At 39.2% G+C, this 45,805-nt stretch carries 48 protein-coding genes, 8 tRNA genes and 1 rRNA gene; 8 read left to right on the top strand and 49 right to left on the bottom strand.

All coding sequences use genetic code 11. From position 1 onward, the window contains the following. The 6 genes from UN64_RS18765 to UN64_RS18790 all read right to left on the bottom strand — a co-directional run. Positions 1–567: HD-GYP domain-containing protein (locus tag UN64_RS18765; protein WP_425590132.1), on the bottom strand; the 567-nt coding region annotated here is incomplete at its 3' end. Positions 568–689: 122 nt separating this feature from the next. Then, the gene (locus tag UN64_RS18770; protein WP_077365652.1) at positions 690–1,898 is read right to left on the bottom strand and encodes a D-alanyl-D-alanine carboxypeptidase family protein; all 1,209 of its coding nucleotides are present in this window, start codon (positions 1,896–1,898) and stop codon (positions 690–692) included. Between the two features lie 187 nt (positions 1,899–2,085). After that, positions 2,086–3,021 (bottom strand): magnesium transporter CorA family protein, encoded by a 936-nt coding sequence (locus UN64_RS18775; RefSeq protein ID WP_171978972.1) that lies wholly within the window; start codon positions 3,019–3,021, stop codon positions 2,086–2,088. A 23-nt stretch (positions 3,022–3,044) separates the two neighbouring features. Continuing rightward, a complete protein-coding gene (locus UN64_RS18780) occupies positions 3,045–3,347 on the bottom strand; it encodes a hypothetical protein (protein ID WP_171978973.1) in 303 nt (100 codons plus the stop codon). Between the two features lie 42 nt (positions 3,348–3,389). Then, positions 3,390–3,776: an NUDIX hydrolase gene (locus UN64_RS18785; protein ID WP_281249494.1), complete on the bottom strand. Its 387-nt coding sequence runs from the start codon at positions 3,774–3,776 to the stop codon at positions 3,390–3,392. A gap of 102 nt (positions 3,777–3,878) precedes the next feature. Then, on the bottom strand, positions 3,879–4,781 hold the full coding sequence (locus UN64_RS18790) for a hypothetical protein (protein WP_077365660.1): 903 nt from the start codon (positions 4,779–4,781) through the stop codon (positions 3,879–3,881). 224 nt (positions 4,782–5,005) lie between these two features. On the opposite strand from UN64_RS18790, the gene UN64_RS18795 reads away from it, so the two are divergent. Continuing rightward, entirely contained in the window at positions 5,006–6,262 is a 1,257-nt protein-coding gene (locus UN64_RS18795; RefSeq protein WP_077365662.1) for a tetratricopeptide repeat protein, read from the top strand. Positions 6,263–6,280: 18 nt separating this feature from the next. Continuing rightward, positions 6,281–6,604 (top strand): hypothetical protein, encoded by a 324-nt coding sequence (locus tag UN64_RS18800; RefSeq protein WP_077365664.1) that lies wholly within the window; start codon positions 6,281–6,283, stop codon positions 6,602–6,604. 36 nt (positions 6,605–6,640) lie between these two features. On the opposite strand, the gene UN64_RS18805 is transcribed toward UN64_RS18800, so the two are convergent. The 4 genes from UN64_RS18805 to UN64_RS18820 are packed head-to-tail and all read right to left on the bottom strand — an operon-like array spanning position 6,641 to position 8,556. After that, positions 6,641–6,976, bottom strand: a complete 336-nt coding sequence (locus UN64_RS18805; RefSeq protein ID WP_077365666.1) for a L,D-transpeptidase — start codon at positions 6,974–6,976, stop codon at positions 6,641–6,643. 60 nt (positions 6,977–7,036) lie between these two features. Continuing rightward, on the bottom strand, positions 7,037–7,534 hold the full coding sequence (locus tag UN64_RS18810) for a DNA-3-methyladenine glycosylase I (protein ID WP_077365668.1): 498 nt from the start codon (positions 7,532–7,534) through the stop codon (positions 7,037–7,039). A 52-nt stretch (positions 7,535–7,586) separates the two neighbouring features. Beyond that, the gene (lepB, locus tag UN64_RS18815; protein ID WP_077365670.1) at positions 7,587–8,147 is read right to left on the bottom strand and encodes a signal peptidase I; all 561 of its coding nucleotides are present in this window, start codon (positions 8,145–8,147) and stop codon (positions 7,587–7,589) included. Between the two features lie 7 nt (positions 8,148–8,154). Next, positions 8,155–8,556: a VOC family protein gene (locus UN64_RS18820; protein WP_139343207.1), complete on the bottom strand. Its 402-nt coding sequence runs from the start codon at positions 8,554–8,556 to the stop codon at positions 8,155–8,157. Between the two features lie 121 nt (positions 8,557–8,677). On the opposite strand from UN64_RS18820, the gene UN64_RS18825 reads away from it, so the two are divergent. Next, positions 8,678–10,519, top strand: coding sequence for an LTA synthase family protein (locus UN64_RS18825; RefSeq protein ID WP_077365674.1), 1,842 nt, complete (start codon positions 8,678–8,680; stop codon positions 10,517–10,519). Between the two features lie 511 nt (positions 10,520–11,030). On the opposite strand, the gene UN64_RS18830 is transcribed toward UN64_RS18825, so the two are convergent. From UN64_RS18830 to UN64_RS18890, 13 genes are all read right to left on the bottom strand, one after another. Continuing rightward, a complete protein-coding gene (locus UN64_RS18830; RefSeq protein ID WP_077365676.1) occupies positions 11,031–11,537 on the bottom strand; it encodes a DUF6886 family protein in 507 nt (168 codons plus the stop codon). 133 nt (positions 11,538–11,670) lie between these two features. Further along, a complete protein-coding gene (locus UN64_RS18835; RefSeq protein ID WP_077365678.1) occupies positions 11,671–12,018 on the bottom strand; it encodes a VOC family protein in 348 nt (115 codons plus the stop codon). 13 nt (positions 12,019–12,031) lie between these two features. After that, positions 12,032–13,057, bottom strand: coding sequence for an S-adenosylmethionine:tRNA ribosyltransferase-isomerase (locus UN64_RS18840; RefSeq protein ID WP_077365680.1), 1,026 nt, complete (start codon positions 13,055–13,057; stop codon positions 12,032–12,034). Next, positions 13,057–13,782, bottom strand: coding sequence for an SDR family NAD(P)-dependent oxidoreductase (locus tag UN64_RS18845; RefSeq protein WP_077365682.1), 726 nt, complete (start codon positions 13,780–13,782; stop codon positions 13,057–13,059). Before UN64_RS18845 ends, UN64_RS18840 begins: the two co-directional genes overlap by 1 nt. A 167-nt stretch (positions 13,783–13,949) precedes the next feature. Further along, complete coding sequence (gene uvsE / locus UN64_RS18850; RefSeq protein ID WP_077365684.1) at positions 13,950–14,915, bottom strand: UV DNA damage repair endonuclease UvsE; 966 nt, start codon at positions 14,913–14,915, stop codon at positions 13,950–13,952. A 107-nt stretch (positions 14,916–15,022) separates the two neighbouring features. After that, positions 15,023–15,316 (bottom strand): hypothetical protein, encoded by a 294-nt coding sequence (locus UN64_RS18855; RefSeq protein ID WP_139343209.1) that lies wholly within the window; start codon positions 15,314–15,316, stop codon positions 15,023–15,025. A 222-nt stretch (positions 15,317–15,538) separates the two neighbouring features. Further along, positions 15,539–18,568 carry an efflux RND transporter permease subunit gene (locus tag UN64_RS18860; RefSeq protein ID WP_077365686.1) on the bottom strand — a complete coding sequence of 1,010 codons (3,030 nt, stop codon included), beginning with the start codon at positions 18,566–18,568 and terminating at the stop codon, positions 15,539–15,541. Between the two features lie 195 nt (positions 18,569–18,763). After that, positions 18,764–19,222, bottom strand: coding sequence for a C40 family peptidase (locus tag UN64_RS18865; RefSeq protein WP_077365688.1), 459 nt, complete (start codon positions 19,220–19,222; stop codon positions 18,764–18,766). A 115-nt stretch (positions 19,223–19,337) separates the two neighbouring features. Further along, positions 19,338–20,516 (bottom strand): hypothetical protein, encoded by a 1,179-nt coding sequence (locus UN64_RS18870; protein ID WP_077365690.1) that lies wholly within the window; start codon positions 20,514–20,516, stop codon positions 19,338–19,340. Next, positions 20,503–21,048 carry an RNA polymerase sigma factor SigX gene (sigX, locus tag UN64_RS18875; protein WP_077365692.1) on the bottom strand — a complete coding sequence of 182 codons (546 nt, stop codon included), beginning with the start codon at positions 21,046–21,048 and terminating at the stop codon, positions 20,503–20,505. Before sigX ends, UN64_RS18870 begins: the two co-directional genes overlap by 14 nt. 481 nt (positions 21,049–21,529) lie before the next feature. Next, positions 21,530–22,138: a TetR/AcrR family transcriptional regulator gene (locus UN64_RS18880; protein ID WP_077365693.1), complete on the bottom strand. Its 609-nt coding sequence runs from the start codon at positions 22,136–22,138 to the stop codon at positions 21,530–21,532. 51 nt (positions 22,139–22,189) lie between these two features. Beyond that, a complete protein-coding gene (locus UN64_RS18885) occupies positions 22,190–23,107 on the bottom strand; it encodes a GNAT family N-acetyltransferase (protein ID WP_077365696.1) in 918 nt (305 codons plus the stop codon). Positions 23,108–23,255: 148 nt separating this feature from the next. Then, positions 23,256–23,552, bottom strand: a complete 297-nt coding sequence (locus UN64_RS18890) for a hypothetical protein (RefSeq protein ID WP_077365698.1) — start codon at positions 23,550–23,552, stop codon at positions 23,256–23,258. Positions 23,553–23,662: 110 nt separating this feature from the next. On the opposite strand from UN64_RS18890, the gene UN64_RS18895 reads away from it, so the two are divergent. Beyond that, positions 23,663–26,053: a transglycosylase domain-containing protein gene (locus tag UN64_RS18895; protein WP_077365700.1), complete on the top strand. Its 2,391-nt coding sequence runs from the start codon at positions 23,663–23,665 to the stop codon at positions 26,051–26,053. Between the two features lie 346 nt (positions 26,054–26,399). Here UN64_RS18895 and UN64_RS18900 read toward each other — a convergent pair whose 3' ends face one another. Together UN64_RS18900 and UN64_RS18905 are read right to left on the bottom strand one after the other, a co-directional pair. After that, positions 26,400–27,275, bottom strand: a complete 876-nt coding sequence (locus tag UN64_RS18900) for a metal-dependent hydrolase (protein WP_077365702.1) — start codon at positions 27,273–27,275, stop codon at positions 26,400–26,402. A gap of 354 nt (positions 27,276–27,629) precedes the next feature. After that, positions 27,630–28,118 (bottom strand): DinB family protein, encoded by a 489-nt coding sequence (locus UN64_RS18905; RefSeq protein ID WP_077365704.1) that lies wholly within the window; start codon positions 28,116–28,118, stop codon positions 27,630–27,632. A 125-nt stretch (positions 28,119–28,243) separates the two neighbouring features. On the opposite strand from UN64_RS18905, the gene yjcZ reads away from it, so the two are divergent. Next, positions 28,244–28,426 carry a sporulation protein YjcZ gene (yjcZ, locus tag UN64_RS18910; RefSeq protein WP_066285630.1) on the top strand — a complete coding sequence of 61 codons (183 nt, stop codon included), beginning with the start codon at positions 28,244–28,246 and terminating at the stop codon, positions 28,424–28,426. 43 nt (positions 28,427–28,469) lie between these two features. Here the strand turns inward: yjcZ and UN64_RS18915 are convergent, their stop codons facing one another. The 6 genes from UN64_RS18915 to UN64_RS18940 all read right to left on the bottom strand — a co-directional run bounded on the left by UN64_RS18915 (position 28,470) and on the right by UN64_RS18940 (position 32,301). Continuing rightward, positions 28,470–29,465: an ABC transporter permease gene (locus UN64_RS18915; RefSeq protein ID WP_077365706.1), complete on the bottom strand. Its 996-nt coding sequence runs from the start codon at positions 29,463–29,465 to the stop codon at positions 28,470–28,472. Further along, positions 29,462–30,316, bottom strand: a complete 855-nt coding sequence (locus tag UN64_RS18920) for an ABC transporter permease subunit (RefSeq protein WP_077365708.1) — start codon at positions 30,314–30,316, stop codon at positions 29,462–29,464. The genes UN64_RS18915 and UN64_RS18920 overlap by 4 nt, the downstream gene beginning before the upstream one ends. Before the next feature lie 9 nt (positions 30,317–30,325). Then, a complete protein-coding gene (locus tag UN64_RS18925; protein ID WP_077365710.1) occupies positions 30,326–30,826 on the bottom strand; it encodes a hypothetical protein in 501 nt (166 codons plus the stop codon). Between the two features lie 146 nt (positions 30,827–30,972). Next, positions 30,973–31,395, bottom strand: a complete 423-nt coding sequence (locus UN64_RS18930; protein ID WP_077365712.1) for a pyridoxamine 5'-phosphate oxidase family protein — start codon at positions 31,393–31,395, stop codon at positions 30,973–30,975. Positions 31,396–31,492: 97 nt separating this feature from the next. Next, a complete protein-coding gene (locus UN64_RS18935; RefSeq protein WP_306460389.1) occupies positions 31,493–31,960 on the bottom strand; it encodes an SRPBCC family protein in 468 nt (155 codons plus the stop codon). Beyond that, positions 31,957–32,301 (bottom strand): MerR family transcriptional regulator, encoded by a 345-nt coding sequence (locus UN64_RS18940; RefSeq protein WP_077365716.1) that lies wholly within the window; start codon positions 32,299–32,301, stop codon positions 31,957–31,959. The genes UN64_RS18935 and UN64_RS18940 overlap by 4 nt, the downstream gene beginning before the upstream one ends. Positions 32,302–32,469: 168 nt before the next feature. On the opposite strand from UN64_RS18940, the gene UN64_RS18945 reads away from it, so the two are divergent. Next, positions 32,470–32,799 (top strand): Mpo1-like protein, encoded by a 330-nt coding sequence (locus UN64_RS18945; RefSeq protein ID WP_077365718.1) that lies wholly within the window; start codon positions 32,470–32,472, stop codon positions 32,797–32,799. 50 nt (positions 32,800–32,849) lie between these two features. Here the strand turns inward: UN64_RS18945 and UN64_RS18950 are convergent, their stop codons facing one another. Then, the gene (locus UN64_RS18950; RefSeq protein ID WP_077365719.1) at positions 32,850–34,451 is read right to left on the bottom strand and encodes an FMN-binding glutamate synthase family protein; all 1,602 of its coding nucleotides are present in this window, start codon (positions 34,449–34,451) and stop codon (positions 32,850–32,852) included. Between the two features lie 21 nt (positions 34,452–34,472). Continuing rightward, positions 34,473–35,099, bottom strand: a complete 627-nt coding sequence (locus tag UN64_RS18955; protein ID WP_171978974.1) for an NAD(P)H-binding protein — start codon at positions 35,097–35,099, stop codon at positions 34,473–34,475. A gap of 155 nt (positions 35,100–35,254) precedes the next feature. Between UN64_RS18955 and UN64_RS18960 the strand changes: the two genes are divergently transcribed. Next, on the top strand, positions 35,255–35,719 hold the full coding sequence (locus tag UN64_RS18960) for a DUF305 domain-containing protein (RefSeq protein ID WP_077365723.1): 465 nt from the start codon (positions 35,255–35,257) through the stop codon (positions 35,717–35,719). A gap of 38 nt (positions 35,720–35,757) precedes the next feature. Here UN64_RS18960 and glmS read toward each other — a convergent pair whose 3' ends face one another. The 6 genes from glmS to sigW form a co-directional block, all read right to left on the bottom strand. After that, a complete protein-coding gene (gene glmS / locus UN64_RS18965; protein WP_077365725.1) occupies positions 35,758–37,560 on the bottom strand; it encodes a glutamine--fructose-6-phosphate transaminase (isomerizing) in 1,803 nt (600 codons plus the stop codon). 479 nt (positions 37,561–38,039) lie between these two features. After that, a complete protein-coding gene (gene glmM / locus UN64_RS18975; protein ID WP_077365729.1) occupies positions 38,040–39,380 on the bottom strand; it encodes a phosphoglucosamine mutase in 1,341 nt (446 codons plus the stop codon). 18 nt (positions 39,381–39,398) lie between these two features. Next, positions 39,399–40,652, bottom strand: a complete 1,254-nt coding sequence (locus UN64_RS18980) for a CdaR family protein (protein WP_077365731.1) — start codon at positions 40,650–40,652, stop codon at positions 39,399–39,401. Beyond that, positions 40,636–41,469, bottom strand: coding sequence for a diadenylate cyclase CdaA (cdaA, locus tag UN64_RS18985; RefSeq protein ID WP_066285608.1), 834 nt, complete (start codon positions 41,467–41,469; stop codon positions 40,636–40,638). Before cdaA ends, UN64_RS18980 begins: the two co-directional genes overlap by 17 nt. Before the next feature lie 338 nt (positions 41,470–41,807). Next, positions 41,808–42,473 carry a zf-HC2 domain-containing protein gene (locus UN64_RS18990; RefSeq protein WP_077365733.1) on the bottom strand — a complete coding sequence of 222 codons (666 nt, stop codon included), beginning with the start codon at positions 42,471–42,473 and terminating at the stop codon, positions 41,808–41,810. 7 nt (positions 42,474–42,480) lie between these two features. After that, positions 42,481–43,056, bottom strand: coding sequence for an RNA polymerase sigma factor SigW (sigW, locus tag UN64_RS18995; protein WP_077365735.1), 576 nt, complete (start codon positions 43,054–43,056; stop codon positions 42,481–42,483). 202 nt (positions 43,057–43,258) lie between these two features. On the opposite strand from sigW, the gene UN64_RS19000 reads away from it, so the two are divergent. Beyond that, positions 43,259–43,429, top strand: a complete 171-nt coding sequence (locus UN64_RS19000; RefSeq protein WP_077365737.1) for an aspartyl-phosphate phosphatase Spo0E family protein — start codon at positions 43,259–43,261, stop codon at positions 43,427–43,429. Between the two features lie 28 nt (positions 43,430–43,457). Here UN64_RS19000 and rocF read toward each other — a convergent pair whose 3' ends face one another. The 10 genes from rocF to rrf all read right to left on the bottom strand — a co-directional run bounded on the left by rocF (position 43,458) and on the right by rrf (position 45,738). Next, positions 43,458–44,357: an arginase gene (rocF, locus tag UN64_RS19005; RefSeq protein WP_077365739.1), complete on the bottom strand. Its 900-nt coding sequence runs from the start codon at positions 44,355–44,357 to the stop codon at positions 43,458–43,460. 453 nt (positions 44,358–44,810) lie between these two features. Then, positions 44,811–44,886 (bottom strand) — tRNA-Ala (locus tag UN64_RS19010). 11 nt (positions 44,887–44,897) lie between these two features. Further along, positions 44,898–44,971 (bottom strand) — tRNA-Gly (locus tag UN64_RS19015). A 43-nt stretch (positions 44,972–45,014) separates the two neighbouring features. Further along, positions 45,015–45,099: transfer RNA gene (locus UN64_RS19020), tRNA-Tyr, on the bottom strand. 61 nt (positions 45,100–45,160) lie between these two features. Continuing rightward, positions 45,161–45,236, bottom strand: a tRNA-Thr gene (locus UN64_RS19025). 5 nt (positions 45,237–45,241) lie between these two features. Next, positions 45,242–45,317: transfer RNA gene (locus UN64_RS19030), tRNA-Val, on the bottom strand. A 28-nt stretch (positions 45,318–45,345) separates the two neighbouring features. Further along, a tRNA-Glu gene (locus UN64_RS19035) sits at positions 45,346–45,420 on the bottom strand. Between the two features lie 12 nt (positions 45,421–45,432). Further along, positions 45,433–45,508: transfer RNA gene (locus UN64_RS19040), tRNA-Thr, on the bottom strand. Between the two features lie 9 nt (positions 45,509–45,517). Continuing rightward, a tRNA-Asn gene (locus tag UN64_RS19045) sits at positions 45,518–45,592 on the bottom strand. 30 nt (positions 45,593–45,622) lie between these two features. Beyond that, positions 45,623–45,738: ribosomal RNA gene (rrf, locus tag UN64_RS19050) — 5S ribosomal RNA — on the bottom strand. Positions 45,739–45,805 lie beyond the last annotated feature (67 nt).

The raw sequence follows: 45,805 nt of genomic DNA on the forward strand, positions 1-45,805 counted from the left end.
GTGCCTTGCCAAAATCATAGAATAAAGTGCTACTCTCTTTGAATGACCTTGTGTATATACGTCTTTGGCTTCAACTGCCAGGGAAAAAGCTTTGACGCCTTGCTGGATGGATTCTTTTTCCCTCACTGTTTTGTAGACAATAGTTTGAACCATAAAAAGCAGCAAACAAAAGATCAAATAGATCGAAATAAATGCAAAATAATCAGCCGCAGTATCTTTTGATAAGAGAAGATAAGAAAGAAATCCTCCTGCGCTTGACAGATAATAAAGACGTCTTTCATTTAAAAGTAGAGCAGTAACTGGCAAAAAGAAATAAGCAGACTGTACGATTGGATAATCCACATATGTGTAAGAAACAGAGACAACATATATACTGCATAAAACAAAGACAGCTTTTGTCCAATCTTTATTTAAGTAATCTATAAGTAAAGCAGGCAAGAAGCCAATTAAAAACAGTAAAATAAACGTGTAAAAGAGCTCCATTGGCTGTATAAAATAATGGTGCAGTGCCTGAATTACAGCACTCCCTATTATAAATAACTGACCGAGTTTTATATTGCGAATCATTTAAAATCTCCGATTGTCGAATTTTGTAATTTAATGCAATTATATACCATTCATTCTTTTAATCCTAACAATTTTTTAGTTAGAGTAAAGACTGCAAAAGAAAAAACCGCCCAACGGACGGCTTATTTCACATAGCTTCTGGCTACATGTCTCATTTTTCTATGCTTTTGTCTTTGGCTTCGCATTCTTAGAATGACAAGGAAAGCTAATAATATAAGTAAGCCTCCATAAAGAAAAACACTAGCCTTTACTGCGGTTTGCATAAATGTTGAATCTGCAGCTTCTTCACCCGGCTCCTCTTTAGCTGTCCCGGCTTTTTTTACTTCTTCCTTTTCTTTAAATAGAGTGTGAGAAAGCAATACTTCACCATCTGCATTCTTTAATTGAAGTTCACCATCTGATGTTACGTCTTGAATCGGTTTTTCTCCTATAGGCATTGTTACTGAAATGTCTTCTTCTAAGGGATAAGTCTCTCCGTTATCTGTCTGAATTTCTGTTCCTGCCGTGAGGGTTTGTCTTTTAAAATTTGAGAAACCGTAATCTCCAATCGTCATCGTGTCCCAATATGCTGCTCGGCTTGAGGGCGCCTTTAACGTGACAATAATCACATCAAGATTATCGCGTGATACAGATGTCACAAGCGTATGTTTGGATTCACTGACGTAACCGTTTTTGACACCAGTGGTACCAGGATAATCCCACAAGAGCTGGTGATGATTCCGCAATGTCGTTTCCCATCCCTCACCAACCCAAGGAAGCTCTTTAGTTGAAACAATCTCACGAAACACTTCATTTTCCATCGCGTATTGTGTAATCTTCGCCATGTCTTCTGCTGTTGTGTAATGCTCTACATCAAAAAGACCATTAGGATTAACAAAATGCGTGTTGTCTGCTCCAACCTTCTTAGCAAATTCATTCATTTGATCTGCAAATGAGGCTACATCACCCGCCATATATTCTGCAATCGCGATCGCAGCGTCATTACCCGAGTTAATCATAAGACCTTGTACCAGTTTTTTCAGTGGTACTTGCTCACCTTCTAAAAGGTAAACACGTGTTCCGTCAGCTTTTGCCGCCTCACTGCTCACAATAACCGACTCTTCCAACTTGCCTGATTCTATAGCCAGAATACCAGTAACAATCTTCGTGATGCTAGCTGGATACATTTGGTCCGTACTATTTTTTTGATATAAAATATCTCCAGTTTTTGCATCAATCATTACGGCGCTTTCGCTTTTAATATCCGGTATGTTTTCTCCTGCTGCCTGCACAAAATGTGATTGCGCCAGAATCACAAGTGAAAAAACAAGAAAAAGGCTAAGTTTTTTCATACTATTCCGCTCCCGTTAGTCATTTAATCTTCATAACTCTTCGCTAGTTGTTTCTCTTCTATTATGGTTGAAATCAAAATGAAATTTAGAAATTATCGCCATAAAAAAACAGGCGATTTTATCAGTTGATACCTTTCGACAAAATCCGCCTGATTCCTTTTATATATCGTACATTTCAGTCTGTTTTTTAGTCAAAATGCTTCCTGTTTTTCTTTCCGCGGAGCAAGTCGCCTGTCCAGCCTTTCATTCTAAGCCATAAATATATACCAGCAGTTGAGACAGCCATTAAAATCATGGCGTATAAATAACCATATTTCCAATCGAGTTCCGGCATATTTTTAAAGTTCATTCCCCAAATGGCTCCAAGCGCCATGGCTGGCGTAACGATAACCGTAAATACCGTTAATGTTTTCATGATTTCATTTCCCCGATGAGAAGATAGAACCTCTTCCAGGTTAAGAAGAGTATCGATATCCTGACGGTAATGCGAGAGCAGTGTCAATGTACGTTCGATACGTGTCGTAATCTTTTTATAAGCGTTTGTTTCGGTGATGTCATCTAAGAACGCTTCTTTAATCGCCATAGCTGTTTCATGAACAGGCAGCGTTAAATCGCTCCAGTTAATCAGTTCGATACGGCTGTCATAGATGCTGTTGAGCAAAGTCGTATGATTATTCTTCTGTACATCCCGCTGCAGTTTCTTAAGCTGACTCTCAAACTGATCGATTCCATCTAAAAAATGATTTACTAATTCCCCCATAAGAATTAAAAAGCCTTCAACGGGAGTTTTTTCTTCTATAATAAGGTGATCACATGATTCCCTAAAGTCTCCGGTGATCTTTGATAGATCAAGACCGACTGTAATAAAGGATTTCGGCCGGATATAAAAATGGAAAACTTCAAACTCTTCCTGATCTTCAGGGTTTTGTTTGTACGTTAGAGAACCTCGAATAATCGGATCTCCGTCTTTGTCTCTTTCAATTCTTAAATAGTTCTGTTTATTTTCTTTAATATGAGTAAGCCACTTCTTACAGCCTTTATTATCCGCTATTAGTTCGCTTAGTTCCTCTTTATGGCATTCATGCTGGTGCCAAGTCCAGCCATATACACTTGTATGTTCCATTAATAACCCCATCCTTTTTGACTTTAAATGACGGTATATTCTTTTGCACCGTTTTGTCTCAACCAGTTCAGCGACTTCTGCATAATTTGTGGATGGGACTCTGTTCCTTCCTTATTTAAATGAAGCCAAATTGTTCCCGTTTTTTCGGTCGCTTTTACCTTTAATAAAGCGACGCCAATAACTTCTTCATCTTTTTTCATCATTAATACAGCTGTATCATCACGGTCCATGTATTGAGGCAATTTATTATGAAATTCCGGAGCTTCATCGCACCAATCTAACAAACGGTTCAGATCAGCTTCGTCCGCAAACTTAACATCCACCATTATTCCTCCTCAATAGATTCCCCTGTATTTTCGTGAACAAACCTAAATAATATCTGCAAAAGGAGCAAGATAGTTCATCAGCAATTCCCGGTCTTCTGGAAATGACATATTTAAAAGTTTCAGTTCCTCAAAGGATACCCATCTTATATCGTAGATTAAACCGTCAGGATCCTGAATGAATGGAGAACCACCGACGATTTCCGCTGAGAAGTATTGGACTTTAAACTGTATGCCAAACGATATACCCTCTTTTATATGAAGTTTTTCTTTTATTTTTACAACATACCCAGTCTCTTCCCATACTTCACGAATAGCGCAATCTTCAAGCGTTTCACCCATTTCTAAGCCGCCAGAAGGAGCACTCCATCGTTTCTCTTCTTCTGGGGTTCCCTGAAGAACCATTAAAAGTTTCCCTTCATGTAAACAAATACAACTCGCACCTTCCTAAATCATAAAATCTCCCCCTTTACAGGAAAATTTTCTTGAACGCACTAAAAAAGTCCTGCGCATTCACACAGGACTTTTCAACAATTATATGACTTTAGCTATTTCTTTTACCTTTTGAGTGTTGACGATTTTTCGGTTGCCATGATCCCAAGTGTAGATCGTCTTGCTGTTTTGTTCGAGTAAAGAAAGGGAGTCATTCGTGCATTCCACAATTTTCGAATGTGGAATCTCGTGTTCTTTTTGTCCACCCGTTTCGAGGTCGATATAAACGATTCTTTCGCTTTTTCCCGTTGAAAGATCCAATTCGTATACAAGCAGATGATTATCAACCTGATAAAGAGCACGAGGTGAGATTGATAATTTATATTCCGTTACTACTTTATCTTTTTCATTCAGTACCATGACTTTCTTCGGGTCACCGTTTAATACGGGAGCACCTGATACGTAAACATGATTTTCATAACACAGGATATCTGTCGGTGCCATGTTGCTTCCTAGATTCACACGCTTTTTCTTCCCGTTTCGAATTATATAAAGAACTGCTTGATCTTCTTCAACAATGTAGGAGGAAATATAGAGAACATCCTGATTCATTTCAACTTCCCAGAGATAGCCGTTCACTTTCCACTCTTTAATCAACTCAGGTTCAGTCTTAGAGAAAATAAGCACTGAGCCTTTTGAACCATCACCTTCACAAGCAACTGCTACACAAGAATCGAATTCATAAAAGTTTGGCTGTCCCTTGATGATCTGTGACTTTAAGCTGCCGTTCTTATGATCAAAGATAAATAACTTGTAATCTTTCGAGTTGTTATCGACCTTTTTGGAGAACCAGTAATTTTTCTGGTTGTCCATGAATACTTCGGAGTAGGCAAATTCGCTCTCCTCATTTCTTACTACACTTCCGGCCTGTTCAGGATCACATGAGACATACAGCGAGCTCGTGTTCTCTGCAGTTCGTGATGATAATTTATACATTTTGGCCATAGTACTCTCTCCCTTCAATTTTGGCGCCGGTTCCACGCATGACTTCGATTTATGTAAAACTCAATTATCGAAATTATCAATTTCTAGCAAAAACTTTGTATTTTCTGTTATATTTATCTTATCAAACAAACAGCTGATTCTGTATTGGGAAAAATGGTAGGAAAGATACTTGTTAATTGGGGGGTCAACATGACAATTTTCCCAAGTTCTGAAAGGGGGATTTTATGGTCGGTCAACGAATAAGATATTATAGAAAAACAAAAGGCCTAACCCAGGAAGAGCTGGCACAGGGAATTTGCTCTGTTTCTTACTTGAGTAAGATCGAGAAAGGGGACGCCAAATCAAGCGAAGAAGTCATTAACATGCTCTGTGAACGTCTAGGTATTTCGCCGGAGGGTGTTGATGAGAACGAATTACTTGAGATGTTAAATGATTGGAATTTAATGATGACTAATCGGCGGTTTGATGAGGCTGAGGAAAGGTTTCCAATTATTCAAGACAAGATGAAAGAAATAAGTGACCCAAGTCTCCGCCTAAGATTCGAATTGTTTCATTGCCGATTTCTTATGGTACTTGAACCACCTTTATTGGAAGAGACTAAATTGAAGTTAGAAAGTATTGAAGAACTTTTTGAACATCTTTCTAATGATTTGAAATTCTATTACTTTATGTTTTGGGGGATGTATTATAACTATAACATAAAATATAATGAAGCCCTTGACCATCTTCATAAAGCAGAAAAACAGTTTAACCAGACTTCAAATATACAAGATTCGGAAGCTGCAGTTATCTATTATCTTTTAGCTCTAACATATAACTTTCTAATGAGAATCACATCTGTAACGACTTATTCCTATAAAGCTCTTACTATTTTTGATAGAGAATACAATTATAGTAGGAGTGCAGATTGCCAGATTTTATTAGGTATTAGTTACCGCCGTGCTCAACATTATGAATTAGCAGAATCTCATTTAAAACAAGCATTAAAGTACTCGACTACGTTTAAAGATGATACGCTGAGTGGAATTATATACCATAACCTAGGGTATATCGCTTTTTGTCAAAAAAACCATTTAAAAGCAATAGATCGTTTAGAAAAAAGTTTAGAATTTAAAGAAAGTCAAAATCCACAAAACATAGCCAATACCATCTATTTACTGGCAACTGAAAATTATGAACTAGGAGAGTTTGAAAAAGCCAAAGAATTAATTCAAAAAGGTTTAAAATATATTGACGAAAAACACGAAATATACTATCACCTTAGAATAGTTCAATATAAAGTTAACAATGAGGTGACTAGTGATGAATTTATTCAATACTTACGTAAAAATGCTATTCCGTTCTTTAAACAAAAAGGAATCTGGGAGTATGTAGCTACTTACTCAGAATTATTAGCAGACATTTATTTTGATCAAAGTCACTATAAGAAAGCCAGTGAATATTATCGTGTTGCAAGTAACGCACGAAAAAACATTTATTAATAGGAGGATAGAATTATTATGAAAAAGTTATTCTGTATATTATTGTTAATTAGTATAGGTGTATTTTCTGCATTTAGCATTTCTACTAATTCAGCTGTTGATAATAGTCCTGGGATAAAAAAGGTAGCTGTTGATAACAGCCCGGGGATTAAAAGTTTAAATTCCACTGCTGTTGATAATAGTCCTGGAATTAAAAGTTTAGAACTTACTGCTGTTGATAATAGCCCCGGGATTAAAAGTTTAAAACTTACTGCTGTTGATAATAGCCCTGGAATTAAGAGTTTAAAACTCACTGCTGTTGATAACAGCCCTGGGATTAAGTCTTTAACAATCTATTCATAAAGATTTAAAACCCCAATCTATCAGATTGGGGTTTCCCTATGCACTTATAACCACCTTCGTCCCAATTGGCACTAACTTGGAAATCTCCATCACGTGGTTATTGTGCATTCGTATACAGCCTTTTGATACGTTTTTTCCTATCGATGCAGGGTTGTCTGTGCCATGTATTCCATAATGCGGTCGGGACAGTCCCATCCACATGACACCATAAGGTCCGCCGGGGTTCGGTGCTTTATTGATAATGGTATATGTCCCTGTGGGTGTTGGTGTAAGCATTTTCCCGACTCCAATCGGATAGCGTTTGATTACTTTGCCATCCTTCGCTAAGGCGAGTCTTTTCCTGGTTGTTGATACGTAGATCACATAAGGCATAGCGTGATACCTCCTGCTTTAGCTTATGCAGGAAATAACGGTTATGCCCCTCAACATCGACTAGCTCTTGAACATGAAGCAGTGTTCACTATGTGTGGCGGGTATTCTGCCTGTTGCTTCTAAAAAGCTTTCTGCCGTCGTTAAACCGAAATGCCTGAATGTTTTCTTTAATACTTTTTGTTTCTCAAGCTTGTCTTCTGGCAGCTGATTCAAAAAGAAGTCAAAGCTTCCATATTCACTTATAAGTTCTGCCACTCTTTTAGCGTTTTCGATCGTTGCCTCGATCTTCTTCCGATGCCTTACGATTCCTGCGTCTGCTACTAATCTTTCAACATCTTCTTCACTAAACTGCATTACTTTTTCTACGTCAAAATCAGCGAAGGCTTTTCTAAAATTTTCTCTTTTATGAAGAATGGTTCTCCAGCTTAATCCGGATTGGAACAGCTCAAGTGTTAAGCATTCAAACAGTTTGTTATTCCCTTCTGCCTTTTTGCCCCATTCTTCGTCATGATAGAGCTGCAGCATTTCACTTTCTTCACTCCATTTGCATCGTTTCATCTCTTATTCTCCTTTTTGTGTAAAAAGAAAAAAGCACAGCACTGCTGCACTTTTATTGGGTTGCTCTCATTTCATTAAATGGATAGATTACGACTTCTGAACGCCCTTCAATGGACTTTGTTTCAATCAAACCTAATCCATTTCTTGAATCCATACTGTTCAGTCTGTTGTCACCCATAACGAATACTTTGCCTTTTGGTACTTTCAGCGGTCCGAAATCTTCCGTTAAATACACACCTAGGCTCTTTGCTTCTGATTTATTTTCCTGCAAATACGATTCTTTCGCTTTTTTATTATTTACATAGAGGACGTCACTCTTCATTTGTATAAGGTCTCCTTCAACCCCTATGATTCGTTTTACGTACCGTTTATCATCACCTTTAATGATGACGATATCTCCTTTTTTCGGTTCAGAAAATGCATAAACAATTTTGTTCACATACAACTTTTCCTGATCATGAAGGGTAGGTGACATGGATGCACCTTCAACCATATAAGGGGCGAAGAAATAAGCCTTCGTTATGAAAACAAATACAAGTGCAAAACCGATTGCTTTAAGCCAGCTTACCCATTCACTCTTCTGCTGCTGGATCTCTTTTTCTTGTTCTATCATATCCTCATCACCTCGGCGCCACAATTTCAATTTTTATGCGGTCTGGATCTTCGAAAAACAAAGCGTAATGCCCCTCGCCTCCAGCAAAGGGATAATCTTTATCATATAAAAAAGGTACTTTATTTTCTTTCAATTGTACACGAAGGTGTTCCACATGCGCACGTGATTTAGCCCAGAAAGCTAAATGATTCAGGCCTGTGTGTTTGCGATGGAAAGAAAATTCATTGTACTTATCTTCTGTTTGTGTGAAAACAAGATACGCAGAACCATTTTTATAGCTTATTCCTTTGTCCCATTTTTGAAAACGTTCATAGCCCAGTTCAGCCATCAGCCAGCCATAAAATGACTTTGTCCGTGTAAGATCATGAACATTAATTTCTACGTGGTGAAATCCTTGAGGTGTGCTCATTCCATCCATATCTCCCTGTATAGTCATATAAAATAGCAAAAAGGTATTTATTACACTTTTAATCTTATACAAAATAGCCTACAATGGTAAAGATTTCCGTTTTTAAATCAGGAGGTTTTCCATGACCGCTAAAACCAAACACGCAGCAATCTTCCTGGCTATTTTTCTGCTTTGGATGAAAACCTATATTGTTTCTAAAGTTTCTTTTACGCTGCCTGCAGATCATTTCCTGCAAGAAATTTTATTATTTCTAAATCCGCTTAGTTTTCTCGTACTCTATTTTAGTTTCGCTTACTTTACTTCACCTTCTAAAAGAAGACGAGTCATCATTTGGATGTCTTTTATTTATAGTTTCATAATATACGCAAATGTTGTATATTATCGATTTTTCACAGATTTCCTGACGATACCTGTACTTTTTCAGACAAAAAACGTTGGAGATATCGGCAACAGTGTTTACGAACTCGTCTACTTAACTGATCTATTCTTTTTTGCTGATCTTATTGTTTTAGTATATCTATTAAAAAAGCCCCGTTGGCAGTCAGATCATTCGATTAAAACGAATGAGCGAAGAAAATTCTTTGCTTACGGGCTGGCTATTCTAGCTGTACATTTGATCTTAGCTGAGGTTAATCGTCCACAGCTGCTAACTCGTACCTTTGACAGAGAGATTCTAGTAAAAAGCTTGGGAACATTTAATTATCATCTATATGACATCATGCTCCAGTCAAAATCCTCCATGCAAAAAGCACTGGCAAGCAATATTGATGCAGAGGAAATTCTACATAAGCTCAATAAAGAAACGGAAATTAATCCTGAATTATACGGGTTAGCAAAAGGCAAGAATCTAATTGTGATTTCCCTTGAATCTACTCAAAACTTTGTCTTAAACTATGAAATTAACGGTGAGGAAGTAACACCTTTCTTAAACGAACTTGCAGAATCCAGCTATTATTTTTCTGATTTCTATCATCAAACCGGACAAGGCAAAACGTCTGATTCAGAATTTCTGCTCGACAACTCACTTTACCCATTGCCAAGAGGAGCCGTTTTTCAGACCCATCCATTGAATGAATACAACGCCATGCCTGAGATTTTAAAAGCAAACGGCTATTATTCGGCAGTCTTTCATGGCAACAATAAAAGTTTCTGGAACCGCGATGTTATGTATAAGACGATGGGCTATGATCAATTTTTCAGTGAAGAATATTATAAGATCACAGACGAAAATACGATTAACTACGGGTTAAAAGACATACCTTTCTTTCATCAATCCATACCTTACTTAAAGGGTCTCCCGCAGCCTTTTTACGCGAGAATGATTACGCTAACGAATCATCATCCTTATTTAATTAATGAAGAGGAGCAGTGGGTCGAACCATATCCGGTGGACGACGGAACAGTAAGCCGGTATTTTACCACTGTTCGTTATGCAGATGAGGCATTGAAGCAGTTTTTTAATGACCTTAAGACATCTAGCCTTTACGAAAATTCTGTAGTAGTGGTGTATGGAGATCATTACGGGATCTCGGAACGTCATCAAGAAGCAATGGCTGATGTTCTTGGAAAAGCATCTATTACAGCCTATAATCAGGTAGAGCTTCAGCAGGTTCCATTGTTCATCCATATTCCAGGTGAAAAAGGAAAAGTAATGGAGACTGTTGGCGGGCAGATTGATCTAAAACCTACTCTGCTTCACCTTCTTGGGATTGAAGCAAAGGATGATGTTCATTTTGGGACTGACCTTTTTTCAAAAGATCATGATGAGCTAACCGTCCTCCGCAATGGTTCTTTTGTTACGAAAGATTTTATCTACACGAGTGAAACATGCTACATAAAGCCATTTGGCGCACCGGTTGACCCGAAAAAATGTGAACCGTATATGGAAAAAGCAAAAGTAGAACTCGATCAGTCCGATCAGATTATTTATGGTGATCTCTTAAGGTTTTTAAATCAAAAGTAGCCTACCTCTCTAAAGAAATGCATGTAATGTGAATTCCTTCTGAATTTGGAAGGGATTTTTTCCATTTTGGTAGAAGAATGATTATTTTTTTAAAAAGTAAAGTTAAGGGTGCCAAAACTGTTCTTAATTGATACAGTACGAAAGGGTAAACCCAATCTACCAAAGAATTTGAATAATTTGAGCTATATTTTCACCCATTAAGGTGTTTTATTGAAAAAGATTAACTATATATTCACCAAAGTTAGCTACATATTGACGAATCTACAATATTCTACAACATTCACCTTCTCTTATCCCCTCGTACTCTATCATTTAGAGCAAAAAGCCTTTCAGCTCCGTTTTAGAGATGAATGGCTTTGAGAGTTTAATGTATTGCGCCATAACGATACGAGTTCATTCCAAAATTTTTTGAATACCGCCGAGCTGCCGGACGTTTGGGATCCTACTCATTGTAGCATGCAAATCCTTCTGCTAAGCTTGTGACTATTTCAGTTCTCACCGCGTTCAATGGCTATTTTATTGCATTTCTCATCCTAATCATCGAGTAATGCAAAGTGGTTTTTGGGAGCTGCTCGGCAAGCGGTGTAAGTGAAGGCATAATTCTAAGCTCCACACCCCTTTTAACCAACGCTTCTAACAATGATCCCACAGGTTTCATTTCGAGAGGCTTCTCTGTTTCATATGATATGAAGTAGCCTGCACCTTCATCTATCATTGTAAAATGTTCAGGAGCAAGTGAATATCGATAAAGTTTTGTACGTTGCAGACGTTCCAGCCAGCCGCTTTCGATGGCAACAATCTTGTCTGCTGAGGTTATATGTAAGAACTTTTCACGGTCATCATCATTTGTTTCAGGTGTAGCCCAAAAACCAATTCTCGGGCAATCTCGCGGTAAAAGATATAGAGGTGATCGATCATCATCAATCGCCCAAACCATAGGTGGACGGTCAGGGAAACTCAAATGTTTTCTTGGGTGAAAAATTTCGATATTATCTTCTTCTGAAAAGTGGTAGAACATAACGATGTCCTCCTTTGTTATTTAAACCCTTCTTTTATAATAATTCATAACAATAAGAGGTGGGAATATATTGAAGCAAAAAAGGGAATCCCACAACTTGTAGATTCACTTTTTGCTTAATATAGAATACAGATTAATCGTTCGATTGTATAAACTCAATCTCCTCACCATCTGGTCCTTCATAAAAAACGGTTTGCCATCCGTTTTCGAGCTTATTAGGTCCTTCAGATGGTGTTATTCCTGATTGTTGAAGCTCGTTTATTTTCGCTTTCACACTTTTCACAGCAAAAGCGATATGAGTTGTATTGGAATAAGGCAATGTGGCAGTGATTAATTCCAGCACAAAACCTTCGCCACTTAAAAACAAGAGCTCTATGCCATTCCAATTTAATGTCTCTTTTTCCTCAACAGCCAAGATTGTTTCATAGAATTGAAGCGATTGTTCTAGATCAGTGACGTAAATCCCTATGTGATGGAGCATGTTTGTATTTCTCCTATAAAATTAGATTCATATCGCCAAATTCGTGCCATAAATAACGCTGTTCGATCGCACCTTGATAGGCATCATATAACTTATCTTTATCCACGAATGCAGAAAGCAGCTGCAGATGACTGGCTTCTGGTTCATGCATACCTGTAATCAAACCATCACAAATTTGCAGTTTTGTATTTTCTGTAATGTACAAATTTGTCCAGCCAGTGTGAGCCTGCAGGTGATTTTTCTCGAGAGCCACGGTTTCTAAAGCTCTGACTACCGTTGTGCCTACTGCTACTACTCGCCCGCCAGCATCTTTCGTCTCACGAATCTGGTTTACTGTTTCTTCAGGAACCTCATAGTTTTCAAAATTTTTGTCTGGCCCCTTATGCCACTTATCATCAAGTAGGTAACTCAGTCCTGTGTGAAGAGTAATGTACGCTATCCGGACACCTTTCTTTTGCAGCCGGAAAAGAAGTTCCCAACTGAACGCACGGCCTGCTGATGGCATCTCAACTGACCCTGGAATGGTTGCAAATACAGTTTGATAATAATCAAGATTCCAAGGTTCTTGGATGTATTCGTACCTCACAGGCTCTCCAAGACTATAAATCTGGTTATATAGAGAGGAGCAGCACAAGTTAAACGCTAATGAAACAAAAGGTGTATCAGATGATTGTTCGACTACTGTTGCTGTGAGCGTTGGTGAAAATCGGATAATCTCCCCTTTCATGAGGGTTCCGCTGACCGGCAGTGCTTCCCATATGGATTCATTTTTTCTGTGAGCGAGTCTCACTTCTATTTCCGTTCCGTCTATCTCTCTTATACTTTTTAAAACTGCGGGCACTGTACGGCTCGCATTCAATACGAGAAGATCTCCTTTTTTCAAATAACGATCCAGCTGATAAAATTTCGTATGTTCTGTATGGCCAGTAGTTTTATTTAAAACCATCATCTTCACATAGTCTCTTCGAATCCCCCTGCGCTCAGGCGGTTCTTTAGCATTTAATTCTTGTGGAAGTTCAAACTTCATAGCGAATTCCATCAGTTTTCACTCCCCTCAAGCTGAAACTCTTGTGCTTCAAATCGTTTTCCAGTGATATGTTTTGAAGCATCTGATGCTAAGTAACCAAATACAGCGGTGATATCTTCAGGTTTTGCCAATTCATAATCACAATCTGGAACTGCTAGTTCGTGCATTTCCGTATCCATTTCTCCTGGATCCACCATGTTTACGCGAACGCCAGATCCGTTTACTTCATCAGCCCACGTTTCTGTAAGACCTTCGAGTGCAAATTTTGAAATACCGTAAGCTCCCCATCCTGCATAGCCTGTTGCTCCCGCTTCTGATGTGATGTTAATGATGCTTCCATGCTGTTTTTGCAGCATAATCGGGAGTACTCTTCTCGTCACGAGAAATGGTCCGATCGTATTGACACGCAATACTTCTTCAAAATCTTGTTCTGGATAATCCAGCAGATAAGGCATCGGGCTAGGTCCTAATATTGAAGCATTGTTGATGAGAACATCGATTTTCCCAAAATACTCTTCAGTCAATGCAACAAAACGTTCCACATCTTTTGATTTTGACATATCTGCACTTACTGCCAGAACGTCCGCTCCAAATTGTTCGGCTTCCTCTTTCACCTCTTGTATTGTCTGTTCATTACGTGCACATATTGCTAAGTTGTATCCTTCTTTAGCAAAAAATAGCGTAAGCGCTTTCCCTAATCCTTTTGATGCTCCTGTAATCATCGCAACTTTTTTCATGTTATAGCCTCCAATAGTTTATTTTGAGTTATTATATACTTTTTATACATTTATGTTTACTAAGTATTTAAATTATAATTCCCAATAATTTCTTTCGTCAATGACTTTGTATTATAAATCGTTCGACAAATTCTTTAGACAAAAAAAAACCTTGCCGCAGCAAGGTTTTACTTAAGCCGAAATGAAGCTCCATCAAGGATTTCCACATCGTTTCTTTCTTTGATATCTCTCATAAGCTGAAATAGAGCTAGATCTTTTTTCTTGGATTCAATCATGCAGTCAATCTGTTCTACACTGCCTTTTACTTCTTTTAAAAAATCAAAAAACATATTAACATCCACGTAATCTGCATGGTATCTAAACTGTTTATCACTTTTAGGGCTCGAAATGTGCATTTTTAAAGGAAGCGGTGATTGTTTCCATGATTCTACTACTCTTGGCCAATGCTGTGTCCAGTTTTCATCATGATGGTAGGCAAGATGATGATGATAATCAAAAACTAGCGGGATTTGAAGTTTTTCGCATAAGTAAAGGGCATCAGCCATGGTAAAAGACGTATCATCATTTTCGAGCATGATCATCTTTTGGATCTGGACAGGAACGTAAGCCCAATTTTGTACAAACCTCTCGAGTGCTACGTCTGTCTCTTTGTAGTTGCCTCCTACGTGCATCACACATCGTTGTGTTGGATCAATCCCCATATTCTTTAATAGCTTATAGTGAAGCTGAAGTGTTTTTAAAGAGTTCTTCAGTACTTCTTTTTTAGGAGAATTGATGAGAACAAAATGATCTGGATGAAAATCCAGTCTCATCTTATTTTTTAGAGCAAACTGTCCCATCTCATGAAGTGCATCAGCTAAAGGGCTGATATAATCCCAGTCTAGTAAATCACCATGATTGGCAAGCGGTATAATTCTTGAAGTCATCCGATAAAAAGCAATATCGTGTGCGGCTGCGTGTTTTAAGATTCTCAATGTATTTGTTACATTTGCGAGCGAAATCCGTTCTAGTTTTCTTAATCCTGCTTCTCTGTTCTGAAGCTGGCTGAATTGTTTATATGTCATTGTCTTTGAAGGAGAAGCATTCTTCAGTTCCATGCTCATCGCAACAAATCCAAGCCGGATAATCGTCATTGGTCACACCTCATTTCATCTTTAACAGTATGACCATATGAAGTTATCGTTTAACCAAATGCCGTATAAAAAAGCTTAGCCGATGTGCTGCTAAGCTTCTGAATAAACTAACTAAAGAGTTCCAGCCACTTTGGGTAGTCGAACTGGCCGTCTGATATAGCAAAAAATTTTCCGAGGATTCCTAACTGCGTTTTTCCATACTCTTCTGCAACTATGGGAGTATAAGTCGAGAATAGTAAGAAGTTTATATGTTCTAATTCGTAGTGTTTATTAAAGATTTCAGCTGTTTTTACATGCGGATGCACAAAAATAGCTTCATAATCTTCCTTTGAGGGGTTCGTTGTGGTTAGCGTAATTACTGCTAGAATTAATAAACCTATGAACATCCACTTTCTCTTCATCTCAGACGCCTCCAATTTTGCTCCTTCACCAACTATATTTTAGCAATTTTGATTTTAATCCACGAATTTCACCCTTGAATCCAAAAGTTTCGGATCTCAATCCACGAAAAACGGGCTCGAATCCAAAAGTTTTTAATCTTTATCCACGAGTTTATATTTCTAGATAATTTACGACATGCAAAAAGCCACCTTGGAACCTTTCCTGCCAAGGTGACTTTTTTATTAAGCTGCTGCTTTTGCCTGCTTTTTCTTTTTACGTTTAAACAAGTTGCCGATATTTGCAAGCATTTCATAGATTACCGGTACGACAACAAGTGTAAGCAATGTTGATACAGATAGACCGCCGATAACTACGATTGCCAAACTCTTTGAGACAAGACTGCCGCTTGCTCCGCCAAACATAAGCGGAATCATAGCACAGATCGTCGCTACAGCAGTCATCAAAATTGGACGAAGACGGGTAGAGCCCGCTTCCAGGATCGATTCTCTTACGCTCAACCCTTTTTCACGCTGCTGCTGAACGCGGTCGATGAATACAATAGCATTTGTTACAACAATACCGATCAGCATGAGTGCACCGATTAATGATGAGATATCGACTGGGATTCGTGTAATAACAAGTGCCAGGATTGCTCCTACCGCTGCGAGCGGCAATGAGAACAGGATCGCAAATGGTGCGCGTGCCTGACCGAATGTAATTACCATGATTAAGTATACGATTAGAATAGCCGCTCCCATCGTCATGAAGAGATCCATGAACTGTTCGTTCATTTCTTCTCCAACTCCGCCTAAAGCTACCGATACGCCAGCAGGTTTCTCAATGTTTTTAAGGATGTTCGCAATATCAGCGTTAACTTTTTTGATGTTTTTATCTATGATGATACCCGTAACCTGGAGATACTCTTTCCCGTCTTTACGGAATACTTGAGCTTTTGCAGGCTGAAGCGATAGTTCAGCTACATCCTTTAAAGCAACTGGACCTTTTACAGGAGAAAGAATCGTCGTATTCAATAAATCGTCACGATCCTTTACATCACTTAAATCATAGTTCATCATGACCGGCAGTTTAATGCCTTCCAACGTAATTTGGCCAACTGGGCTGCTTGCTGTTAATCCTCTTACTTGCTGAGCAATTTCAGCTGGTGTTAATCCAGCTTCTTGTGCTTTTGATTGATCAACATTTAATACCCACTCATTTTTTAAATCTTCATTGTTGGATTGAACGTTTTCAAGCCCTTTAACATCTTGCAGTTCTGCTGTCAGCTTCTCAGCCATCGGAGCCAGATCAGCTTGCTTTTCAGCCGTTATATTTAAACTGATGGCATCAGAGCTTCCACCCATCATGCTTGCCATTGAGGCCGAAATTGTTGCAGGTGCGTATTCTTTTTCAAGTGCTTTCATTTCTTCAACAAACTTTTCTGTATCCGCACCTTTTTCCATCTTAGCTACTAACCTTGCTGTGTTGTTTCCTTGAGCCATTCCCCATTGAGCCATCTCACTCGATACGCCAACTTGAGAGTAGCTTGAAACCACACCGTCGTAATTATTGATCACTTCTTCAAGCTTATATGTTCCTTCTTTTACAGCATCAAGAGATGTATCCTTCGGGTATTCGATACTTACATTTACCATGCTTTCATCTGCTGATGCCATAGACCCTGCTGGCATGACAACATAAAGAGCGATCGAACCAGCAAATAACAAGAAGCAAAGCCCGCTCACGATCCATTTATGGTTCAGTGACCAATTTAGGATGTTTAAATATCGTCTTGGCGGTTTTGGTGTATGTTCTTTTACATTCTTCAGCATTTTATAGCTCATTAATGGTACTACTGTAAGTGCTACAAGCAATGATGCCAATAGAGAATAAACCATCGTTAATGCAAAAGGCATAAAGAATACACCTAGTGCACCTTCAACTAAACCAACCGGCAGGAATACTGCGATCGTTGTAATCGTAGAAGACGTGATTGCTTTTGCTACTTCTCCTACAGAATCAACAATCAATTCCTTAGAGCGTTCTCCTGTCTGCAAACGGCGGAAAATATTCTCGATTACTACGATACTATCATCTACTAAACGTCCAACTGCTACAGCCAGGCCGCCCAGTGTTAAAACATTGAGTGTTATGCCTGATTGATGCAATAAGAACAGTGTTAAGAAAATGGATAACGGAATACTGATTACTGCTATTACCGTTGACTTAAAGTGGCGCAAGAATAGAAGGATAACGATAGATGCAAACAACGCTCCAAGCGCAACTTCTTTTGCCATGCTCATTACAGAATCATAAACGGAATCAGATGTTGCATAGAACACTGAAAGTTTAAATGTGTCCCTATATTGCTTATTGATTTCTTTCATTTTCTCGCGCACATCGTCACCAATCTGGACGGCGTTTGCACTAGCTTCTTTCGTTACCGATAAGTACATCGCGTCTTTTCCATCAACATGTGTAAACGATTCAAGACGCTGTTCATCTTTTAGTTCAGCCACATCTTTTAATAAAACACCAGGTGCAACCGCAATGTTTTTCCACGCATTCAAGTCTTTCATTTCACCTAATACCCGAAGCGTGTTTGTTTTTTCATCAAGCGTTACGTTTCCTGCAGGAAGTGAAACATCTTTCCCTTGCAGAGCTCCCATGATTTGAGGCGCTGCTACCTTCTTTTCCAAAAGCTTATCTTGATCTAGGGTTAACGTAATTTCTCGTGTTGCTTTTCCGAATAAGGCAACATCAGCTATCCCTTCTACACCCTCTAACTGGGGAATCACTTCTTCCTCGATCAGTTGATAATCTTCCGTAGTAAATGCACCGTCTTTATTAATCGTCAGATCCATAATAGGAATCATGGAAGTGTTTAATTGAACGACGTACGGTTTGTTGATTCCTTCAGGCAGCGGGAAGTTGTTCGTCTTTCTTTCAACCTCTGCTGTTACTTCCTTCATGTCTGATTTCATATCAAATGTTAAATCAATTCGGGAAATCCCCTGACCAGAAACAGATGTTACGGACTCCACACCTTTTACATTGCGAAGCTCTTGTTCCATCGGCTCCGTAATGGAATCTGTCATTGTTTCCGAATCCATGCCATCTGCAAGTGTCGTTACAGTAACCATCGGATTATCAATACTCGGTAAAAATTCCATCGGCAAGCGCTGTCCTGCATAAACCCCTAAAGCAGAAATCAGCAAACACATAATTACGATGGCTGAGCGGTTTTTCAATGAAAACCAAGTCAATTTCAACATATTTCCTTCCTCCATCCCCTGACGCCTCTACTAGTACAAAAGCCTCAAATTAATCACAATACTTGGATATTGTAGTACGATTAATCAGGAAAAACAAGTAACATTTATAAAAATTTTCCAAATTTACATAAATAGAATTTTTTCAGCAAAAAGCTGCTCTCTTTTACAAGAGAACAGCCTTTTAAATCTATGAAATTACGGTAAATATCGACGAGCTCCAGCATAACTGTCTTTCCAGTATTTTGTGTTTAATGATTGGATGCGCACCCCTTTGGAAGTTGCCGCAATAAATTCCTTGTTTCCAAGATAGATTCCTACAAAAGAGATACTTTTACCGTTTGTTTTAAAGAAAACGAGATCACCCATTTTTTCCTTTCCTTTTACAACAGCTGCTCCGCCTTTATATTGAGCGGCTGAAGTTCTTGGAATGTCTTTATTCACTACAGTTGTTTTAAAAATGTATTTCGTAAAACCTGATGCATCAAAACCTTTTGGCGTTGTGCCTCCCCACTTAAATGGAGTTCCCTTATAGAGTTTAGCGGTTTCAGTTACTTCCTGATCATAGGATGGAGAAGCTTTTGCTGCGGTTACACCACCTAAAATTAATAGTGCAGCGAGCCCTAATGAAACAAATGCCAGCAGTATACGTTTCATATAAAACATCCTCTCTTAAATTAAGCTCTTACAATCTATTAGTCGATGGGCCGTACCGTTAAGTTACTTTTTTTTCATAAGAAAAAGACTGCAAATTGCAGCCTTTTTCGACATTCTATTGATAGTGATATACATTTTGTCCTGTAATGCCTTCGATAGGTTCATTTAGCTGATAAGGTCCAATAGAATCCAGATTAGCATTCTTAAACATTATAGATTCGTACCCATAGCTTTCGGCCGTAAGAAGTATTGCATCAATCATCATGAGGTCTTCTGTATCGTCATGAGATAGTTCGATAGAGTCAGGAAATGTGATCTCAACGGAATCATCTGTAATTTCCCTAACTCCAAATTCTAAATCTTTTGGCAGCAGCGGTTTTAATCCGTACCCTTGTTCTTCATCCATAACCTCAAGTGCACCTTTTAATTCTCCAGGCAGTTCATCGTCTTCCAATCCTGCTGAAAATAGACTGACGATAAAAGCGTCTGTAGTTGGTGCATCATAACGGAAATGAGGTGCCCCCGGAACTTCAAGATCTAAATAATTTAATGGACCCGTTCTAGGAAACTCATATCCCTCTTTACCATCTGTCCGGAATACCACTTTATACTTTTGGTTCTCGTTCGCAAAAGTCAGTGCCATCAAAGGCTTTAATAAAGATTCCTCTGCTTCATAAATGGAACCTGCCGGCCAGTCAATAAAGACGGTTTCTTCTTCCTCAGTAATCTTTGCACGCTGAAGCGGACTTCCAGAAAGACCAGCCTTTGCTGGATCAAACTTTTTCACATGCTCGTTCACCTTATCTAAATAATGATTCGGCTCTGTTACAAAACTAACAGGTATGACTAGCTGTGCCTGTTCATCCAGATATCCTACCGTTACCCAATCTTGATCAACCCCGACGCCATCAAGGCTGCTTTCTTGAATCGGTCCATGATATGCAACAGGTACAGCTTTGTTTTCAGATTTTAGACTTACCTCTTCATCTGTGGCAGTTGAAGCCGCATCCATACCTTTGGATCCTTTGTCAGCTTCTATCGCTATTTTGCTCTGCTCCATTTTTCCACCATTTTTCATAAGATCAGGAACAAAAACACCAAAAATAACAAGTGCACAAGCTGTCGCAAGGGCTGGAAGACTCCACGTCGGAAGCCGTTTCCCTTTATTGTCTTTATAATGAACCTTCGCCTGTACCTTTAAATAAAGCTCTTGTTTGGATCGGCGGTCTTTTATAGGGGGCAGACTTTTAAGATGCTGTTCAATTTTTTCATCGTTCCACTTAATTGGTTCCATCTTTCAATTCCTCCTCCAGGCCCGGTTGCTGATCCAGCCATTTGCGCAATTCTTTTATAGCCCGGTGCTGGGTGGTTTTCACTTTGCTTTCTGTCCAACTTAAAATTTGCGCAGTTTCCGAGATAGATAGTGACTGAATGTACCGAAGTACGAGTACCTGCTGCTGATCTAAAGAACAGCGTTTAAGCATTTTATATAAATCTTTAAAAGACTCTTTCTTTGCTACTAACTCTTCTGGAAGGGGGTCCTGATCTCTTAGAACACTTTCACTTTCTTTAATGTCAAAGATCAAAAAGCGTTTATTGCGCCGTGATTGTTTTCTTAGCCAGTCAATGGCCACATGCCTGGCGATCGAATACAACCATGTTTTTTCTGAACTTTTTCCTTCAAAACTTTCATACGCGTTTAATACCCGGATATAAACTTCTTGGACGAGATCCTCCGCCGATTCACGGTTTCGGACCATATAAAAAAGAAATTGATACAACGCGTGGTGATATTCATCGTATAACCGGTCGAACGTTTCCTTCACCTCGAATGGCCCCCTGTCTATCTATTTATGTAGTCGTATTTACTCATAAAAAGTTACATTACAAACATGTTACTCTACTAGTCTACTCTTATTTTAAGTGTCACGAAAGGACCAATTTGTCGATAATTACCAACAAAAGCTTTACTCCTTAGACAAATAAAGTCGTTAAATAGAAAAAGGTGTTTCGTAAACTTTGTTGCTTTTGGAAGTGGTTTACTTCCGTTCCAGGATGCTCGCTTTCCGCGGGGCGGGCGGTGAGCTATGTGTCATTAGGAGTCTTTACCTGTCCGCTTCAGGGAAGTATTCTTGCTCCTGCGTCTACATGTAATTGCTACCGATGTGAGCTTTCTCGTCGCATGCCTAGCGAGAAGCTTCTCAGGTGGTAGGGACGCACCTTGCGCTCCAATCAACTTTTCAATGAAGTCTATACATTAAAGAAAAAGGGAAAGAGACATAGAAAAAGACGCCGGGCTCGGCGTCTTTATTGCTGTACATAGTTCAAAAACATTTCTTCAATTGTATCCCAGGCAATTCGGTATTGTTCTTCTTCCCCTAAAAAAGAATAATGCAGTACATTGCCATCGCGAATTGCCCAGAAGATTCTTGAAATATTCTGCGGATCAATTTCCTTCTTGATTTCTCCGGACTGCTGGCCTTCTACTATAATATTTACAATGTAGTCGATAAAGCGGTTGTATCTCTCTGCAAGAATTTTTCTTAAATCTTCTTGCCTCGAGCCAAAAAGCCAAAATTCAATATAAACACGCATTGTCTGCTGATCATCTTCTTTTAATTCTTGCTTTTTAAATCGCTTAAAGAGGTTTGCAAGTTTTTCTTTCGCACTGCTAAGGTGTGCGTTCACTTCATCCATTTCTTCAAAAAACGTGTTAGTGCGTTTTTTAAGAAGCTGTAAATAGATCTCTTCTTTGCTTTCGAAATAATTATAGATAGCACCTTTGCTAATGTTTGAATCTTTTACGATATCATCAATAATTGTCGCTTGATATCCCTTTTCACCGAAACATTTTAAGGCGCTCTCAAGTATGTGGTTTCGTTTCTCTTCTTTATACTGAGCTGAAACTTTAGGCATGATGCTTCCTCCATTTATGACACGTCTTCCAATTCAAGTATAACAGAGTTTTCAGTCTATTTCGGAAAAAGTTTTTGCTGCTTGTGTTTCCAACTCTTTTTTAATCGGGCGCTCCATATGGACTTGTTCCACGAACTTAGTAAAACCCACCTCATTCAATAAGCGGTTTAATGAATCATTCTTTTTAGGAACATTCATCGTTAATCTTCTTACAGCCCCTTTTTCGGGAGCAAAAGCTAAATTAATCAAATTCGCTGTTGCTTCTTCCTCTAGTTTATATTCAGGATCTATTGCACACTGGTATAAAACAATCCCCGCCAATTCTCCAGTTTCTTTATAGCCCTTTTTATATACGGCATATCCAACGGGCTTTTCTCCATCCATCGCAACTGCACATGAAAAATCTTTTAAACTTGGAAATTGAGTTTGCCATGCAGTGAGAGGCTCAAAGAATGATAATGCTTTGATCTCCTGCATATCTGCCGCTTTCACAGTGACATTTTGACCTAGATCTTTAAATACAGAAATCTGACCTTCATGCTGCATTAATGCAAGTTCTTCAAACGTTTGATAGCCCATTTTTTCATATAACTTTATTGCTGTTTCATTCTCTTTAATTGCTTCTAATCGTGCAATATCTACATTCTGCTCTTCGTAGATTTCAAGGCAGACGGAGATTAATTTCTTTCCGATTCCCATTCCTCTAAAATCAGGTGCGATCGCTGTGCCGCCGTTCCATACATACTGTTTACCGTTAATCGTTCTAAAACTATTAAGTACAAATCCTGCGAGCTTCCCTTCGTAAACAGCTGCAACTGAATTTTCTAAAGAGATGCCCTCTCCTGTTACTTTTTGCAAGAAACGGTTGAGATCCATTGTCATATCAGAGAAGTAGTGTTTCCAAGATTCATTCCATAAAGATATAGCTTCGTTAAAAGATAACTCACTAAAACGTTTAATGACTAGCACATAATTCACTCCCTGAATTTGATTTTAAAACGACTGGTCGTTTTATTTAATTTTATTTTATTAAAAGCAACAATGGTTGACTATTAAAATCGTTCGACAAAAATTTAATTACAGGTAACCACAAAAAAACCTAAGCAGCCGGCTTAGGTCATTTTCCTTCTAATAAGATTTTAAAGTGCTCATAATATTCTTCGAGCTTTCGATTCTCTTGCTGGATAAATTCTTCTCTTTGTTTATCAGAATTAAGTTGCAATGCTTTTTCTCCGAATTCACAAAGATCATCCAGTACACCGGATGTTTTTTCTCCAACTTCTACATCTTCCTTTAATAGCTGGCATATTTCAGTTAAACGGTTTAATTCATTTTCACTTGCGCTCTCTTTTTGAATGATTTGTCCGAGCATAGAATAGATAATTTCAGCGCGTTCTTTTGTCTGCGGTTTCATGGAATCACTCCTCTTTCTATTATTTTTCCCCATCTTTCGTTACATAAACTGTTTTATTTAGGAAGAGAATGGGTAAATCAAGGATAGTATCCAAAGAAAGGAAGAGTGCTGTGGCTAAAAGAACAGAGCTCCGTCAGCAAAAGAAAAAGTCACGCTGGATCCGGCGAACCGCAATTATTACTCTCATATTTTTCTTATCCAGCGTAACATTCGGAGGTGCAATGATATATGCCTATGTAAATGAAACTCCGAAATTAACGGAAGAAGCCTTAAACGACCCGCAATCTTCTATGATCTATGATATGAACGATGAGTTTGTTACTTATGTTACAAGCAATGAACGGAGAGAATACGCTAAAATTAATGACATTCCTGAACTTGTGCAGCAAGCGTTTATCTCAACAGAAGATACTCGCTTCAGAGAACACATGGGTGTTGATGTTAAACGAATATTTGGTGCAGCATTGGCAAACGTACAGGATGGTTTTGGTGCTGAGGGTGCGAGTACCATTACCCAGCAAGTCGTGAAGAATAGTGTACTATCACCTGATAAAACGATTAAGCGTAAAGTACAAGAAGCATACCTTGCTATTCAGCTAGAACAAAAGTACTCAAAAGACGAAATCTTAGAGATGTACTTAAACAAAATTTATTTTGGGAGCGGAGCTTATGGTGTTGCAACTGCTTCTAAGACGTACTTCAACAAACCACTGCAAGATTTAACTCCCGCTGAAGCTGCATTATTAGCAGGACTTCCGCAGAGGCCGAGCGGATATGACCCATTACTGCATCCGGAAGCTGCTGAAGAGAGACGGAATACAGTTTTAGAGCTAATGTACAAAAATGGTGCTATTACAAAAGCACAGAAAGAAAAAGCAGTAAAAACGCCAGTTGCAGAATCGCTAGTTAAAGAAAAGGCTAAACGATTAAAATATGAATCTTTTATTCAGCAAGTAATCAAAGAATTAAAAGAGAAAGGCATCTCAGAGCGTGCTATCTACGAAGGCGGTTTAAAGATCTACACGACACTAGATCCTAAAGCACAAGCACATACTGAAAAAGTTCTGTCTACAGACGAGTATGTAAAGTATCCTAGTGAAAAGTTTAAAGCGGGTGTAGCGCTGCTTGATACAAAGACTGGAGTCATTCGTGCTCTAGGCGGAAACAGAACGAGCGGTGATGAAGATATTGCAAAAGGATTTAACTATGCTACTGATACACAAAGGCAGCCAGGTTCAACGATTAAACCAATTCTTGATTACGGACCTGCTATCGAAAAGCTAAAATGGTCAACATATAAGCAAATAAAAGATGAGGAATTGAAAATCGGCGATTGGGAAGCAGGTAACTGGGATGATGAATTCCATGGAGATGTTTCTATGCGAGAAGCACTCGTTATGTCTTACAATATTCCTGCGATAAAAACATTTATGGAAGTTGGATCAGAAGATGCCGTTAAGTTTGCAAATAACCTCGGAATCCCGATAAAGACTGCTCATCCCGCTTATGCAATCGGCGGATTCAAGCATGGCCCTTCACCACTTGAACTTGCAGGAGCTTACACAGCCTTTGGAAATAAAGGTGTGTATCATAAACCAACAACTCTGCGTAAAGTGAAGTTTTCTGATGGCTATGAGAAGAAGTTTGAATCAAAACCGGTAGCAGCGATGCATGACTACACCGCATATATGGTGACAGATATGCTGAAAGACGTTGTGAAACGAGGTACGGGAACTTTAGCTGCGATTCCTGGATTAGAAGTAGCCGGCAAGACCGGTACAACAAATATGCCTGAAGGATTAGATATTGAAAAAGGTTCCAGCGATTCATGGTTCGCAGGATATACAACCAATTACACAGCAGCTGTATGGACGGGATATGACAAAACGAACGCTGAACAATATTTAACACCTGAGGACCAAAAAATTGCTAAATATATCTTCAAATCCATCGTTTCAGAGGTTTCTAAAGATAAGAAGACGGCTGGTTTTGAAAAGCCGAAATCTGTAGAGGAAATCTATATTAATAAAAATACTGGCTATATCACAAAAGACAAGAATGGTTCCAACATAGTTAGAGAGCTCATTGTAAAAGGAACTTCTGTAAAAGAGCTTTTAGCACCAATAAAAGAAAAGAAAGCTCCAAAGAAGAAAGAATTGAAAGAGAATGAAGATAAAGAGAAAGAGAAAGAAAAGAAAAAAGAAGAAGAGTCTAAACAAAAAGAAGAAGAAAAAAGAAAAGAAGACGATGATGAGAATTCAGATCCTCCTCCTCCAACTGAACCAAAGGGAGATGATGAGGCTGATCCTCCACCACCACAGGACGAGGAACCGGACGATCCTGGAACGGACCCTGAACCAGAGGATCCTCCAACAGAACCTGAAGATCCAGAAGGTCCTGAGCCGGAACCAGACACACCTCCAACTGACCCGCCAGCAGAAGATGATGAAACTGCAGAAACTAACGCAACAACAACAGACACTCAAACAGAAACGAATTAAGCTTACCGTCCGACCCACGGAAAGCGAGCATCCTGTAGCGGAAATCAACATCTTCTCATTGCAACATTGCATATGAAAATAGGCATTATTAGAAAGTAACCCTAAATATTTCGATGGCACTGAAAAACCGGTTGAATTTACACCGGTTTTTCTTTTTTTGCATACAAAAATGTAAGGATTGTAGCGGAAGGGTACTGACTCCTGCGGGACGAGTGGGACAGGTGAGACCCCTAAAGGCGCGTAGCGGCAGGGGGCTCAGCGCCCGCCCCGCGGAAAGCATGTACCCTGGAGCGGAGATCCCGCATTCAACATTTTATTTAGGAACTTTTTCAGTGCACTCAATATTTCAGGGTTGCTTTTTTATGAACTCATATAAGAAAGATTCTCCATTCCGATAAAACCTCGGGTCATAGATTCCCAGCTTATTATCCTCTTCAACTACAACAACGAAGGGAGACCATTCATGAAGTGTTTTTGCTCTTGGATTCTCTTCAAATAGCGGTGCAAGATCCGCTTCATCCTTTGAGATCAAAGTATGCTCTACTTCAGGTTTGATAAAGATGCTGTCTTTTACAATCTTTACTTCGTTTCCATCTTTTCCGATCACCTGAAATTGAGTAGGCACAAAACCTGCTGCAAGTGCTACATCTTCATACTTTTCCTTTGCTTCATTATAGATGATATATCCTTGAGCTGACTGAATGGCAACATGAGCAACCATCAACAGCCAAACCACTCTGAATACTTTATACCTTTCACCAGCTTCTTTTTTTCGAGAAACAATGAATCCAGCCAGTATCAAAAACCAAAACACAAAATCGACAATCGGAATCGTCCCGAATGTTACACGATAGCTGGAGAAAGGTTCAAGATATCCGGTACCCCATGTATTGAATAGATCGCTCGTATTGTGTATGAAAACCGCTAGAATTGCCCAATAAAAAATCCGCCTGTCTTTTACTTTAAATAAAAGACGGCTCAAATAGTAAATCAATATTCCCCAGATTGGTATTAGGAAAAACGAGTGTGTTAAGCCCCTATGCCACATTTGCTGCATGATTCGCCCTGTTTCAGTCAGATTAACAACCACATCAATATCAGGTATTTGACTGCCTACTAACGTTGTAAGCAAGAGCGCTCTTTTATGAGACTTATCCATATTTGATTTATTTGCCGCACCATAAAGGGTTAATCCAAATAAAGTATGTGTAATTGTATCCATGTGCCCTCTTTGTTTTTTTATTTGGCTGTTTTCGCATCCATTGTTGCTCTTGAAAGTTAGTTGATTTCCGCTCCAGGCTGCTCGCTTTCCACGGGGCGTGCGGTGAGCCCCCTGCCGCTTTGCACCATTAGGAGTCTCCACCTGACCGCTCGTCCCGTAGGAGTCGGCAACCTTGCGCTCCAATCAACTTACAAATGATGACATTAGAAAAAACTAGCAACAATCCTTTAGAAAAGAGCGTTTTATTATATGGTAACGAAAAAAAGAGCTTCTGTCTTGATAGAAGCTCTTTCCATACTTTCAATTATTTCCTGAAATAATTTCCGGGGAAATTCGACTTTATTTCCTAGGAGTCTACACTTTCTGTTTTAAAATATCAATCCTATTCGCTGTAAGGAATTCTTCGATTTGAGTTCTATGATGTTCATCATGTTCCACCAGTCCGCTAATATATTCACATAATGTAATCATTTTTGAACCCATTTCTATTCTTTCCTGCCAAACAGAACTTGGGACTTCTCCTAACTTCTTTGCAACTACTTGGCGGCATTCAATTACTTCATCTAGAAGCTGGTTTTTAGATATACCTGATTTTGCCTCATTTGCAGCATTGCTATTGATTTCTTCAACATCTACTTTTTTTACCGGAATTTCAGATCCACTTACAAAATAGGCAACTCTCTCATCCCACACAAAAACATCCCATGCCTTAATATGAGCAACAATTTCTCCAACAGACCATTTTCCATCTTTAATAGGCACCAGCCAATATTCGTCTGGCATTTGTTTAAGCTGCTGAAGCCAATTGGTAAAACTCTTATACTTTGTCAGTACTTCACTCATGGTTGACCTCCTTTAATTTCAAAACTTTTTGATTTTTATTAGGGTATTGTCCCTGTCACTCCTTCTCCTGGGACATACACTATAGATGAAAGCATAAGGCACAAGAAAGAAGGAGGAATTACAGCATGTTTGGAAAGAGACAACAACAGCGTAACTGGGGTTATCCTGGATATGGTTACGGGTGCTGCAACCCTTGTGGCGGTTATGGCTATGGCGGCGGCTACGGATACGGAAGCGGCGGCGGAGTGTTCGCTTTAATTGTAGTGCTTTTTATCCTTCTCATCATCATCGGTGCGACGTTGAGATAAGAACATCCCCAAAGGCGAGAGTTTTAGCTCTTGCCTTTTTTGTTTATCCTATTTTCCGCTCTGTTAAAAATACAAAGGATTCCCCTGAGACAGATTCCTCTTTACCTTTTTCTCTCTTCTTCACTTTTTTCCTGCCCGGCAATTGATCTCCTGTTCGCTTAATTCCCTCGGCCATAAAGTTAAACGCCATGATTACAGCAGCAAAACTTAAAACCGGAAAGAATACAAGCCATGGTGCGAGTCTTAGCTGAGCATAATAACCTCCTAATAAGCCTGACCATTCATTTGAAACGGAAGCGGGTATTACAAATTCCATACCATATTCACGATAGATCGTTCCTCCAAAGAAAACTCCTAATATGCCAAGATGAGCAAGTAACAATAACACTGCAATCACCTGCTGGACATACATAAGGACAAGCCTTGGCCATAGATGGGGCATGATGTGTTTAAACAAGATACGAAACCTGTTGCCTCCCATTAACTTCGCACTCGTAATAAATTCGTTTTGCTGGATTAAATTTATTTCCTCTTTTATCAATATCGCCGTATTTGGAACTGCAATTAAAACCATCAGCATGATCTGAAAAAATGCTTTTTCCCAAAAGGTTATTTCTTCGATCATAATAATCGGACCCACTATAAATAAGATTAGTAGAGCTGATGGAATATAGTAGAACGATTGCCCGAGTCCTTTAAAGACCGGAAGAATCTTCCCTGCACTCAGTAACATAATCCCAGCAAAGAATGACAGGATAATTCTCAGTAAACTCGCAGCGAATGCAACACCCAATGTGTATTTTGCTCCTGAAATAATCTGATAGAATAAATCCGCTCCCATACGGTCGCTGCCGAACCAATACTCACTTGAAGGTTCGAAAGGTGCTCTATCAACAGGTGTAATTCCTTCATAGATAATCTGATTTTCATAGATTTCATTATTCATTACAAAATGATGATAAAAACTGAAACTAACCAAAGCAAAAACGAAGAGAAAACCTGCTAGAAAAAAAGGGTCCTTCCAGATCGCTTTTATCATTTTTCACCCACCCACTTATACGAAAAAATTCTAAGAGCCGTAAAAAATAGAAACATGGGTAAAAATAATAGAAGCATAGAAATCGTAAAGATAGCTGGGTTCCCCATTTCTCTTACCAGTGTTGTAACCCCGTAGATATTAAACAAAAATTCAACCATTAATAGATTAGAAAGCATAAACCATAGGATATTGCGGGATTGGTGAAAGACACTTAGCAGCGTATTTGGAAGCACATGTCTCCAGAGAATATGAAATCTGCCAATCCCCTTACCCTTAGCAGTATCAATGTATTGTTTTTTGAATTCTTCTTCCATATTAAGAAGCAATATCCTTAAAATAAGCAAAGTAGGCAATACAGTTAAACAAAAGATCGGTACAAAATAAGTTTTTTGGTCATGCAAAGAAACAATTTGAAACAAGAGAATATTCGTCTTCTTAAAAAACCAGATAATAAAAAACTGCATTCCAATCGCAATTAGAACATCGGGAATTGATTCGAACATAAATGAAAATACACGAATCTTATCTTTTAATCGTGTTGGAAGCGTAAAAATCCCTAGAGCAAACATAAGTGCTAAAATAATAGCGATAAAGAACGAAGAAAATAAAATGGTTAAAGAATATCCGATTATACCCCATATTTCTGGAAAGAGCGGGTACATTCCGCTTCCGGTAAAATACATGATTTCAGAAGGTTTCATCATCGTTTTAAATAGTTCCCCTATTCCGTCCAAATAGCTGTCAGTATTAAACGACATACCTGTAAACATGAACGGAACTGAACCTAAGAGAATAATTCCAATAACAGATAGAATAAAAGAGAGCAAACTGTCTTTTAATATATATGGCATAACTTCCCCCTATTTATTTTTTTGCTTTTTGTATTCTACTTTTGCAAGATTATACTCCCTCACTCCAAATGGAATAACCAAAACTGTACTATACTTACCATTACAGCCATCTGCCATTACATTCCTGCTGCTAGCTAAAATGCTCGAACATTCAATATCACCTATTGGCATAGTGAATGATTTATTATTATTCTTAAAAATCGTCTTATCTTTGTTCACATAGTGTAATTCACTTGTAGTAGGTTCTCCGTTTTTAGGAAAGATTGTTATTTTTAATGTACTCTCTTTATCCGCCTCTACATCATCTAGAAAAACGAACATAGGAACAAGGTTTTCTGCTTTCGTTGCCCCAGTCATAATTTCGTTAACTTTATCCGACAAATTTTGAATGACTACATGATTTTCCTTAATCGCATCTTTCACAGTAAACTTCGGTTCTTTCTCAACCTCTTTTTCAGTGCATCCCATTAAAACTATTAATAATCCTATAGCCGTCCATATCCTCTTCATTTAAAAGCCCCCTCTTAATTTAAAGAATGTTCGGTCTATTTATTTTATCATTTTTTACAATTATAGGAAAATAAAATCCAGTTATTAATATTAGACGAACAAAGACCTCTCTTTTATTCAAAAGAGAGGTCTTTATTTTGTATATTTTATAATTCTAATGTTAGCGGTGAGTTTTCTTCACTGTTCATTAATCTGATTAAACTTGGTTTTATTTTTAGCAGAATGTAGTTAGGGTCATTTGGTCCATCAAAATAATGAGACATCTGTTCGGACCAAAACTTTTCCTTCAGCCCTTGGTCATCTTGAATCGTTGCCGTACCTTCTACTTCTAAATAAGAATCGCCATATCCTTCACCATCATAACCAACTAAGAGATGAACATTAGGATTTTCCTGAATTTCTTCTGCTTTATGTGTCTCAATGCTAGTCGGTGTATAGAAGGTAAGTTCATCATGATAAAAGGTCATATATCTGGAGTGTGGTTTGTTCTGTTTCACACTCGCGAGCACTCCTGTTTGTCTTTTTTCTAATACGTTTAGTATTTCTTGTTTTAGCTGCTCTTTATCCATTTCATCCACTCCTTTAATGTAGGCTCCTTTAACTTTACCTTTTAGGATGGAAAATAAAACATTATGTTATGCATGGACGGAGCAGACTCTTTTAAAGTTAAACAGAAGCAGATTCATTCACCGCTTCCTCCTCTACCTTGTCCATAAAATCTTGTACCACTTTGTTGTTATTTTTATCACCAGCGATCTTAAGCATGACTTTGCCCAAGAAGTTGATGCCTTTATTTTGTCCCGTATAAATGAAGCGTGTGCTTGTTTCATCTATTTTTATTAAGGTAAATGCTGTTTCAATTTCAAAGGCCTTTCCTAGCGTAAACCCTATATGCAAGTATTTTTTTGATTCTGTATTCTCATACCCGAGAGTCTCAACAATGTATGTTTCCACTCGTCGCCCCTCTTTGTAAGATTGACGATACGTTGAGCCTACTACCCCTTCTTTCTTTTCGATTGGTGTATGTTCTACAACGTTTGGCATGATACGCTGTATATTTTCATCAGAAAATAGGTTCCACACCTTTTCAATATTTACCGATATTACCTTCTCTTCATTCCATGTTATCATCATGCATCCTCCTCATTTCCCCATTTTAAGAACTGATCAATTTCATCTATTGTGCCATGCATTTCCTCTATTTTTTTCTGAATGTCCCGCTTTTTTTGATTAAGGATGTTCTCCAGGTTCTTGAAAGACTCATCTTCAATAACGGTGATCATTTCTTGAATCGTAAAATTGAATTTTCGTAAACTAACCAAAATTATTGCGATTAAATAAGAGCCATTATCGTAATACCGGTAATTATTCTTTGGATCAATATAAGCAGGCTCGAGGAGTTTCACTTCTGCATAATACCGTAATGTCTCCTTGCTCAGTCCTGTCATTGTTGAGAACTCACTTACTCTGTACATCTCTTATTCACCACCTGCAATTCCATCATAAACCGTGTTGTGCACCACAGAGTCAAAACTTTTTTCACATCATTTTATAGTCTTCCTCATGGAGCTCAATTTCCCTTTTATTAAAAAGGATTCAGTATTAGGATAAGAGAATATTAAACTTTTATAGGAGGTGTTGGTATGGAGTTTAAGAATTACGAAGAATTTTGGCCGTTCTATCTTTCGCAGCATAGTAAACCATCAACTAGAGCGTGGCATTTTGTTGGTACTTCATTTGTCTTTATTTTTATTATTCTTGCGATTTGGAAAAGCCCTTGGTTTCTCTTATTAGCTCCTGTTGTTGCTTACGGCATTGCCTGGTTCAGCCATTTTTTTATTGAAGGGAATAAGCCTGCTACATTTGGACATCCCTTCTGGTCTTTGAGGGCAGACTTTCGAATGTACCGGATGATTTTGTTTGGACAGCTTCCAAAGGAATTAACTAAACTCTCAAACGATCAAAGAATGTAAGTTAAAAAAACTCATCTTTTAAGCAGATGAGTTTTTTGTTTCTCGATCTTTTATTTATGATGCTGTGCTTTTACTGCTGCATGTATGATTTCCTCTACCGGCGATATTCGTCCGAGATCGTCCTTATGAACAATATGTTTTCTTTTAAATTGTGTAGGCGAATCCAGACCTGCTGCTGCAGCCAAATTAAAAAGACCTTCTCTTAACGAAATTACATAGTTAGCAACCCTGTAGTGTTTTTCTTCTACAATGAGACCTTCTTGAAGTTTTTTATTTGTAGTAGCAACTCCGACAGGGCATTGGTTCGTGTGACAGACTTGGGCCATAATACACCCTACGCTGATCATGAATCCACGGGCGATATTTACGAGATCTGCTCCCATAGCGAGAGCGATGGCAACTTTGTCAGGGGTAATCAGTTTTCCTGATGCGATCAGCTTCACTCTGTCCCTGACACCATATTTCGTAAGCATTTCGTCCACGACAGGCAATGCTGCTTGGATCGGCAAACCAACGGCATCCGCAAGCTCTTGGTAAGTTGCACCCGTACCTCCTTCACCTCCATCAATTGTTATGAAGTCCGGTCCTTTTCCGCTTTCTTTCATTGTGGCGACCATATCTTCCAGTGCATCCAAATCTCCAACAACTATTTTAATTCCCACTGGCTTACCGCCAACATCTCTTAATTTTTCTATAAAATCGAACATGGTTGATGGATTATCAAATTCATAAAAGCGGTTCGGGCTGTTGATCGTCTTGCCTTGTTCTACAAGACGTATTTTTGCGATTTCTTCTGTTACTTTTTCGCCTTCAACATGTCCGCCTCTTGTTTTTGCACCTTGTGCCAGCTTTAGTTCAAACGCTTTTATCTGCTTCATTTCACTCTTTTTCTTAAACTCTTCCCAAGAAAATTCACCACTCGGTTTTCTAACTCCAAACAAGTCGGGGCCGATCTGCATAATGATGTCGGGATTGCCAGCCAAATGATAATCTGACAGTCCGCCTTCACCCGTATTCATCCATGTTCCTTTTACAAGTCCCAGCCCTTTCGATAATGCGGTAATCGCATTTTCACCTAATGCACCAAAGCTCATTCCGGACTGACCTACTAAACCTTTTACTCGAAAGGGAGTGCGGCATGTTTGTCCGCCAACTACCACGGCGTCTTCGTCTCTTAATAAATAAGGATCAACAAGTTTTTCTTCATGATGCTCCTTTCGTGTAAAAAGGCCGTCTTTATTTATTTTATAAGTTTTCGTTTTTATCTTTTCTGTATTATCTACTTTTAATTCATCACGCTGTTTTGGGAATAAGGTATTACGAATATAAAACCCCTCTGCTTCAAAATCATGATCAGAACCAAATCCAATTAACCGCTCTTTATATTTGCCTGCTTTTACAACGTCCTGATACTGTTTTCGAGAAAAAGGCTTACCCTCATTATCATTATTAAAAAGATACTGTCTCAGCTCAGGTCCTATCTTTTCGGTAATGTATCTGACGTTTCCGAGGACGGGAAAGTTGCGCAGGATTGCATGCTGCTTTTGACGGTCATCTTTAAAATATAAATAAATGAAAAAGATAACAGGTACCACGATAAGTAATGCGATAAAAACGATAAGCCCTATTACGAGATAAGCGGTAATATCCACACAATCATCCTTTCTGAAATCCTAATGATAAAATGCTTCATGTATAGGAACGTTCCCTGAAACTACATCAAATGTCTTATGAAAAGAATCATGGTTGTCTAATATTTCTACTAATACGGAAGCGACATCTTCCTTGGAGATTTCCCCTTCATCGATATCCAAGCTTTCACCTATAGTGACCAATCCCTTTCCCGGTTTATCTGTTAAATGGCCAGGCCGGATTATCGTGTATTTGAAACCTTCTTCTCTTAATCGCTCGTCAGGCTTATCCTTTTCGCCAACCTTACTCGAATCACTGTTCTCAGATTCATTTGCCCGAATGGCACTCATGAGGATAAAGCGTTCGATTCTCATTTTCTTTGCTTCTTCTATTGAATCAATCACTTCATCATGATCGATTAAAACTGTTTTGTTTTCACCTGTTCTTTGACTGGATCCTGCGATATAGATTACTGCATTACAAGCAGCGAATACTTCCTCAAAATGATCTCCTTCATTTACAACTACTTCTGTTGCTCCCAGCTTTTCCATATCCGGCTTTCTATGTTCATCTTTTATAACTGCAACTGATTGATGATTTTTTTCTTTTAATTTTTTCAATACAAGTTCTCCTACACTTTCAGAAGTACCGATGACTGCTACTTTCATAGGAACACCTCCCATATAATGGTTTATACTCTTCCTTTACCACTGCTGCTGCGAATAGAAACCTTGGCTGCCGGCTATTGAATTGAAAATATAGTGATGTTTGAGATTAATTTTCTAAGGTTACATTATATTTGGAGGCTAAAGGAGGATTTTTGATGAAAAAGTATACAAAATTTGTGGTTATGATTACTACTTCAACAATCATTATGTTCGGACTTATGTACTTAAATATTTTTCAGTTAAATCACGTCTTTTACAGTGAGACACGGCTGTATATGGCTCTGATTATGGGTTCTGTCATGGCGATTGTGATGCTCTTGTTCATGCGTAAGATGTATACAGATAGACGGAAGAATATGGTTATACTAGGCAGCAGTGCTCTTATATTTGCCGCTTCTCTTTGGCTCGTTCGAAGTCAGGCGACCGTAGAAGATACAAGCTGGATGAAAGCTATGATTCCTCATCATTCTATTGCAATTCTTACAAGTGAGCGAGCAAACATTTCTGATCCACGAGTTCAGGAGCTTGCTGATAAAATTATCAAAGCACAGCGCAAAGAAATTGATGAGATGAAAAAGCTTATAAAAGAACTTGAAAAGGATGAAGAAGCACAAAAATAAAACCACCTCCATCGGGAGGTGGTTTTCTATTTTTTAATTTATTCTACTGTTACTGACTTCGCAAGGTTACGCGGCTTATCTACGTCACAGTCGCGGTGAAGCGCTGCGTAGTAAGAGATCAGCTGCATTGGAAGTACAGATACAAGCGGAGTCAAGTACGGGTGGATCTTCGGAAGAACGACGCGATCGCCTTCTTCTTGCAGTCCATCCATAGAGATCACGCAAGTGTACGCACCGCGTGCCGCTACTTCTTTTACGTTACCGCGGATGCTTAAGTTAACATGCTCTTGTGTAGCTAGAGCGATGACCGGCGTACCGTCTTCGATTAACGCGATCGTACCGTGCTTAAGTTCTCCTCCAGCAAATCCTTCTGCTTGGATATAAGAGATTTCTTTAAGCTTAAGTGCAGCTTCTAAACATACGTAGAAGTCAGCAGCACGGCCGATAAAGAATGCGTTGCGAGTTACAGCTAAGAACTCACGAGCAATCTGTTCCATCTCTTCTTTTTGATCACATAAAACTTCCATAGCGTTTGCTACAATCGCAAGCTCCTGAAGCGGATTGAAGTCTAACTCGATGCCTTTAGCACGAGCAGAATCAACAGCTAAGATAGCAAGAACAGCGATTTGTGCAGTGTAAGCTTTTGTAGAAGCAACTGCGATCTCAGGACCAGCATACAAATTAAGCGTGTAGTCTGCTTCACGAGAAAGTGTAGATCCCGGAACGTTTGTAATTGTTAATGCTTTGTGACCTAACTTTTTGATCTCAACTAATACGGCACGGCTGTCTGCAGTCTCACCGGATTGTGAGATGAAAATGAACAATGGCTTTTCAGATAAAAGCGGCATGTTGTAAACAAACTCACTCGCGATGTGTGATTCAACCGGAATATTTGCGATATTCTCGATAAGCTGCTTACCAACAAGACCTGCATGGTAGCTCGTTCCGCATGCAATGATGTACACACGGTCTGCGCCTTTCATTGCAGCACGGATGTCGTCATCAAGCTTAAGGTCGCCATTTTCGTTTTGGTACTGATTAATGATGTTACGCATTACGAAAGGCTGCTCATCAATTTCTTTTAACATGAAATGAGGGTACGTGCCTTTTTCAATGTCGCTTGCATCTAGTTCTGCTGTGTAAGGTGCACGTTCTACAACTTCACCATCAAGCGTCTTGATTGTATAGTTGTTACGAGTCACGATTACGATTTCTTTATCCATTAATTCAACGTATTGATCTGTTTGAGAAAGCATAGCCATTGCATCACTTGCAATAACGTTGAAGCCTTCACCTTTACCCACTAACAATGGGCTTTTGTTTTTACCAACATAGATGGTTTCAGGGTTTTCGTTGTCGATTAAACCGATCGCATAAGAACCTTTAAGTTCAGACAATGTACGGCGGAATGCTTCTTCCACTTCCATGCCTTCTTTTACAAAGTGCTCTACTAGCTGAACGATTACTTCTGTATCTGTTTCAGACAATAACTCAACACCTGAAATATAGTGCTTCTTCACCTGTTCATAGTTCTCGATTACACCGTTATGCACAAGTGTAAAACGCTCTGTTGAACTTTGGTGTGGATGTGAATTCACTTTGCTTGGAACACCGTGTGTTGCCCAGCGAGTATGCCCGATCCCAACAGATGCTTCAACATCTAGATCAACGCTCTCACGCAAGTTAGCAATACGGCCTTTTTCTTTGAATACATGAACTCCGTCTTCGTTAAGTACGGCGATTCCTGCTGAGTCATATCCGCGGTACTCTAATTTCTCAAGACCACGCAATAAGATTTCTTTTGCATCTTTAGTTCCAATATAACCTACGATTCCACACATAAATAAACGTCCTCCTTAAGCCATCACACTCTGCTGACGGCTTACATAAGAGGGCCGTGAGCGGGGCTCACAACCCCACCTATGTTTTCTATTTTTATTTTGGTTTCACTTGCTTTCGTCTTTGTACAGGAAGTCACCTTGCCTGGTTTGAACAAAAGCTTACGGAAGTGAATGTTCCGAGAGGCATCCGCCGAAATATCGATGAACCTCTTCCTCGTCAACTGCTTTTTCCGATCAGCAGTTCAGGCGCTTTTTGGATGAATGATTAAATGTAAACTCCTTCCTTTTATTGAAGTAAACAAAAATAATCATACACGGGTTTTTCAAAACCGTCAATTATTATTCTTTCCCTATTTCAGAAAAAGTTGAAACATAAAGTTCCATAATAAAAAAATATGCATAAGCAGCCCTTTGTGTGAGCCGCATATGCATATGTTTCGTGCCCTTTTTCATTTTATGTCGGATAAAGGTCTTCCTTTTTATACTAACTCTTTTTTGACGACTTCTACGATTGTTTCTGCATGCTTTTGGCAAAGCTCTTCTGTTGGTGCTTCTACCATTACGCGTACGAGCGGTTCTGTTCCAGAAGGGCGTACAAGCACTCGGCCGTTTCCTTCAAGTTCTGTTTCCACTTGATCGATAGCCGATTTGATCGCTTCATTTCCGTTCAGCTTAGATTTATCTGCTACTTTAACGTTGATCAAAAGCTGAGGGAATTTCTTCATCTCTCCTGCAAGCTCTGATAATGGCTTTCCAGTTGCTTTTAAAATAGATGCAAGCTGGATTCCAGAAAGAAGCCCATCACCTGTGGTTGTGTAATCCAAGAAAATAATATGGCCGGACTGCTCTCCGCCAAGATTAAAATCGTTCTTGCGCATCTCTTCCATTACATAACGGTCACCAACAGCTGTTTGAGCAGATTGGATACCGCTCGCTTCAACTGCTTTATAAAATCCAAGGTTACTCATTACTGTTGAAACAACCGTATCCTGTTTCAGACGGCCTTGGTCTTTGAGATGCTTCGCGCAGATGAACATAATTTGGTCACCATCGACAATGTTTCCTTTTTCATCGATCGCGATCAAGCGGTCCCCGTCGCCATCAAACGCTAATCCCATGTCACAGCCTTTTTCTTTTACAAGCGCAGCAAGCTTCTCTGGATGTGTGCTTCCAACACCTTCATTAATGTTTAAGCCGTTTGGACTTGTACCCATTGTTGAAATATCTGCTTCCAAATCAGCAAATAAGTGCGGTGCATGTGATGATGTAGCACCGTGCGCACAGTCTAGTGCGATATGCAATCCTGAGAAGTCTCCAGGAATCGTTTGTTTAAGATATTGCATGTACTTTTGTCCGCCTTCGAAATAATCGCTGACAGAACCCAGGTCGCCTCCTACAGGACGAGGCAGTTCATCTGTACCTTTATCTAAAAGTGCTTCGATCTCCGCTTCTTGCTCATCTAAAAGCTTAAAACCGTCAGCACCAAAAAATTTAATTCCATTATCTGCAACTGGATTATGTGAAGCTGAGATCATGATTCCCGCTTGTGCTCCCAGCGCTTTTGTAATAAAAGCAACGCCTGGTGTTGAAATAACTCCTAAACGCATTACTTCTGCACCGATCGATAAAAGGCCAGCTATTAGAGCGCCTTCCAGCATTTGTCCGGAAATGCGAGTATCACGACCGATCAAGATTTTTGGCTTATCTGTATTTTTTGTTAGAATATATCCTCCGAAACGTCCTAATTTAAAAGCAAGTTCAGGCGTTAGCTCTGTATTTGCAACTCCTCTTACTCCGTCTGTACCAAAATATTTTCCCATTATTGCTCTCTCCTTCATCTATTGACTGCTAGTTTCTGTTTGAATTTCCACACTGGCTTCTTGAACTGTATCTGTCAGATCAATATCAGCAGGATTTTTCCAATCTATCTTTACTTCGTGAGTTCCTTCTTCAAGCTGGCTTACATCTAAAATACCTTCGAGGTCTGATATTTGGAGCGAATCAAGTGTACTCTTCTTGCCTTTCACCGTTACATCTACTGCTCCATCTTCAGGGTCTAGAATTGTAGCTTTTTTCTCATCGGTCGTACCAAGCAATGTTAATGGAACATCTTTAAACGTTCGTGTTATCTCTTCGTCTTCAACGTCAATCGAAACGGTTACCTCTTTTTCCGAGACAGATTCAATTCCATCTGGTACAGGAACATCTACGGTTACTGTTGTATCTTTTTTTATTTTGCTAAGGTCTATAGAAATCTCTTTAAATGAATCATATTTATCTAAAGAAGTTGTTGTACCTGTCAGCGTAATCTCATTTGGGTCAGATGTTATTGACGCAAGTGATAGGCCTTCTTCAAGCTCCCCGCTTGTTCGGATGGAAATAGGTACTGTTTTTTTAGGTTTCTTTATCGGCACTGATACTTCTGCCGTTTCAGGAGAAACCTGTACATCAATAAGGTCTCCTTGTTGATTGTATGCACGTAAAGGCACTTTGGTCTGTATAGTCTCGTCCGCATTGCCTACGTCAACAAATCCAGTTATAAATGAGATCTGATTGATCATTCCTTCTGGACCAGTTACTCTGACTGATTTTGGAGAGAATTTAACATCTCCAGCTGTGTAACCCTCTGGAAGCTTTCTTGTATTTTTCAAATCAACGTTAACTGGCATCTCTTTCGTAACTTTCTTATGAAGGATTACGTCAACGAACTCAGGCTTCACCTTCGCCTTAACGCCTTCAGGCAAACCTCGGACATTTACTTTAACCCGTTTATTGCCCGGAGCCTCATTAGTCAGATCAATATATGCTTCGACTTCTTTATCTACTTTTGTGGCTTTTGTAATTAACCTGCTTGAGCCTGTTAAAGTAATATCTACCGAAGAGGGCAAATCGGTTAAGACATATTGTTTTTCATCAAAATAAGGTGTGATTTCAACGTCCTGAATGGTTTCGCTTTCCGTATACATTTTTGAAAAAATAGAACGGTTAGCTGCTTCTTCCTGCGTTTCCATTGTAACGATGGTATACATCATTAAAGCAAGGAGGAAAGCAATGATTTTAACAAACCATGAACTATTAAGGAGTTTGTCCATTTTTCTTTCCCCTCCAATTCCAGCGAGTTGAGGAAGTGGACTTATTCGCAATAATCAATTCTGCATTTAACAAATTTCTTAAAGACTCTTCGTCCAGATTCCGATAGATTTCCCCGTTCTTTGTAAGGGAGATCGTACCTGTCTCCTCAGAAACTATAACCGTTATAGCATCTGTTACTTCACTGATTCCTAATGCTGCTCTGTGTCGTGTCCCAAGTTCTTTTGAAACAAACGGACTTTCTGTAAGCGGCAAATAACAGCCAGCTGCAAATACCTGGCTTTGTTTAATAATGACAGCTCCATCATGAAGCGGTGTATTCGGTACAAAAATATTCGTTAACAGCTCGGAAGTTAAATGCGCCTGAATCGGAATCCCAGTCTCTACGTACTCACTCAACCCTGTTTCTCTTTCAATTGAGATGATAGCTCCGATACGGCGTTTAGACATATAGTTTGTAGACTTCACGATAGCTGCGATCGTTTTCTCAGTTTCTTCTTCTTCAGGAATTCCCGTCCTTGAAAAGAATCTGCCTCGACCAAGCTGTTCGAGCGCTCTTCTCAGCTCTGGCTGGAAGATGATAATAATGGCAAGCAAACCATATGTAATGACTTTATCCATCAGCCAAGACATCGTCCGAAGATCGAACGAGCTGCTCAGAAACCATACTACGATGATCACGCTTATTCCTTTTAACAATTGAACAGCTTTTGTTCCTCGGATAATCATGATCAATTTATAGATGACATACGTCACCAATAAAATATCAATTATTTGTGTAAGGTAGTTAAAGATATTAAAATCTGCGATTGGTAACATAACTTCCCTCCCAACTCGGGTATGTGTTCCAAGTTGAAGTTTTCATAATAGATTTAACTTATTTATTATAGCATACCTCATTACAAAGAAAACTGAGCATGAGCGGCTCAAGTTTATGAAGTTCAAGGCTAATCCTGTTGGTAACGACAATGAAACCCGCCCTTTGCTTGATACTACCATAGGTATTGTGGCTGATATTTCCACGGTAAACCAGATTAATCCACGGTAGCTGCGTTTTTTCTCACGTTAATTGAAATAATCCCACGTTTATTAGAATATAACCACGAGCCGACAATCCCTGACAAATTTGGCGCGATGAATACCCCTGCATCATTTCTTCACCCAACAAAAAAAGCCGTTTCTAAACGGCTCTTATCGTTATTTTGCATCGTTTCTTCTTTTGTACTAACCAATGATTTCAACTTGTACCATACCCATTCGACAACTTGGCCGATTTCCTGACTGTGCCCCGTTACCTCACCTGCTGATGCAAGATATTGATTTCCTTTTATAACCGTTACGTCGCCCTCTACTCTTCCTTCAATACGGACGTCAGCATTCTCTACGACAAGGTCACCTTTTATCGTTTCACCAGCTGGAACAACGACTACTCTTTCAGCCTTTTTGATCTGAAGGTTACCTTCTCCTTTTACAACAGCTAAATCCTGCTGATTATAGCTTGTAAAAACGGATACTGCCATAAAGAACATAAAGATCGCCGCGGCCGTTAAAGCAGGATGGCGCTGCATCCACCGTTTCCATTTTATTTGCTGCTTCTCTTTAGGCAGCTTTGCCATAACAGCCCTAGTAAATCCTTCAGGAGCTTTTATATTATGGTTCTGTAACTGTAATTCTTTTAGAGTTTCTAAAAGCATCTCGTATTCTTCTTTACATGATTCACATTCTTCCAGATGAGCATGAAAAACACGCTCTTCTTCCTTCGTCGCTTCACCATCGAGTACTCTGTTCATCAATTCATCAAATACAGAAGCTTCACACTGCATTTTTTCTTCACCTCGTTTTTACAACCATTTGAAATACTTTTTTCAGCGCTTCTCTGCCTCGATGTATACGAGTTTTTACAGTTGGGACGGGTATGTCCATAATGTGGCTGATTTCTTCCAGGGATAAATCTTCTACATATTTTAGAACAATTGCTGTCCTATACTTTTCGGGGAGCTTCATAATCTCTTCTTGCAGTTCATGCCATCGTTCGTTTTCTGTTACCACCTGCTCAGGCAGCGGTTCTTCAGATGAGAGCTGACTATACATCGTAGCTCCGTCCGTGCCAGGTACTTCAGCATCTAAATAGTAATCAGGCTTTTTCTTTCTTAGCCTGTCAATGCATAGGTTTGTGGCAATTCTGAAAATCCAAGTTGAAAATTTAAATTCATTATTGTATTTACTTATATTACGGTAAGCTCTTAAAAAAGTTTCTTGTGCTAAATCTTCTGCTTCGTGTCCATTGCCGACCATCCGGTAACAATGCCGGTATATTTTATCTTTAAAAAGGTCTACAATGCCTTCAAACGCTTCCTGGTCCCCTTTTTTGACTTGGGCAACCATATTCGCTACTAAGGCGTCCATCTATTATCACCACTCGGATTTTATTTACGTACCAGCTTGCCATAAGTTTCAATGTTTATCTTTATTTTTTTATTTTATCATGTTGCAGAATTTGACGAAATAAAAAGGTATATTTTTCTAGTTTCGGTGTTTCAAACTAATAAGCCCTGGGAATATTAATCATATAAAATACTTTAATCGAGTGAAGAGAGGGGTTGTTTGTATGCATAGAGATGTATTGATCGAACAGATCGAACACTCCAGACAGCAAATGAATGAGCTTTCGAAACATCTTCCCTTAATTGCAGAAGAAGTTGTTGAACTTTCTCAAGAAATAGACCAGCTGCTAAATCAATATCAACGCATAAATGAAAAAGAACAGTTGCTTCCGTAGAGAGGCAACTGTTTTTGTTTGAACCATTTTATAAAAGTTTTTCTCCCAACAAAGATCCCATTAATGCCACAGCAACTGTTGCTGTTTTGTTCTTCTCATCAAGTATTGGATTTACTTCTACAAACTCGGCTGAAGTAATAATCTCTGCTTCTGCAAGCATCTCCATCGCCAGATGGCTCTCTCTGTAGCTGATTCCCCCAAGCACAGGTGTACCAACACCCGGAGCGTCGTGCGGATCTAATCCATCAAGATCAAGACTAAGGTGAACACCGTCAGTATGTTTCAGATATTCAATCGTCTCTTCCATAACCTTTGTCATACCAAGACGATCCACTTCATGCATCGTGTAAACTTTAATGCCTTTTTCTTTTATAAGTTCTCTCTCACCTTCATCCAGTGAGCGTGCTCCAATGATAACAATGTTTTCCGGCTTCACTTTAGGTGTATAGCCGCTGATGTTCGTTAGCATCTCATGACCAATACCGATCGAAGCAGCTAAAGGCATGCCGTGGATATTGCCGCTTGGAGATGTATCTGCCGTATTCAGATCACCATGCGCATCATACCAGATGACTCCAAGGTTTTTGTAGTGTTTTGAAACACCTGCTAAAGTTCCAATCGCAATACTATGGTCTCCGCCTAATACTAACGGGAACTTTTTGTTCGTAATTACACTGGATACAGATTCCGAAAGCTTTTCACTTGCTTCCAAAACACCGTTTAAGTTTTTAAGATTACCTTCGTTTTCAATACTTTGTTTTTCTGGACGAGCAATTTCTATATCACCTAAATCCTCAACCTGATAGTTAAGGTTTTCTAGACGCTCAATAATTCCTGCATATCGAATAGCACTCGGCCCCATATCTACACCGCGTCGCATTTGTCCTAAATCCATCGGTACTCCGATTACTGATATATCTTTTAACATTCTTCTTCCTCCCTTATGAAAAACAAAAAACTAACGATTCCCTAATACTATTGTAGCTGTAAGGGATTTCATGGTTCAACCGGACAAAATTTTGCATAGATATACCAAAAAGAAAGCGCTTTCGATGTTGAAATACATATTTATGAGAATTATTAGTTGGAAGAAGGAGTTGGTCCCTCTAATTTTTGATAGAAATTTATTGAGGAGTTGTTGAAAAAGAAAGAGACGATTATTCCGTATGGCGATCATAAATTCCGTATGGCGATCATAAATCTCGAGCTGCGGTCTGATTTATGATCTTTACATGCAAAAAAGCTGATTCCTCAAACGAGAACTCAGCTTTTTACCCTTATGTCTATAAGAAACAAATAATACGCACTCTTTACTAGTCAAATAAACCAACAAAAATATAAAAAAAATCAGGCCATCGCCTGATATCAATTGTTATGTATATGGTGGAGCTTAGCGGGATCGAACCGCTGACCTCCTGCGTGCAAGGCAGGCGCTCTCCCAGCTGAGCTAAAGCCCCGAAGAAATAAATGGAGCGGGTGATGAGAATCGAACTCACGACCAGAGCTTGGAAGGCTCTTGTTTTACCATTAAACTACACCCGCGCATAAAAGCATTATAGTCTATCTTTTTATAACTATTCAAAGATGGTGGAGGGGGACGGATTCGAACCGCCGAACCCGGAGGGAGCGGATTTACAGTCCGCCGCGTTTAGCCACTTCGCTACCCCTCCACATAAAAAAAGAGACGATCACAGATCTCTTTCAACAAATTTTACTAGCTAGTAAAATTTGTGGTGCCGGCTAGAGGACTTGAACCCCCAACCTACTGATTACAAGTCAGTTGCTCTACCAATTGAGCTAAACCGGCATAAATGGTGGAGGATGACGGGATCGAACCGCCGACCCCCTGCTTGTAAGGCAGGTGCTCTCCCAGCTGAGCTAATCCTCCAAAAGTTATGTTCAGTTAAAAGAAAAGTTGGTGACCCGTACGGGATTCGAACCCGTGTTACCGCCGTGAAAGGGCGGTGTCTTAACCGCTTGACCAACGGGCCATATTTTTATTATGGAGCTTCCAACCGGGCTCGAACCGGTGACCTCTTCCTTACCATGGAAGCACTCTACCTGCTGAGCTATGGAAGCAAAAAGTAATGGCTCCACAGGTAGGACTCGAACCTACGACCGATCGGTTAACAGCCGATAGCTCTACCACTGAGCTACTGTGGAATAATATAATTTAAAGTTTTTTGAGATAAAGCCCAGCGACGTCCTACTCTAACAGGGGGAGACCCCCAACTACCATCGGCGCTGAAGAGCTTAACTTCCGTGTTCGGTATGGGAACGGGTGTGACCTCTTCGCCATCATCACTGGACCTATTGTTCTCAAAATCATATATCCTGTTGGGACAAAATAAATTTTATTATATTTCCATACATTTT

The organism is Fictibacillus arsenicus (genome assembly GCF_001999465.1).
GTDB classification, from domain to species: Bacteria; Bacillota; Bacilli; order Bacillales; family Fictibacillaceae; genus Fictibacillus; species Fictibacillus arsenicus.

What these genes read in the sequence shown, in the direction of transcription:
- UN64_RS18855 (WP_139343209.1), bottom strand. Translation starts at nt 15,316, where the DNA reads ATGAAGAGAAAGTGGATGTTCATAGGTTTATTAATTCTAGCAGTAATT.
- UN64_RS18900 (WP_077365702.1), bottom strand. Translation starts at nt 27,275, where the DNA reads ATGGATACAATTACACATACTTTATTTGGATTAACCCTTTATGGTGCG.
- UN64_RS18890 (WP_077365698.1), bottom strand. Translation starts at nt 23,552, where the DNA reads ATGAAACCGCAGACAAAAGAACGCGCTGAAATTATCTATTCTATGCTC.
- glmM (WP_077365729.1), bottom strand. Translation starts at nt 39,380, where the DNA reads ATGGGAAAATATTTTGGTACAGACGGAGTAAGAGGAGTTGCAAATACA.
- UN64_RS18905 (WP_077365704.1), bottom strand. Translation starts at nt 28,118, where the DNA reads ATGAGTGAAGTACTGACAAAGTATAAGAGTTTTACCAATTGGCTTCAG.
- UN64_RS18955 (WP_171978974.1), bottom strand. Translation starts at nt 35,099, where the DNA reads ATGAAAGTAGCAGTCATCGGTACTTCTGAAAGTGTAGGAGAACTTGTA.
- rocF (WP_077365739.1), bottom strand. Translation starts at nt 44,357, where the DNA reads ATGTTAAAAGATATATCAGTAATCGGAGTACCGATGGATTTAGGACAA.
- UN64_RS18820 (WP_139343207.1), bottom strand. Translation starts at nt 8,556, where the DNA reads ATGAGCACACCTCAAGGATTTCACCACGTAGAAATTAATGTTCATGAT.
- UN64_RS18805 (WP_077365666.1), bottom strand. Translation starts at nt 6,976, where the DNA reads ATGCCTTATGTGATCTACGTATCAACAACCAGGAAAAGACTCGCCTTA.
- UN64_RS18880 (WP_077365693.1), bottom strand. Translation starts at nt 22,138, where the DNA reads ATGCCTAAAGTTTCAGCTCAGTATAAAGAAGAGAAACGAAACCACATA.
- UN64_RS18800 (WP_077365664.1), top strand. Translation starts at nt 6,281, where the DNA reads ATGAAAAAGTTATTCTGTATATTATTGTTAATTAGTATAGGTGTATTT.
- UN64_RS18960 (WP_077365723.1), top strand. Translation starts at nt 35,255, where the DNA reads ATGAAAAAGTATACAAAATTTGTGGTTATGATTACTACTTCAACAATC.
- glmS (WP_077365725.1), bottom strand. Translation starts at nt 37,560, where the DNA reads ATGTGTGGAATCGTAGGTTATATTGGAACTAAAGATGCAAAAGAAATC.
- lepB (WP_077365670.1), bottom strand. Translation starts at nt 8,147, where the DNA reads ATGATAGAACAAGAAAAAGAGATCCAGCAGCAGAAGAGTGAATGGGTA.
- sigW (WP_077365735.1), bottom strand. Translation starts at nt 43,056, where the DNA reads ATGGACGCCTTAGTAGCGAATATGGTTGCCCAAGTCAAAAAAGGGGAC.
- uvsE (WP_077365684.1), bottom strand. Translation starts at nt 14,915, where the DNA reads ATGACGATTATCCGGCTTGGATTTGTTGCGATGAGCATGGAACTGAAG.
- UN64_RS18845 (WP_077365682.1), bottom strand. Translation starts at nt 13,782, where the DNA reads ATGAAAAAAGTTGCGATGATTACAGGAGCATCAAAAGGATTAGGGAAA.
- UN64_RS18865 (WP_077365688.1), bottom strand. Translation starts at nt 19,222, where the DNA reads ATGAAACGTATACTGCTGGCATTTGTTTCATTAGGGCTCGCTGCACTA.
- UN64_RS18775 (WP_171978972.1), bottom strand. Translation starts at nt 3,021, where the DNA reads ATGGAACATACAAGTGTATATGGCTGGACTTGGCACCAGCATGAATGC.
- UN64_RS18840 (WP_077365680.1), bottom strand. Translation starts at nt 13,057, where the DNA reads ATGGAATTCGCTATGAAGTTTGAACTTCCACAAGAATTAAATGCTAAA.
- UN64_RS18915 (WP_077365706.1), bottom strand. Translation starts at nt 29,465, where the DNA reads ATGATAAAAGCGATCTGGAAGGACCCTTTTTTTCTAGCAGGTTTTCTC.
- UN64_RS18795 (WP_077365662.1), top strand. Translation starts at nt 5,006, where the DNA reads ATGGTCGGTCAACGAATAAGATATTATAGAAAAACAAAAGGCCTAACC.
- UN64_RS18925 (WP_077365710.1), bottom strand. Translation starts at nt 30,826, where the DNA reads ATGAAGAGGATATGGACGGCTATAGGATTATTAATAGTTTTAATGGGA.
- UN64_RS18860 (WP_077365686.1), bottom strand. Translation starts at nt 18,568, where the DNA reads ATGTTGAAATTGACTTGGTTTTCATTGAAAAACCGCTCAGCCATCGTA.
- UN64_RS18790 (WP_077365660.1), bottom strand. Translation starts at nt 4,781, where the DNA reads ATGGCCAAAATGTATAAATTATCATCACGAACTGCAGAGAACACGAGC.
- UN64_RS18810 (WP_077365668.1), bottom strand. Translation starts at nt 7,534, where the DNA reads ATGAAACGATGCAAATGGAGTGAAGAAAGTGAAATGCTGCAGCTCTAT.
- UN64_RS18830 (WP_077365676.1), bottom strand. Translation starts at nt 11,537, where the DNA reads ATGTTCTACCACTTTTCAGAAGAAGATAATATCGAAATTTTTCACCCA.
- UN64_RS19000 (WP_077365737.1), top strand. Translation starts at nt 43,259, where the DNA reads ATGCATAGAGATGTATTGATCGAACAGATCGAACACTCCAGACAGCAA.
- UN64_RS18935 (WP_306460389.1), bottom strand. Translation starts at nt 31,960, where the DNA reads ATGATGATAACATGGAATGAAGAGAAGGTAATATCGGTAAATATTGAA.
- cdaA (WP_066285608.1), bottom strand. Translation starts at nt 41,469, where the DNA reads ATGTTACCAATCGCAGATTTTAATATCTTTAACTACCTTACACAAATA.
- UN64_RS18945 (WP_077365718.1), top strand. Translation starts at nt 32,470, where the DNA reads ATGGAGTTTAAGAATTACGAAGAATTTTGGCCGTTCTATCTTTCGCAG.
- UN64_RS18780 (WP_171978973.1), bottom strand. Translation starts at nt 3,347, where the DNA reads ATGGTGGATGTTAAGTTTGCGGACGAAGCTGATCTGAACCGTTTGTTA.
- UN64_RS18835 (WP_077365678.1), bottom strand. Translation starts at nt 12,018, where the DNA reads ATGCTCCATCACATAGGGATTTACGTCACTGATCTAGAACAATCGCTT.
- UN64_RS18870 (WP_077365690.1), bottom strand. Translation starts at nt 20,516, where the DNA reads ATGGAACCAATTAAGTGGAACGATGAAAAAATTGAACAGCATCTTAAA.
- UN64_RS18980 (WP_077365731.1), bottom strand. Translation starts at nt 40,652, where the DNA reads ATGGACAAACTCCTTAATAGTTCATGGTTTGTTAAAATCATTGCTTTC.
- UN64_RS18930 (WP_077365712.1), bottom strand. Translation starts at nt 31,395, where the DNA reads ATGGATAAAGAGCAGCTAAAACAAGAAATACTAAACGTATTAGAAAAA.
- UN64_RS18770 (WP_077365652.1), bottom strand. Translation starts at nt 1,898, where the DNA reads ATGAAAAAACTTAGCCTTTTTCTTGTTTTTTCACTTGTGATTCTGGCG.
- UN64_RS18920 (WP_077365708.1), bottom strand. Translation starts at nt 30,316, where the DNA reads ATGCCATATATATTAAAAGACAGTTTGCTCTCTTTTATTCTATCTGTT.
- UN64_RS18940 (WP_077365716.1), bottom strand. Translation starts at nt 32,301, where the DNA reads ATGTACAGAGTAAGTGAGTTCTCAACAATGACAGGACTGAGCAAGGAG.
- UN64_RS18825 (WP_077365674.1), top strand. Translation starts at nt 8,678, where the DNA reads ATGACCGCTAAAACCAAACACGCAGCAATCTTCCTGGCTATTTTTCTG.
- UN64_RS18990 (WP_077365733.1), bottom strand. Translation starts at nt 42,473, where the DNA reads ATGCAGTGTGAAGCTTCTGTATTTGATGAATTGATGAACAGAGTACTC.
- yjcZ (WP_066285630.1), top strand. Translation starts at nt 28,244, where the DNA reads ATGTTTGGAAAGAGACAACAACAGCGTAACTGGGGTTATCCTGGATAT.